Source organism: uncultured Allobaculum sp., assembly GCF_948576815.1.
Taxonomy (GTDB): domain Bacteria; phylum Bacillota_I; class Bacilli_A; order Erysipelotrichales; family Erysipelotrichaceae; genus Allobaculum; species Allobaculum fili.
The window spans coordinates 1-57,671 of sequence record NZ_CAPAEZ010000005.1; the positions used below are offsets into that span (position 1 = coordinate 1).

Here is a 57,671-nt window from a genome sequence, read left to right on the forward strand (position 1 = left end):
AACTAGAAAGGCAAGGCACTGCTCACTTGTGAAGCTTAAGTGAACAGCATTGGAATATCTCGGATAGAAATCTTACTTTCTTCTTCTGCGGAACGTCTTTCGTGCTCTGCCTGTATAATCCACAACTGTACAAATTTCTTTGAATGGTTTTCTCTGTTTTCGAACAGAGAAAGCCGTTTTTCATTTCTGTGAAATCGTTTTTAGAACGGCTGTCAAAAGGAAACAGGCGAGAAAGATAAATTTAAAGAAATCAGACAATCGATTGTACATATTGATTGGAGGAAATTTTCACAATGACTGCTTTGGTATAATTCAGATAAATTCTGCAAAAGAGAAAGGAAAACAACGATGAACAGAAAAACTGTATTCAAAAAGGTTTCTGTCCTGGCTCTTGCGCTGTCCATGACGATGACAACCCCTGCCTACACGCTTGTAATGCCGGTCCTTGCCAGTGAAGAAACCACCCTGAAAACAGAAGTACAGATTACCGATCTGACGGTGAAATCCGGTCTGAAAAAAACGGATCTGTCCTTTACGCTGCCCGAAAACGCCGACAGCGCACTGACGTACAAAGTGTATCGCGGAACCAAAGTCGATGAACTGAGCGAAATCGGAACCGCCAGCGTATCGGAAGGAAAGGGCACCTTTACCGATACCGACAGCGTCACAGACAAACTGTATTTTTATCGGATTCAGGCGGGGGATGCCAGTCAGAGCGTTGCCTCCGAAGTGCAGTACAGCCAGACGGCTGCTGGCATGGATTCAATCGCCAACGCCCCGTTTTATAAAGATACGTCCAAAATCGAGTTCGATAACAGCACGTTGGTCGAGCTGACCCCCGAAGAAATCAGCACCTTCCGGGATATGGACAAACCGACGATTTTCGTAAAAGCTGCGCCTAAGGAAAACGTGACCCATACCCAGATGTTTTTCATGGCCAAGGATACGGCGGGAGCAGGCGGCAATGCAAACCGGATTTACTTTCAGCTCAGTAAAATTGCTGACAATACGTATCAGCCGCAGTTTGCCTGGAACGGTTTCGCCTATGCGGGAGATGTCTCACGCTTCAAAGGCGGCGAAACGCATATCTGCGCTCTGGGCTATACGTCCGATAACAAGATTTCTCTAGTCAGTGACGATCCCGCACAGTCGCGGACCCAGTTTACACGCGAGGCGACCGGCTTTAAGGCAATTAACAATCTGGATGAAGCCACGCTCGGCGGCTGGAAAGTCAGCGGTACACCTGCGACAACAAATAATTTTGAAAGAACGATCGATTACGTAGCCATTACGGATGAGGCGATCAGCGAGCAGGAACTGCGTTCTTTTGTAACCTACAAGCCTGAGACCAGAACTTTCTCCATCGCGCTGGATGCAGGAGAGGGAAGTCTTGAGGCCGAGATGCCGTCTGTAACCAAAGCGGCAAGTGCCGTCGTTCTGACCATTCCCGAAGCCGCGCCAACCAAAGCGGGCAGCACCTTTACCGGATGGACGGCCAACGGAAAATCGTATCAGCCTGGAGAGCCTGTTATCCTCGATGCCAATGCGCCTGTGCTGTCTTTACAGGCGGCGTATCAGGATGACGGCACGACCGATCCGGAAGAACCCGATCCCGTTACGCTTCCAGTTCTTCAGGCTAAAGGCCGTTATCAGGAAACGGTTCTCTCGATCGAGCGTCCGCAAGACGATACGAAAATTTACAGTATTCTTCGTGCCGAAGAAGAAGGCGGAACGTATGCGCAGGTCGGAACGATCGATGGATCTTCCTATTCGTTTATTGATACCGGTCTGACCAACGAAAAAGCGTACTTTTATAAACTCCAGAATGGAAATACGATCTCGAATGCAGCCGTAACGGCCACGCCGGGCAAAACCGCCTTTATCAAAAATGCGGAAGCGCATAAAACGCTGGCCGAAAACGAACAGAGCTTTGATGGATCCCGTACTGTTTCGATGAGCGATCAGCTCGATGCCGTTAAAGATCTCGAAGACGGATCGATCATTCTCCGCTTCAAAATGGACGAAGCTGGAGCGGAACGCTATGCCTTTACCGCCTCCAGCAGCAGGAACCTCATTAACAGCGGTCTTCCCAACGCCAATAACCTGCTTTATATGGGGCACAACGACAAGGGACAGGCACGGGTGAACATCAATGCCCTGCGCGGAGCAGCCGGAAGCAATCTGAGTGATGGACAGTGGCATACCGCCGTTCTCGCTTCCGATACCGCAAGCGGATTTGATGCGTATCTGGCTGTCGATGGCAATGAGATCCTCTCTTTTGCGGATACGACCGGTACCAATGCGAAAGCCTTCCTGAAGGGAATTTCTGAACTCGATCGTCTGGAAATCGGCGGCTATACCGGCGCCAGCAGTGTGGAATCCGGCTTTAAGGGCGACATCGAGTACGTTTCAATTTCTTCCCAGAAACTGACGAAGGAACAGGCCAAGGCGCTTTCGATGGAATCTTCCGCCAATCTGCGCAGGGACATGTTCTCCAATTCCACCGAAAACACCTGGCTCTTTGTCGGCGGAGCGGATACGGAAGGCGACTTTGATCAGATCGGCGATATTCGTCCGTACTCCAATCAGTTTGAAGAATTCGTTCGCTGGGACAGACGAAGCGATAACGGCTTTGCGACGATGCGTTACGTCACAAACGGTGCAGCCGCCGGAAATGATCTGAAAAAAACGATCGAAAAACTCGACCGACAGCTGCAGGTCGTTCATCCGCGCGCCGTTGTGTATCTCTCATCCAAAGAAGATCTGGATGCCTATGCGAACGCTTCGGACAAAGCCGCGTGGATTGCCGGCTATAAAGCCGACCTGAAGACGCTGCTGGACAAAGCGACCGCTTCGGACGGAGTGAATACGTATCTCGTTTTACAGACACCGTATGTTACCGAGGATGCATCCAATCCCGATGCACAGAAGGTACTTGCCGATGCGATGAAAGACTTCCGCAGTTCGCTTTCCAGCGAACTGGCCGGTCATGTTCTTATCGTCGATCATTCCAGTCAGCCGCTCGCCAATTCTGCCGATCAGCCGACCGTGAAAAACGGGCTTCTGACCGGACTTGGCCAGTACCGCCTCGCTAAACAGTTCGCACAGACCGTTTATGGATCCAGCAATTTCGCCTGGGGCGAAGACTATATTGACTCGCATGTCCTTTCGGATATTCCTGTCTATAAAGCTCTTGCAACGGCTCCGTTTACAGCCGATTTCACCGGGGCTGACGGACTGAACGTGACATTAGGTAGCGCTTCGGTATTTGAAGGCAGAAACTATGTTCTCGAAGCACAGGGCGAAGATCTGAAACTTACTGTTCCGGTCGAAGCGGGAAAGACAGTCACGCTTCCTGTATCCGAGGGCACCTGGACGCTGGCCTGTGTCGAATCGAACAAGAATTCCCGAACACAGTCGTATTCCATTTCCAAAGGCCAGACTGCGGCTTCGCTTGTCCCCGTTAAAATGGACGAAGCCGACAAAACGGAACTGCAGAAAAAAGTGACGGCCCTGCTCGAATCGAAGACGCCGCTGACCTGGCTGTTTATCGGCGACTCGATTACCCATGGCGCGCTCCATACCCATGGATACGACTCCATTACCCAGAATTTCCAGAAGTATCTCGACGATCCAAACGGTCTGAATCGTCCGGATGATCTCGTGATCAACACGGCGGTTTCCGGAGCGAAAGCTGTCGATACGATGACGGAACCGAACCTTTCGGCACGCATTAAAAACTATACGCCGGATATCGCCATTCTCATGCTGGGCATGAACGACAGCGGCATTTCGAAAGAACAGTACAAAATCAACATGCAGGCGAACATTGACGCGGTGAAGGAAAAGAACCCGAACGCGCTGCTCGTGCTGCGCATCTGCAATACCGTTCCCGGACGTGCGTCGGTATCGAATGCGAACGACAACTATCCGCAGGCGATTCGAGAACTGGCACAGACCAACAACGCGATTGTGGTTGATCACGCGATGACATGGGATACGTACCGTTCGCTGTATGGCACAACCGCTTCGGGCGGAGCAGCCAACTTCAACAATAACAATCTCCATCCCAACGGCATCGGTCAGCGCATGATGTTTGTCGATCTCATCCAGGCACTCGGCCTGTACGATGAATCCAGCACGATCTGTACACAGCGTTATGATTTTGCGACGGAAACCTCCAGTACAAAACCGAACGTCACCAGTCCGCAGCCGGGTGTTATTCAAGTCGATCTGACCAGTCTGGCTGCTGCGGATACGATTGGAACGGCAGAAGTCACCGTTACGGTTGACGGAATTGCCTATACCAAAAGGTATAACAAACTTTCTTCCGCCAGTACGACGATCGTCTTTGACAATCTGCCCAAGGGAAAGAACGCCGCAGCCGATGTGACCATCTCGAACTCCAGCACGAAAACGATCCAGTATGCGCAAAGCGATCCAGTAACGATCACGGATACGCTGGCTCCCTTTACCGCCGTACTTACCGATGCGAAAGGCGGCTATTCCAGCGTCACCCTGACCATGGAAATTCCAGCCGGCAAGCAGGTCAGCGTTCTTCGCAGCGAAAGCCGCAGCGGAACGTATACGGAAATTGGTACGGCAAGCGAAAGTGAATACGTCGACCATTCCGTCAGCCCGGAAAAGACGTATTTCTATAAACTGAAATGGACCGATACGACCGATCACGAAACGGAAGTCAAGGAAGTACAGACGGGCATGGATGCGTACAAAGCCAGTGCCGAAGTGTATCGCGGCCTCAAAGGAGAAAGCTTTGACGGTGCCAAAGTCATTGAACTGAATGCACAGGAAGTCAGTGCCATTAAAAATATGCCAAGCGGCAGCATCTTCTTCCGCTTCAAGACATCTCAGCTTGCGGATATGGCGGTCATTTCCGGAAAAGCGGCAGCAGATACGGCGGTTCTCTATCAGTCCGACCAGTCTTCCAACATTGGCCTGAAAAATCTGAACGGTACGTCCGTCCTTCGTGCCGATCTCTCCCACACACGTGCCGAAAAAGCAGCAGCCCCGCAGCTGAATGATGACGAATGGCACAATGTCGTCGTGGTGTCCAATCCAGGCACATCGAAAACGTTCTGCGTCTACATCGACGGCAAGAACATCGGCTTCGAATTTGACGGCGCGAACAACGCCGGCCTTCTCAGCAAGCTGTCGAAAATGGATCAGATCACCATCGGCGGCGTCAAAAACGGAAATACGATTCTTGGCGGCTTCAACGGTTCGATCCGGGATGTAATCTTCTCCAAAGAAGCGTTCAGCCGCGAACAGGGCATGGCCATCACGGCAGAAAAATATGTCGAAGATACCGAGCCGGAACCGGAACCAGAACTGGATAAGCGTGTTCTGAAAACCACGCTCGACAAAGCACAGGCGCTGAAAGGTACCTTTTCCAATAAGGATCAGGCGTTTACGCAGGCAGTAACGAGTGCGCAGACCGTTTACGACACCGCTGCAGAGCAGACAGCAATCGATGCCGCGGCCAAAGCCTTAAACGAAAAACTGCTCGCTCTGCGCCTCGTCCCTTCCAAAGACGCGATCGCCTCTCTTTCCTAATCGAAGAAAACGCATCAAAGAAACAAAATTCGTTTCGATGCTTCGAAGCACGTTTCCCCGATTTTTAACGGCACAAATGAACCACAAAACCCCCTCGTGATTGCAGACGAAGGGGTTTTTTCGGTTTTTGAATAAGGAGAAAACGATGGTTTGAAACGGCAATGATTCGAATAAAAAATCTGTGTGTAACTTTTGAAAACTTTGCGAAAACGGTTTCTTCTCTCTTTTATAATCGGTTTATCTTTGGCGGATTTCCAAAATTGACGCACTGGATCCGCTCTTACGAAAAGAGAAGGAGATTTCTATGAACAGAAAAACAGCTCGAACGAAATTTTCAGTCCTGGCGCTGGCGCTTTCCATGAGCTGCACAGCCCTCGGATCGTCCATGACTCAGGTTCTTGCGGCCGAAGCGATCCCGTCGGCGGTACATACACAAACAAAAACGAATACCCGTCCGGCCGCGCAGGAAACACTTCCGGCAATTGAGGCCAAAGGCGGATATGCCCAGGTACAGATTGCGATCGACCGGGCAGAAGACGATACGAATACGTATTCCATTTTGCGTGCGGACAGCGAAAACGGTTCGTATGTTTCCATCGGGGAAACGACAGAATCGATCTGGATCGATACAATGGTTCAGACGGAAACGACGTATTTTTACAAGCTTCAAAAAGGCAGCGAAATCAGCAGCACGCCCATCGAAGCTTCCACGGGCAAGGAAGCCTATTTGCATCAGAGCGTACTGAACAAAGCACTGAACGAAAGCGAATCGGTATTTGACGGTACCAGAGTGGTCGATCTGAGCGATTCGATCGGTTCCATAAAAAATCTGGAAGAAGGATCCGTTTACATTCGCTTCAAATCGGAAAACGCGACCGATTCGGCGCTGCGCCATCTATTGACGTATCACAATTGTGCCAATCCGGAAGATATGAGCAATACAAACGCTTCGTATTCAACCGACAAGATTTTCTATCTGGCCCTCGATTATCGAAACGGTACGCATAAACTTCGTGCGGATCTGACCGGAGGAGCCAAAGCGACAAACGGAAGCGGCTATGGAGATGGTCAGTGGCACACGCTCGTTCTGACCAGCCGCGCCGACAATCCGACGTTTGGCGTCAGCGTGGATGGGGTGAGCGTTCTCAGTTATTCCCAGGCAGCGTTCAAAGGGCTTTTTACCCGACTTGTGAATGCGGACCGGCTGCAGATTGGCGGCTACAAACCAGCCGATACGGTCTATGAAGGGTTTAAAGGAGAAATTTCTCAGGTTGCAATCTCTTCTGAAGCGCTGACGACGGCCCAGGCCAATGCCCTCACGTCGGCTGAACAGAGCCGGTTTAAAAAAGACATGTTCTCGCTCGATGAAATCGGCAATACGTGGATGTTTGTCGGAGGAGAGGAAGTTGCTGCCAATTACGAGCATGTACAGGGCCTGCGCAGTTTTGTGTATCACTTTGAAGAATACGCCCGCTGGGAAAAGCCCAGACAGATGTCCACAGCTATCGAACCTTTAAAAATAGGGCATTCGCACTTTGTCGCCAATGCGGGTAAAACGGGAAATACGCTTTCGGATACCGTATCTGCACTGCCGGACAGCCAGAATGCTTTCCACGCCAGAACGATCGTTTACACTGCTGGAATCGAAGACATTCAGGAGTATGTGGCTGCACCGGATAAAAATGTCTGGAAAAACAGCTATCAAACGGCGCTGACATCGCTGAAAAACGCTATTCCTTCCAACGGCTATCTGGTGATTCAGACGCCGCACGCCTGCAAGGATGCCCAGAAAAATGCAGCCGCAAAAGAAATCGCTGATCTGATTCAGACGCATTTTGCAGCGGATCTGGGTGCCGAACCAAATGCGCAGAACGTGTTTGTGGTCGATCAGTATACGCATACCAATACCGATACGTTCAAATCGACCTGCCTGAATGCAGACGATCAGCTCAATGGCTATGGTCATTTTGAAATCGCCAGAATTCTGGAAAACGCGACAGGACAGTCGACGACCAGCGACTACAATGCCGGAAACCTCGATGACTGCATTCCCGTGGATCAGCCCGCCTACCATGATTTAGCCAATGGCAAGGAAGCCCTTCAGGCCTCGTTTGAAAATGCTTCGCTTGAACTAACCCTCGCTTCGTCCGACGTTCTTGGCGGATCCGACTGGATTTTGCATGCGGAAAATGGGGAAGTAGAGCTGAGTACACCCGTTCAGGCGAACGCATCCGTTTCGCTTCCTGTAAAGGATGGCTCATGGACGCTGCGCCTGATTTCGGAAGATGGAACGGTGGAGCTGCCTGCTTATTCGATTTCGAAAGGAGAGGCCTCGTTAAAACGTCAGTCGACGCTGCCCGAAGAAACCGCACTTTCCGATACCCAGAAACGGATTCGGGATTTATTGAAATCGGACAAAAAGCTGAACTGGATTTTCTATGGCGATTCCATTACTCATGGATGCCGTCATACCCGCAGCTACGATACGATCGTTCAGCTCTTTGATAAATACATGCACGCGCCGGACGGACTGAATCGACCAGACGATCTGATTCTCAATACGGCCGTGAGCGGTGCGATTGCCCAGGATACGCTGAGCGATCCCCATAAAAAAGCACGCATCGAATCGTATGTTCCCGATGTGGCGATCGTCATGCTTGGAATGAACGACTGCGCGGCATCCGGTATTACACCGGACGTGTTCGAAGCGCAGCTTAAGGAAAATCTCGCCACTATCAAAAAGCAGAATCCGGATGTGGAAATCATTCTCCGGGCCTGTAACGTCACCACAGCTTCCGGGCGCGGCAATCTGAAACAGTATATCGCCAAAGTGCGAAAAGTCGCCCAGGAAGAAAACTATATTCTTGCCGATCATGCCACAACCTGGGAGGCGGCGATGGCCAGACAGACGAATGCCAATCAGGGCGGAACCGGTAATCTGAACAGCGATGGTCTCCACCCCAACGGAATCGGGCATAAAGTCATGTTTGATGATCTGACCCGGGCCATGGGAATTTACGACACGTCCAGTCCAATCTGTCGTCTGCAGTACAAGATGAACCAGAAAAGTGCGCAGTCCGACAGGCAGCCGGTCTGCCAGACCGGGATTGGCGAACTGTCTCTGGATCTGACCGCTCTGGTCGATCCCGGAAAAACGGCAGGTACAGCGGAAGTTACCGTAACGGCAGCCGGCTTTTCGTGGACGAAAACATATGATATTGCGAGTCCAGACGACAGGACGACCCTTCGTTTTACAAATCTTCCGGCAGGAAAATCCGCCGTCGTGAACGTGAAGATTGCGACGACCGATGCGACCGTTACGACGTATACGCCGGCCACAGTGGAAATTCCATCGAAGACGGAGCCTGCGAATATCGTATTCTCCAAAGCCGAAGGCGGCTATGCACAGGCGGTACTCGAGTTTGAAAATCCGACAAACGCATCCGTCACGATTCTTCGCTCGTCTTCCTTAAACGGAACGTATGCGGAAATCGAAACCGTACAGTCCGGATCGTATACAGACCAAGTTGAACCGGATCAGACCTGGTTTTACAAACTGCGCTGGAACGATGGAGAAGAACAGACATCCCAGGCCAGAGAAGTGAAAACCGGCATGGAGGCCTATAAAGCCAGTGCCCAAGTCTACGAAGCCCTTTCTGGCCAGACGTTTGACGGTCAGACGCTGATCGATCTTTCCGATCAGGCCGATAGTGTAAAAGCCATGAATGCAGGAAGTCTCTTCTTCCGCTTTAAGACGGATGCAGCAACAGATTCCATGGCGCTTGTCTATGGAAAAGAAGCGGGTACAACGACGAGCCTGATCCAGACAGGCGGCGGTCAAATGAATCGTCATTCGATTTCCCTTCGCCCGCTGCAGGGCAAGCTGTCGCTGCGCCCGGATCTGGCCCACACCAGAGCCGATGGAAACACGGAAGATCTTGGCGATGGACAGTGGCATAACGTCGTTCTCGTCTGCACTTCCGGTCCGGATCGAACCTTTACCTGGTATATCGACGGTAAGGAAGTTCAAGCCTTTTCCGGAGCTGGCAATGCCGGCTTCTTCTCCACGCTGGCCGGCCTGAATCAGCTGACGCTTGGCGGTTATTACAACGGGAGCAATATCGCGACCGTAATCAACGGCTTTAAAGGCGAAATGCGCGATGTGATTTTCTCGACGGAATGTCTGAACCAGACCCATTCCCAGAAAATTACAGACGGTCTGTACAGCGAAACGGATCCAGAACCGGAACCGACGCTCATCACGGATCTTCTGGATGCGGCACTCCAGAAAGCCGATGCTCTAAACGGCCTCTATATAAATAAGGATCAGAACTTTGACGAAAAATGCACACAGGCCAGGTCGGTTCTGGAAAATCCGCAAAGACAGAGTGAAATTGATCAGAGTGCCAAAACGCTCAATCAGGCGCTGCTCGCTCTGCGTAAAGTTCCATCCGTAAATGCGCTCAGCAATTTGAAATCCGTTCAGTAAACCCGACGGCTGGATTTCTATCCTTGCCATCCAATGCGAAGGCCGAAGGAAATCCGTCCAAAATGAAATAGAAGAAAGGAGCTTTACAAGCCGCTTTATAAAAAGACCAGTTCTTTCGGATCTCAAAATCGGATTCGATCGAGCTGGTCTTTTCCATATATTGAAGAGGGGAGCCTGCATAAGAGAAGGGGAGTCAAGCCCGCTCGGACGTGCAAAATCACGATGTTTCTGAAGATTGAATCGATATGATCAAAATGATGAAAAAGCTTATCCAAAACGGATTAAAAAATTGCGTAACCTGTTGCGTGAGCACTCAAAAATGGCTTATGTACAGCCTGTGTGAAAGCGCATTACATTAAGGACGCGTTAAACTTTGCCAGGAAACCGGGTACATTTCCACAGCATTATTGGAATTCGATGTGTTTCGGTTTATTTTATTGATATGAAATCACGTTCCGTTCAGGTTTGCGACTGTGCCTGCTACCTTGCTAAAAACATTCGCAGCGCTGAAGGCGAACTGCCCAGCGCACAGAGAATTCACAACCTCCTGTATCTTGCTACACGGGAAAGCACCTGCATTTTTGGAGAAGGTCTTGTTCCCTGCACCTTCCGCTGCACTGATGACGGCGTTCTTTGTGAGAACTGCTCTCATACCGGAGTCCATTCGGGCCGATGGATTCCTGCTGCACCAAAAATGACCAAAAACGTTCTGGGTATTCTGAACTCGATTCTGGCAACGTATGGATCCTGGAATGAAAGCGAACTTCGACTTCACATCCTGCAGGAAAAAAGCTGGAATCACGCCAGAGAAACCGAAGAGGACGGCATTCTCAGTCAGGAAATGATTGCAGAAGATGCACAGAAAGTTTCCAGGCTGAATGCCCTCTGGTCGATGAGCCACTGCAGCTACGATCCAGTTATTCTGGATGACGCCGATCGCAGCGGATGCCTCTGCTTTGGTCTTCAGGCGTAAAACGGGAGGTCTGTAAGGAAAGGGCGAAACAGCAGACAGCCAAAGATACGAATCACTTTATATAAAGAGAAACAGATGGATCGGAAAGTCCTGCACAGGAAACTTTCCAGAGCGTCAGACGATGGAAAAGAGAACATCGTCTGACGCTTTTCTTTTGAAGTGCCTGGAAATTTCGAAGGGAAAGAGAAACCGCAAACCCTTTGTTTTCACGAAAACAGGACATGAAAAAAGCCGGATCCAGGATCCGGCTGAAGATTTGAATTCAGATCTTCTTAGTAAACCATTTTAACGATTACAGCAACACCCATGCCGCCGCCGATGCAGAGGGAAGCGAGACCATAAGTGAGGTGACGTTTAGCCATTTCGTAGATCAGGGAAACGAGGATACGGTTTCCGGAAGCGCCTACTGGGTGACCAAGAGCGATAGCGCCGCCGTTTACGTTGGTAACGGACATGAGAGCTTCGCGATCGATGCCAGTCTTTTCAACCAGTTCGTGGATTACGCCAAGGGACTGAGAAGCGAAGGCTTCGTTCAGTTCGATCAGTTCCATCTGATCCAGAGTCATGCCTGCATTTTCAAGAGCGTGCAGGATAGCCGGGGTAGGACCAAGGCCCATTGTCAGAGGATCAACACCGCCTTGACCAAAAGCAACGATTTCAGCGATTGGTTTCAGGTTGTTTTCAGCTACAGCGGATTCGCTGGCTACGATACACATGGAAGCACCGTCGTTGATTCCGGATGCGTTGCCGGCTGTAACGGTTCCGTCTTTGATGAAGGAAGGTTTCAGTTTAGCAAGGAGTTCCATGGAAGTTTTTCTTGGATGTTCGTCGGTATCGAAGATAACGGTTTTCTTGCGTTCTTTAACTTCGATTGGAACGATTTCATCTTTGAATTTTCCAGCAGCGATAGCAGCAAGTGCTTTTTCCTGGCTGGCGAAAGCGAATTCATCCTGCTGTTCGCGGGTGATGTTGTATTTCTTCGCAATGTTTTCAGCAGTTACGCCCATGTGAACGTTGTTCATAGCATCTGTCAGCGCATCGTAAATCATGGAGTCAACAACTGTCTGGTTGCCCATCTTAACGCCCTGGCGGTTTTTGCCGGAGATCAGATAAGGAGCAGCGGACATGTTTTCAACACCGCCGGCTACGAAGATGCTTCCCCATCCAGCACGAATACGGATGGCTGCTTCGATTACAGCTTCAAGACCGGAGCCGCAAACCATGTTGATGGAATGTGCCGGAACTGTGTTAGGAATGCCAGCATCGATAGAAATGTGACGTGCGATGTTCTGGCCAAGTCCGGCACCAATTACGTTACCGATGATTACTTCGTTAACCTGTTCTGGTTTTACATTTGCCTGTTCAAGAGCTGCTTTCAGAACGGTAGCACCCATATCAGCAGGGGTTACATTTTTCAGAGAGCCCATGAATGTTCCGATGGCGGTACGTTTTGCGCCAACGATATAAGCTTTTTCACTCATTACGAATGACCTCTTTCTACTCTTACGAGATTTGCGATTTCATACTAGCCCACCCGCGAAGGAATATCAAACCGTTTTGTGAAAGAAATCACAGTTTCCCGGATTCCGACGCGATTGTTCGCCTTCCCAGATCGTGAACCGCTTTCAATTTAAAAAGAAAGCCGAATTGCCTTGTTTTTGGCCTTCGAAAGGACCGGATCGAGCAGGAAAACAAACGTGCGGACTGTTTGAATCTGTCTTTATCTTATCAGAGAGCCCCAGTTTCTAAACCATCATTTTTGACCGAGCGCTCAGACCAGAGGGGAAAAGCCGCCTGGTGACGCTCTGAACCGAAAGGGATTTCAGCCAGATGTCACAAATTCTCAGAAGATTTTCCGAGCAGGCACTTTAAAGGGAACGACTGGATCTGAACTCCCGTATAAGAGGACTGGATCTGAACTCCCGTATAAGAGTGAGATCACATACAGGATCATGTCCAGGAGAAACAGAAAATTGACCGGCAGATTCGAATGCCCGGCAACGGAAGAAGAAAAGAGAACTCGCAACTTCCTGACGGGCTGATCCACGAAATGGCTTTCCCATATAGAGGAGCACGCAAGCATAGAGGCACGCAAACCCAAAACAGGGAAAAGAAAACCGGATCCTGCGGGCGCGGCGAATCCGGAAAACGAGTATGGTCTGTCAGTCATCGTATAGAGAAGAGTCCGATCCAGTCTCTTTTATATAGAGGATCTTATATTGGTGATCTGTTATAGCCGATCTGTCTGTATATGGACGCTGTATGGGCTGCTTTCTTCACTGCGAAGCAATTCTGAATGAGGACAGCGAGTGAACGGGAGGCGCAATCCGTAAGAAGTGTTCCCAGAAGAACAGGGGAGTGAGTGAACCGAAGCAAAACGAAATACAGCGTTTTGTCAGGCAGCCTGACCGTTTGAGGCGTTCCTTTTCGAAGAAGAAAGCTGTTCGAATCGGATGGAAAATACGAAATTGTGGGATGGAGCGAAACGGAAAACATTGAAAAAAACGGGTTAAATTCTGAATTAATAAACAAAATACAAAATGAAAGCGATATCATGGAGGTGGACCGCAGAAATGTGGGTATATTTTGCCCGCTTCGGGCCATTCTGGTCAAGGGCATGTCTGATTCCCTTTAGGTAGGCCTTTTATGTAAAGGAATTGACAGATTTTAAATACCGGAAGAGCTCCCACACTTTTGTGCTGACGTGTGAAAGTATTCACATTTGAAATTGACAGTACTTTGGAAAGGGCTATTATTGTGCTTAGTACAAAGAACGGGTACGTTTTCGTACGTCTTTGTCCTGGATCCTAAGTTCTATTTGAAGAGAAAGGAGAACTTCATTTTTATGGATTTCAATTTAACAGAACAACAGAAACTGATGCAGAAGTTGTTCCGGGAAGTTGCACAGGCAGAAGTCAAAGACAATGCTGCTGATGTCGACGAAAAAGAACGCTTTCCAAAAGAAAACGTTGAAATTCTTCGTCAGGCAAAAATGCTTGGAATTCCTTATCCACGGGAATACGGAGGAGCTGGCGCCGATTATCTGTCCTACATTCTGGCAGTCGAAGAACTCAGCAAAACCTGCGCTACTACAGGCGTAGTCCTCTCTGCACACACCTCCCTGGGTACCTGGCCGATCGCTCAGTACGGTACGCCGGAACAGAAGGAAAAATACCTTCGTCCGCTGGCTTCCGGTGAAAAGCTTGGCGCATTCGGTCTGACCGAGCCAAACGCCGGTACCGATGCTGCCGGTCAGCAGACAACCGCCGTTCTGGTCGGAGACGAATACGTTCTCAACGGAACAAAGATCTTTATCACCAACGCTGGCGAAGCTGATGTCTATATCATTTTTGCCATGACCGATAAGTCCAAGGGAAACAAGGGTATTTCCGCTTTCATCGTTGAAAAGGATACTCCGGGCTTCACCATTGGACAGCACGAAAAGAAACTCGGTATCCGCGGTTCCGCGACTTCCGAGCTGATCTTCAACAACGTTCGCATTCCTAAGGAAAACCTTCTGGGCGGTGAAGGAAAAGGTTTCAAAGTTGCCATGTCCACACTCGACGGCGGACGTATTGGTATCGCAGCGCAGGCTCTTGGCATTGCCGAGGGTGCTCTCGAAGAAACCATTAAATACGTTAAGGAAAGGAAGCAGTTCGGACGTCCGATCGCTAAATTCCAGAACACACAGTTTGTCATTGCTGACATGCAGACTCGCATTGATGCAGCCAAGATGCTCGTTTACCGCGCAGCTATGGCCAAAGAAGAAGGCAAACCTTATTCCGTACTGGCTGCTGAAGCCAAGCTCTTTGCTGCAGAAACAGCTATGGAAGTTACCACAAAGTGCATCCAGCTGATGGGCGGCTACGGCTATACCCGCGATCTGCCAGTTGAAAGAATGTTCCGCGATGCCAAGATTACTGAGATCTACGAAGGAACATCCGAAGTTCAGCGCATGGTTATCTCCGGCGCAGCGCTTCGCTAGTGGAAAGGAAAACGGGATACTATGAAAATTGTTGTATTAGCTAAACAGGTACCTGACTCAACCGAAATTACAGTCGACAAGAAAACCGGAACCCTCGTTCGTGACGGCGTACCTTCCATCATCAACCCCGATGACCTCGCCGGTCTGGAAGCAGCTCTTGCTCTGAAAGACAAATCGGACGATGTAGTCGTTGAAGTCCTCTCCATGGGTCCACCTCAGGCTGCCGGGATGCTCCAGGAAGCCATCGCCCGCGGCGCTGACAAAGCGTACCTTCTGACTGACCGTCGTCTTGGCGGTGCAGATACCTGCGCAACCAGCCGCACCCTTGCTGCTGCGCTCGACAAAATCGGCTATGACCTGATCATTGCCGGACGTCAGGCGATTGACGGCGATACCGCTCAGGTTGGTCCGCAGACCGCTGAACGTCTGAACCTGCCCCAGGTAACTTATGTAGATGAAATTCTCGAAGTTGCTCCGGATCATGTTCGCGTAAGAAAATCTCTCGAAGATGAAGAACAGATCGTCGCTGTTAAACTGCCGGCTGTAATCACTACGCTTTCCGGCATGAACAAGCCTCGCTACATGAACTGCAACGACATTGTTGATTCCTTCAACAAGCCGGTTGTCATCATGACTTACGATGATCTCGCTGCAGATCTTCCGCTCAGCCAGATCGGTCTGGCCGGATCTCCGACCCAGGTTTACCGCACATTCACAAAGGATGTAACGGCTGAAACGGAAACCTTCAACCTGTCCGCTGAAGAAACAGGTAAGAAAATCGCTGAAACTCTCAACGAGAAACAGCTGATCAAGAAGTAGAAAGGATTGTCATGGCTACATTTCCAGATTACAAAGATATTTACGTATTTGTAGAACAGAAAAATTCCCAGCCTGCGGAAGTCGGCTACGAACTGATTAACAAAGCTCGTGAACTCGTTGATGCTTCTCCGGAACTCGGCTACAAAGTAGTCGGCGTTCTCCTTGGCGAAAACGTAAAAGACAAAGCAGCTGACGTCATCGCTCACGGTGCTGATGAAGTTATCGTTGTCGATGATCCGAAGCTGAAAGACTACTCTACTCAGTTCTACACAGACGCTCTGACTCAGGTTATTGAAAAATTCAAACCTTCGTCTCTGCTGACCGGCGCTACCGTTCTCGGCCGCGACCTTGCACCGCGTGTTGCTGCACGTATCAACGCAGGTCTGACCGCTGACGCTACCGGTATTGAAATTGGAAAGAACATCACCCTCGGCGGCGGCGCTGCTGCTCGTCAGATCCCGGATGATGACGCTCTCCTGCTCGTTACCCGTCCTACATTCGGCGGTAACCTGTTCGGTACAATCGTTTGCCCGAATACCCGTCCGCAGATGGCGACCATCCGTCCGAAAGTATTCGACATGGCAAAACCAGATACTTCCCGCAAGGGCGAAGTCGTTGAATTCACTCCAGAATGGAACGACACAGAAGCTGCAGTTGTTGTAGAAGGCATCGAACCAAAAGAAGCTGCCGGTGTAGATATCACCAAATGCGATATCCTCGTTGGCGTTGGCCGTGGTGCTGAAGGCGCTCTGCCTCTTTGCGAAGAACTCGCAAAACTGCTCGGCGGTGAAGTTGCCGGAACCCGTGCTGCTGTTGAAGACGGCTTCCTGGCTAAAGAAAGACAGGTTGGTCAGACTGGTAAAACCGTTCGTCCTAACCTTTACATTGCCTGCGGTATCTCCGGTGCCGTTCAGCATGTAGCGGGCATGGAAAAATCCGATTACATCATCGCGATCAACCGTGACCCGGAAGCAGAAATCTTCAAAATTGCCAACCAGGGCTATGTTGGAACCGTTGAATCCGTTCTGCCGGTTCTGATTGAAGAAATCAAAGCGATCAAAGCTGCGAAGTAATAAACCTTTCTCTTCTCCATACGGTACGTTCGTACCGCATGGATCTGCTTCGCTCTTTATATGACGTACGGATTCATCTTTTCGGATCATCCGTACCCTCAGAAATTTCAGACACAGAAACTCCCCGGCCGTTATGGCCTGGGAGCCTGTCGTCTTTGTTCTCATTATCGGACGGCGATCGATGACCGTCCCTGATCAAGGAGAGTAAAAAACATGAAAAAAATTGGTGTAGTCGGCGCTGGAACCATGGGCCAGGGCATTGCAAACGCATTTGCATCTGCCGGCAATAAAGTTACCGTCGTTGACGTTAAAAAAGAATGGGCCGAAAACGGCATCAACAAAATCTGCGCTGGCAAGGACAAACTCGTTGCCAAAGGCAAAATCACTCCGGAAGCCGCTGAAGCTGCAAAAGCCAACCTGGCTGCCGGCGTTTACGAAGATCTCGCTGACTGCGATCTGATTGTTGAAGCTGCTCTCGAACAGATGGCTCTGAAAAAAGACGTATTCTCAAAGCTCGATGAAATCGTTAAAGACGATGCCATCTTCGCTACGAACACTTCTTCTCTGTCCATCACAGAAATCGCTAACGGAATCAAGCATCCGGTAATCGGCATGCATTTCTTCAACCCGGCTGACCGCATGAAACTCGTAGAAGTTATCTCTGGCGCCAACACTCCAGAAGAAGTAAAAGACGAAGTTATCGCTACAGCCAAAGAAATTGGCAAAACACCGGTTGAAGTTAAAGAAGGACCTGGATTCGTTGTTAACCGCATTCTGATCCCGATGATCAATGAAGCTACCGGCATTCTTCAGGAAGGCCTCGCTTCTGTTGAAGATATCGATACCGCTATGCAGCTTGGTGCCAACCACCCCATGGGACCTCTGGCTCTTGGCGACCTGATCGGTCTGGATGTCGTTCTGGCTATCATGAACGTTCTCTATGACGAAACCGGCGATCCCAAGTACCGTCCGACAACTCTTCTCAAGAAGATGGTTCGCGCTGGCAAACTTGGCCGCAAAACCGGCGAAGGCTTCTACAACTACAAGAAATAAGCGCTTTGTCATCAAAGGGGGAGACGTTCGTTTCCCCCTTTCTTTACCTTTTCTTTCTCTGTAATCCCCGCATTACAGGGTTCAAATTTTACCGTAAACCATATACTCGCTCAAATTATTCGGCCTGAAGCCGCGCAGTTTTTCTCTTTCAAATTTTTGCAGACGGTTTCACAGGTATGGATCTGTTTTCAGACTGTCCTGTTTTCGAATACTGAGCCGTGAAGAAAGGATCAATCATGGATAAAGTACTTCTCGAGAAAAACGGAAACGTTGCTCTGATCACCATCAATAACCCGAAAGCGCTCAATGCTCTTTCCACTGAAGTTCTGCAGGATCTCGAAGCTGCAGTAAACGACGTTAAAAACGATGACGAAATCCGTGCCGTTGTTATTACCGGTGCTGGAAACAAATCGTTCGTTGCCGGCGCAGACATCGCCGAAATGAAAGACAAAACCGTAGAAGAAGCTGCTGAATACGGCGCCTTCGGAAACAAAGTCTTCCGCATGATCGAAACCATGGAAAAACCAGTGATCGCTGCCGTTAACGGCTTCGCACTCGGCGGCGGAAACGAGCTGGCTATGGCCTGCGACATCCGTCTTGCTGCTGATACCGCTGTATTTGGTCAGCCGGAAGTCGGCCTGGGCATCACTCCGGGCTTTGGCGGAACCCAGCGTCTGGCTCGCATCGTTCCTGTCGGCATCGCTAAGGAAATCATCTACACCGCTCGTAACATCAAAGCGCCGAAAGCCCTCGAAATTGGTCTGGTAAACGCTGTATATCCAGCCGAAGAACTCATGGCAGCTGCTATGAAGATGGCAAACGGCATCGCGAAAAACGCTCCAAAAGCCGTTGCTGCGTCTAAAGCAGCGATCAACGAAGGTCTCAACGAAACGATGGATGAAGGCATCCAGACCGAAGTAGAAAAATTCTCCGGATGCTTCGCAACCGAAGACCAGAAATACGGCATGGACTGCTTCCTTAACAAAGTCAAAGACAAACAGTTCCAGAACAAGTAGTCAGGAGGACATTCAATGTCGAAAGTTATTACTCCAGCTCAGGCAGCGGATCTCGTTAAAGACGGCGACCGCATTGTCATGAGCGGATTTATTGGCATGTGCCATCCGCAGGAAGTAACGTATGCCATTGAAAAACGCTTCCTCGAAACCGGGCATCCAAGAGATCTTGATCTTCTTTTCCCGACAAACGTCGGTGACGGAACCGACGCGCTGGGCATGAACCATCTGGCACACGATGGACTGCTTCGTTCCATCGTCGGCGGACACTGGAACCTGGTTCCTGCCCTGCAGAAACTCGTTACGGAAAATAAGGTTCAGGCCTGGAACCTGCCGATCGGTACGCTGGCACAGCTTCTTCGTGAAATCGCCGGCAACCGTCCAGGCGTAATTACCAAAATCGGTCTGAACACGTTTGTCGACCCGCGTCTGCAGGGCGGCAAAATGAACGATGTCACCAAGGACGATCTCGTTGAACTGATGGTTATCGACGGAGAAGAATATCTCCGCTACAAATCGTTCAAGAAGATCAATGTCGGTGTCATTCGCGGAACTTATGCGGATGAAAACGGTAATATGACCATGGAAAAAGAAGCTGCCTTCCTGGAAGCGCTGGCTATGGCTGAAGCCGTTAAAAATACCGGCGGTATCGTCATCGCTCAGGTCGAAGACGTAGTCGCGAACGGAACGCTCAATCCAAAAGATGTCAAAGTACCTGGAATTCTGGTGGACTACATCGTAAAAGGCACTCCGGCAAACCACTGGCAGAGCTATCTTGATCCGTATAAACCGGAATTCTCCGGACAGATCAAGCGTCCTCTGGATGCCCTGGAACCCATGCCGCTGAACGCGCGTAAAGTTATCAGCCGTCGTGCGGCAATGGAACTTACGCCAAACGCGATCGTGAACCTGGGTATCGGTATTCCGGAAGGCATCGCCAATGTCGCCAACGAAGAAGGCCTCCCTGGTCTGAAAATGACCGTCGAAGCCGGAAACATCGGCGGCGTACCAGCCAGCGGCGTAGGCTTTGGCGCCTGCACCAACCCGGAATGCACCATCGATTCGCCAGCCATGTTTGACTTCTATGACGGCGGCGGACTCGATCAGGCTTTCCTCGGTCTGGCGGAATGCGACAAAACCGGAAACATCAACGTTTCCCGTTTTGGTCCAAGAATCGCGGGCTGCGGCGGATTCATTAACATCACCCAGTCCACTCCGGTCGTTGTCTTCTGCGGTACATTCACTGCCGGCGGTCTGAAAGAAAAAATTGGCGACGGCAAGCTGGAAATTGTCAACGAAGGACGCATCAAGAAATTCAAGGACAGCGTAGAACAGGTTACGTTCTCTTCTGAATTTGCAAAGAAAGCCGGACAGAAAGTTCTTTACGTTACTGAACGTGCCGTATTTGAATTGAAGGACGGCGTATTCACCCTCGTCGAAATCGCTCCTGGCGTTGACCTGCAGAAAGATATTCTCGATCAGATGGAATTCAAACCGGCGATCGCGGAAGATCTCAAGCTCATGGATGAGCGCATCTTCAAGGATGAGCCCATGGGCATGGTGAAATAAGCCTTACCTAACCCAATCTTTATGAAAAAACGAACCTCTGGATTTTGAAAACAATCCAGAGGTTTTTTGTGTGGTGGAGTGCAGGACTTTGGTTACGCGTTTTTCTGTGCGCGTTTTCAAGCATCTTTCCTGTCTGTAAAAATAAGTCCCAGACAATCGGCATAGGATTTCGAAAGGTTTCACGTATGCCGAAGCCCCGGAATTCGAGTAAGTCAGGGAGCGAAATGCTTTGAAAACTTGCTTTATGGATTTGGCTAAATTAGGGATCTGAACAGAGGAAGGTGTCTGTAAACGCCCAATAAGAATGCCCTTACAGAAGCGGGAAGGGAAAAGAAAACTCTTCGGCAAAAATCGGGAATACATCGGCATTCGATCGAATATTGTCGCATTTCTAAATAACTGTCCGGATTTTCTAAACAGAATTGAGGATATGTCCCTTATACGCAAACGGAGTGATTCATGATTCTTTAAGAACATCAGGTATAATGAAAATATCCGAAGTTCAAAGGATCAGCGCGTTTCGACAAGCCATCGTTCTGCAAAACGGCGCACAGATTCTGGTCAGAGCTTTTGGAATCCTGTTTTTATTCCATATATGTTAGGAAGAGACCACCCGCTTGCCTTGCTTTTGCGGGTGCTTTATAAAGAATTACCAGTACTTGTAAATCACATTCAATTTTGTCTGTTCAAATATGAGGCCTCAAACAAAAAAGACGATCGCTTTTAACAACTGGATCCGGAAAGATCCATTCCATCTTGTTTACGGCCTTCAGACCAGGGGGACTTTCATGAAAAAGTTTTTAATGGCGGCCCTTTCTGCGGCACTTCTCATCAGTGCGGCAGGCTGCTCGAATCAAACGAAAGAAGAACCAAAGGTGACCGCCCTCAGCGTAATGGATACGGTCAACTCGAAAAATATCGTAAATTCCGAAAGCGACATGCGCCTTTGGTATCAGGTGAATCCGGCGCTGTTTACAGACCGGGCGACCGGGGCGGCCGGAACCATTTCCAGCATTCTTACCGATATCGAATACTTGTCGGACGGCGACATGGAGACGACTAACGATCTGAACATGAGCGGAATTCTGCTGACCAATCTCTTTGCGGTCGACGACCAGAACGCGCCAAAGGATTTTGTGACGATCGATCCCAATCTGGGAATCGATGACGATCTCTCTTCGCTTTGCAATCGCGGAGCAAGTCTGAACCTTCCGGTTATGGTTTCTCTGGAAATCGGCTATATTTCGCAGGAAAATGCGGATTTTAAAGCCATGTGCGATCTTGTGAATCAGAACCCGGATCATGAAGATCTCTTCAGTCTGAACCCGGATCTTTTCGACATGTTCTTTATTGAAAAGGACCACGGCGGACAGGACGGCTGGACCCAGATTGGAACAACGGCCTACTATTACCGTTCTCTGCCGCAGACATCCATTCCAAAACTCAACATGGGCAATATCAATGTCCGTGTACAGCTGCAGACCGGACTGCGCCATCTGATCAATCTTGGTGTCAGTGGGTTCTACATTCCTGATTTTGATGCCGTATTCGGTGAAAACCAGGAACAGGGCGCGGAATTCATGACCTGGATGAGCGAAAGCGTACAGGAAATGAACCCGAACGCCAAAGTCGTTTATTCGTATACAAACTGGAACGATGCGCTTGCGCCGATCCCCGCCTACAGTGCCTGCAAAGAAGGGGAAGGCGCACAGGGCATGATCGGCAAAGCCGTAACCGGTGCGATTCCAGCCAAGGATCTTGGTCTGTGGCTCGAGTCGGCGGGTAACCAGTCCAACGGAATGAACGCTTCCTTTATCAATTCCGACCAGAATTCTCTCGATCTGCTCAAAGTGAGCAGCCGCCTGCCGCAGTATAAAATGGCGCTGGCTTTGCAGATTATGACCAGCGGGCAGATCTTTATCCTTTCCGGCGATGAACTCGGCCTGACCAGTGAACAGACCGATCTGATTGTTGACGCTATTGAAATGCCGAAAGAAGACGAAGAAGAAAACACCGATTCCGAAACCAAAGGACAGGAAATCGATCTCGAATTCGGCTCGCTTTCCGAGCAGAAAGCGGACGGAAACTCGATTCTCAATTTCGTACAGCAGGCGATTAAGCTGAGAAACTCCTGGCTCGCCATTTCCGAAGGCACCACAACGTGTCTGCAGGATCTGTCCACTGATCAGGTTCTCGTTCTCGACAAGCGCCAGTCCAACTCGGAAGCGGTTCTGGTCTTCAACCTCTCTTCCAAAGAGGCGACGGTGGATCTTTCTTCCGTAAAGATCAACAGCCTGCCTGCGGAACTGGGCGGGGAACTGCTGACGGGCACTTCTCCCGTTACGCTTGAAAACAACATTCTGACTCTGCCGGCCAATTCCATGGCGCTCCTGAAATAAAAGAGGACAGCAGGAAAACAGGCAGGAAGCCAGAAGAAATTATTCGCAGCGAAAAATCGGACCGATTTTCAAAAGGAAAGCAGATGGCCAGATCGACATCGAACAGATCTGGCCATTTCTTTTGTCTGCACCCATGATATGTCGGACGAACGATGATTTTTGCATAAAGATTCATCCAAATGGATGTCCATTTAAATCGTACAATTCTTAGAATCCGATTTCGTAAGGGGAAATTCGGAAAATCATGTCTGCATACGGCGGTTTGCCGTTATAATTTGACTGACATCACAGCAATTTTTTAGCTGAATACCAATGGGAAAAAGAGGGGACTTATGTTATTTTTTCGAAACGATTACGGTGAAGGCTGCATAGAGCCTATTCTTGACCTGCTTAAACAGGCCAACGACGAATCCAACCCTGGATACGGCACCGATTCTTATTCCAAAAAGGCAGCCGAACTGATTCAGTCCAAACTGCCAGACGTACCTTCCGATATTCATTTCGTCGTTTCGGGTACGCTGACCAACATTGTCATGATTCGCCGCGTTCTTCGCGACTGGGAAGCCGTACTTTCGGTCGATACCGGACACATCATTGAACACGAAGCCGGCGCGATTGAAGCGATTGGTCACAAAATTATTTCTGTTCCAAATTCCAATGGAAAAATGACCGCCTCGGTTCTGGAAAAGACCGTTGAGCGCATGCGCAAGGATCCAAACTATCTGATTGAACCAAGACTGGTCTACATTTCCAACGCGACGGAACTCGGTACCGTCTATACAAGACAGGAGCTCGAAGCGCTGAGTGCTGTCTGCAAGAAAATGGGTCTGTATCTGATGATGGACGGGGCAAGACTCGGCGCCGCACTGATGAGCGGCATTGACTACTCTTTGAACGATATCGCCAAATGGGTCGATATTTTCTCGATTGGCGGAACGAAGAACGGTGCGCTTTTTGGAGAAGCGGTCGTTGTCGTCAATCCGGATCTGCGTCCGTATTTCCGCTACGTAGCCAAGCAGTCCGGAGCCATTTTAGCCAAGGGCTGGCTGATCGGCATGCAGTTTATCGGTCTGTTTGAAAACGACGCTTTTTACAAGAACGCGGGCTACGCCAATAAGCTGGGTGCGGAAATTCAGAACCGTGCCATTGAACTGGGCTATCCGCTGTTCATGAAGACGACGACGAACCAGATTTTCCTTGTACTCAACCGTTATCAGTTTGACTATCTGCGCGATAAAGTCGATTTTGAAATCTGGACATACTGGGATGACAACGTAGTTATTCGTCTGGTCACCAGCTGGCATACCTCGCAGAACGATGTCAAAACGCTCTGCCAGTATCTTGAACTGGCCATGAGCCGCTCCCGCCGCAATGACGAAGCCGTTCTGGCTGCCGAAGCGCAGGAAGAAACGCCTGAAAAAAGCCTTTAAGCCGACTTTATCGAAGTAAGGTATTGCTCATCTGATTATCAATTCATATCGCAAGTTCATCTGGCCGTATGGAAGCTTTTGCTTCTGTACGGCTTTTTCCATATGTGCAGGATCTCGTTTACGTTGATACAAATTGTACGGAAAAGCCGCACCCTGCGGCTGCGGATCCGGCTGCGTATACGATTTTCGCTCTCGGACCCGCAGCCTTTTGAACGCCAGGGAATCCCGGTTGAAGCCGAACGTTCAATCGGCTATCGTAGAAGAATCTTCTTTTTCCGACGGGCGTAAAACCGCCCGCGAAGGACCTGGCATGAAAAGATAGGAGCGGGTGATGGCGATGAAAGAAACACGAGAGTGGAGAGAGTGGGAAAACTGGCTGAATCAGGCGGAAAAAAGCGCGAACTGCGTCCTGAAAGCCGGGGTTCTGCTCATGTCTTCGGGTGCCGAGGTGTACCGCGTGGAAGAGACGATGAACCGTCTTGGCAATTCGATTCCCGGCGTCGACAGCAGCGAAAGCTACGTCATGGTTACGGGAATTATCTGCTCGGTGGAAATGGGCGGACAGACTGTTACGCGAATGGCCCGCATTCACGACACGTCTCGAAATCTGCTGGTGGTCAGTGCGGTCAATGAACTGAGCCGAAAAGCCGAATCGCATCACTATACGTGCGATCAGCTTCTCGAAAAAATCGAAGCGATTGAACATCTTCCCGATTATTCGTCAGGCTGGAAAGCGCTGTGGGGCGCGATTGGCGCCGCGGGCTTCTCCCTGTTTTTTGGCGGCGGATTTTATGAGCTGGGCTTTGTTTTTCTGATCGGTCTGATCGTTCGCTTCTTTTCCGTCGTCTGCGAAAAGATCCACATCAACAGCTATTTCGTAAACATGTTTCTCGCCTTTCTGACCGCGATTCTGGCGGTACTGTTTCATTGCCTAGTTCCGGAAGCGTCGCAGGATATTATGATCATCTCTTCGATCATGCTGCTGGTACCGGGTCTGATGATTACCAACGCGCTGCGCGACTCGGTTATGGATGAACCGCTCAGCGCCGTCGTCATTTTGATGCAGGCCGTACTGATCGCCTGCGCCATCGCCATCGGCGTTCTGATCGGTCTGTACGTGATGGAGGCACTGATATGAACGAACTGTTTGTCAAATGCCTCTGGGAAGGCTTCCTGGGCGCCGGACTGGCCACAATGGGCTTTGGCGTCCTGTTCAACGTCCGCTCGAAAAATCTTCTGCTGGCCGCTTTAACGGGCGCTGCAGGCGGTGTGGTCTATATTGCTCTTTCTTCTCTGAAATGGCCGGAAGGTCTGGCCAATTTCATGGCAGCCATGGTGATCGGCACACTCGGTGAAATTTTCGCGCGCAAATGTCGGACGACGGTGACGACCTTTACGGCTCCCGCTCTCATTCCGCTCGTTCCTGGAGGAACCGCGTACGAAATGATGGTGCAGTTTGCGACCGGAGAAATCGCGACGGGCATTACCAAGCTGATCTCCATGCTATCCATATCGGGAATGCTGGCGATGGGCATTCTGGTCGTTTCCACACTCACCCGCTATTTCTTCTATTCCAAGCGACAGGTGAAAAAAACGCATGAAAAGCTTATGCGCGTCCAGCAGCAGCTGGCCGGTCAGGGAATTCGTCCAAAGACGAATGTACGCAAATCGGCTGCAGCTCTTATAGACGACGAAAAGTCGAAGGACGCGGGCGGATCAAACCCATGCTGCCCTGTGATTCCGGAAAATGAACTGGATCAAAATGTCTCCAATGCAAAAGAAAGGCATTTTCGGGAAGAGGATTTTCAGACATCCCAATATAAGATTCCTGAATTCAAAGACTCTTCCTCCAATTCCGACAACTGATTTACTCCATGCAATACCACTTGCCAAGTAGCCGTCCAAAGAACGTGAAAAGCCGCTTCGAAACGCGTCGAAGCGGCTTTTGACTGTTTATAGACAAGTTCAGCTGAGATCGAGTGGTCTGGCTTTCTGCTCTTCGCTCAGTTCCAGGTTGGAAATGTCCGTCCAGCCGAGAATGCTGTTTTTCTTGATCTGCGCCTTATGACCCCAGACGTTGACGAGATGAACGGTTTCGCCGGCATTGAGCGGCATTTCGTAGTTGGTGAAATTGCTGCCTTTGCCGTCGACGAGAAATTCATTGTCGATCCAGAAGCGGCGGTGCGCTCCCGGGGAATAGACAAGCGACTGCTTCTCGCGTTTTTCTAGAATCTGCAGCTCGGAATCCGCCCATGTGACATAATACGGCGCAAAGTTTTTCGGACGGGTCGTCCGTACGGCTTTGACCCGGTCGAGCAGATCGTCGCTGACGGTTTCCATATAGTTGCGGCTGATGATTAAAGCGTTGAGCTGTCCGGCAATTTTCACTGCGTTGCCGCCGTCGATGGAAATAATGTTTTTCTGATATTCGAGGCGTACAGAAAAATCGGCGCGTCGATGACAGTATTCGCTGACCGGCATATGACCGACCACGACGATATGGGAAAAGTGATGATCTTCTTCCTCAAAGTGATAGCGGGTCATGACATAGCGGAAATCGTCCGCGATCGTCTCTTCGTTTTCGATGCCGGAATGGGCAAAAATGTACGTCGGGGTAATAAGCACATGCGGTAGATCGTTCAGAAAGGAAAGCTCCTCTAAAAAGCCTTTTCGAATCGTGGCCGCCCACGAATTCATATCCTGTACGTCTTCAAACGGACCAAGATTCAGCTTTGCGGCCATTTCGTGAATCAGCGATTCTTTTCGGTTGGTTAAGACCTTTCGCAAATAGTCCAGACGATAGGAATACAAAACGTTTTTGGCTACAAAATCGCAGTTTCCCATGATCGCATACACTTCCGGATACTTGGACAGTTCCATGATGTGATGCAGAATGTCGAGATTCTGTGTTCCTTTTTCTACGAGATCGCCAAGGAGAATCAGCCGGTCTTCTCCCGGTTTGTACGAGCATTTTTCGAGCAGTCGTGTAAAGAGGGTGTCGTTTCCGTGCAGATCGGAAATGACGATGGTCCGTCCGTCAAAATCGGGCAGATGACGGATTACTGGCTTGCGGTTCATGAAACCAGAAACCTCAGAAAGGAATCCGCCAGACTTTCCCATTCCGCCTCATCGTGTTCGCCCAGAGGTTTGACATGAAATTCCATCCGGACGCCTTTGGAAAGCAGAATGTTGGCCAGTTCCGTCAGGCAGGCCGTTTCTCCGACGAACTCATGCGCGGTATTGCCTTCTCGTGCACCCCAGGAAAGATAGAGAGAACTCGGTGAGTGAATGTAAACCTGATCGGCACAATAGAGAAGACTCGAATCGCAGGGCAGAACGTACGGGGACAGAGCCACGGCTTTGGAGAAAACGGACGAGCAGGTGCACAGGGCGTAAATTGCCATCAGGCCGCCGCAGGACGAGCCGCCGATCCATGTGTGCCGGCGATCCTTGCGGGCAGGGAAGTGATGGTCGACGTACGGCTTGAGCGTATGGAGAATGAAGTCCATCGTCGCATCGCCTTTTCCGTCAATGCCTCCGCCAAATTCAGCATCATAAAAATCGAAGGGCGCGTATTCGGAAAGCCGCTCATTGCCTTCGTGACTGCATTCGATCCCAACGACAATAATGTCCTCTTCAAGGGCGTACAGATGGTTGAGCAGCCGCCACGAGCGGCCGTAGGTCGCATCTTCGTCGAAGAAGAGATTGTGTCCGTCAAACATGTAAAGGACCGGATAAGTTTTGTGACTGTTCATGTAGTCATCGGGCAAATACATGTGAATAGTCACATCGCGCTCGAGACTGCTGGAATAAAGATCGTATTTAATAATCATGTCGGTTAATCGTTTTTCGCAAAGGAGTCGATGAAGAACTCATTTCGCCTTTCAGGGGTAGTAAAACGCGCTTTGATCGTTACGTCACCCATTGCGCTCGCAAACGCAGGCGGAAGAACTTCTACGCCAATCAGTTCGCTGGCGTACTTGCTCATTAACATTTCTACCGAATTGAGATAGTTTACGCCAGTACGACGGCCGACAAAACCGGCCGAATACGGCGCGGTAAGGTCCATCTCAATCGAAGAGCCTAAAGTGACCTGCGCCCACAGACGGTAAATATCCTGATCGAACGAATAGTTGATCAGATCCGGACAGAAGCCGCCTGGCGGTCGGAAGTTCATTTCCAGCGCGCAGAGATCGCCCTTCTTTCCAAGGCCCGGCTGATCTTCGGTCAGTTCAAAGTATTCGCCGTGGAAAAAGCGGCTCTTAATGCCGAAGGCGTCGATCACGCTCTGCGCGATTGCGGCGCGTTCTGCGGGAATAGCAAAGTTGTAGTACGTTCCGATCGAATCGTGATTCTGAACGGAGTCCATGCAGTTGGAAACGTAGGACATGCCGCAAAGAAAGCGGATCTTTCCGTTCTTGTCGGCCAGACCGTCAAGGGTTGTAACATTACCGGCGACAAACTGCTCGAGAATCATCTGCATCGACAGATGTTCGGCTTCCTGCCAGTAGCGTTCGAGCTCTTCCGGATTATGGATGTGCCAGGTATAGCTGGCGCCGACGCCATGATCCGGTTTTAAAACCAGATTGTACCCGTGTACCTCAGCAAAGCCGACCGCTTCTTCATAGGAAGTCGGCAGGATGTAGGGCGCCGTAGGGATGCCGGCTTTTTCGTAATACGCCTTCATGGCGGCCTTGGACTGGAATTCTTCAACCTGTGCCAGACTGAAGCCGGATTTCACGTTGAAATCGTCGCGCAGTCTTGCGTCCAGATCGAGCCAGGCTTCGTTGTTGGATTCGATCCAGTCGGGCTTGCCGTACTTGCAGGCGAAATAGGCGACGCCTTTGTACACTTCCGAATAGTTGTGAAAGGAAGAGACGCGATAGCACTCGTCCATGTACGCCTTGAGTTCCGGCTTGAGCGAATCGTAGTCCGTATCGATAATGCCAAGAACGCGAGCGCCCATTTCTTTCAGGCCCCGGCAGAACATCCAGTAGCTTTCCGGGTAGTTGGGGGAGATGAAAATAAAGTTTTCCAAACAGGGTTCTCCTCTCTTGTTCTCTCTTTTCTTAATCTTTCTTGTCTGATTTCTATATTGCCTTGGGAAAAAGAACAGGCTGCCTCAGCCTGCAGCGATTGTGAGGTCAGCGTTTTGTCCGTTTTCTTTCCGTTAAAAGAATGCCGATGATGGTTTTGGCATCATCGATTTCCCCATTTATAACCATTTCCAGCGCTTTATCGAAATCCATCCAGAACAGATGAATTTCCTCGTTTTCATCCGGATCCAGCCGGTTTCTGGCCGCTCTGGCGTTCTGTCCGAGATAGACGTGCAGCTTTTCGCTGTCGTAGCCGGGGGTCGGATAAAAGGAACAGAGCTTTTCCAGAGGATCGCAGACATAGCCGGTTTCTTCGTTAAGTTCGCGCATGGCCGTCTGTTCGGGTGTTTCGCCCGGATCGATCATGCCAGCGGGAATTTCGATCATGACCTCTTCGGATCCGGCTCGATGCTGCCGGACCAGAAGAATCTGGCTGTCTTTTAATGCGACAACGGCGGCACCGCCGACGTGACGGATCACATCGCGTTCAACTTCTTTTCCATTGAGGAGCATGCCGGTTTTGATCAGCGAGAAAATGGGTCCCTGATAGATCGTTTTTTCGTCCATAACTGCCTTTCTATCTGCTCTTTTCCTGAAACGGACGGGCTGTCTAAACTGGGCAGCCGGTCCGTTTTGCGGGGGAATTTGTTTTGCGCAGAATTGATTTCAGGATCCGAATGCTGATTATACAGAATGCAGACCGTGCACAGAATACCGGTTTGCGTTTTCTTTTTTCTCAGCCAGGGAATTTCTGCTGTTTTTCATTTTAAGTACTTTTTGATGCGTTGTTCATCCTTTCTGATTTTCTTTTGTACATAAGGCAGATTTTCGTAAAAAAAGCCACAGGGAAAGGGATTTCCAAAAATCCCGTTTTCCCTGCGGCGTATGGTCTGAGGATGTCATTGAATAGGTCAGTCGACGGTATCGAGGAAGGCCTGCGTAATGGCCTGGGCGATTCGCGTCTGGAACTTGGTATCGCTCATGCGTTCATAATCCTGCGGATTGGTAATGTAGCCGACCTGAAGCAGAACGGCGTTGATGTCATCCGACTTTAAAATGGGGAAGGAATCGTAATGATCGGTATCGTGCCCTTCATAGCGCGAGTAGCTGATCCGCTCCATTTCTCTGGCGATTTCTCTGGCCAGATCGTTGAGAACCGGCTTGTCGGGTCTTGTAAACAGGGAATAGCCCTGATGCAGGGAGTTGTCCTGATTGACCTGAAGTTCGAGAATGTAGTCCGCGCCGAGTTCTTTGGCTTTGTCCATGCGGGTCTGTTCGCATTCGTCCGTGCTTGAACAGGCGGGAACGTCGTCATACCAGCGGGAATATTCCACCCGGTAGCCGGCGTTTTCGAGCGCGCTGCCGATTGTCAGCGCCATCTGCATGAGCAGATCCTTTTCGCTCGTTCCGTTCTGGTTAATGTAGCCGGTATCCGTGCCTCCGCGGGCGGGATTGATGTAAATGAGCGGAGAGGACGAACTTCTTCGCGTATCGACGTCGTTGTTAGTACGCAGCGGCTGATTTTCGTCATAAACCGGAATCTGCGTACTTTCTGGTGAAAGGGAAGCCGACAGATTTGGGTCGATGACCAGCAAAATAAACAGTGCCGCAATCAGAAAGAAAATGGCGCGTTTCATGATCTGACTTCCTCCTTTCCTTACGCTGAATGCAAAGCGGGATCCGGCTCTGGCTCGTTCGCATTTCGCAAGATGGACCGGAATCGTATATAATCACAAAGTTATCGTCTGCTTAAAGCCTAGTCTGCAGACGCACGGATAAAAAACATGGATTTGGCTTTTGTTAAACCGAATTTCAATCTTAACAAAGCCGCTCTGGCTCTGCCACTCTTTCTCTAAAAATCTATCACGCCTGCAAGCCGAATCAAGTCTGCATGCCAGACGATACCGAGGATTTCCAAAAGGAAAGGGCAGATCCGCAAGCGCCGTACGTTTTAGATAAGAAACGCTTCGTATTTCGTTTCATTCTCGTTTCTTATTCGTCTCTTATTTAAAGGAAATAGGCTGTTCTGGCCTGCAGATATACTGGAAAGGAGCAAAGCGCATGGAATTTAAAGTCTGTCTCGATCAGTTTGAAGGACCGCTCGATCTGATGCTGCATCTGGTCCGCTCGTCTCAGCTCGATCTGTTTGAGCTAAATCTCGATGTGCTCGCCAGCCAGTACTGCGCCTACATTCACGAAGCGCTCAAGCAGGCGCTCGATGTCAGCAGCGAATATCTTGTCGAATTCAGCAGCCTTCTCGAATACAAGTCGAAAAAGCTGCTTCCCAAACCGTGTATCGAAGACGATCCGGAAAGTACGTACGAAGAAGATCCCGCCGAGCAGCTGGCCAGACGTCTGCGCGAATACGAAAAGTGCAAGGCGGAAGCCGAAGTTCTCGCAAGACTGTACGAAAAGCGGGAAAAGCGGCTGAGCCGGGAACCCTCCAGTCAGATCGACGAATGGGCGAGCATGGTCAGCGACGAAACGCCGCTTACGATTGCACCCAACGCACTCGCTTCGGCGTTTCTTCGCGTGCTGCGCCGTCATCAGCTGCTTCAGCCCTACCAGACGAAAGTCGAAGTCAAGGAGCTGAGCGTAGAAGAGCGCATGGCGCAGATTCTCAATATGGAAATTTTTACGCCCACGCCCTTCCGATTTGAGCAGCTGCTCGACAAAGTGACGACGCTTCATGAAGCGATCGTGACGTTTCTTGCGGTTCTCGAACTCGTGCACGAAGGCAGCGCGGCGGTCTTTCTGCAGGAAAAAGACGAAATCGAAGGCGATGCGAATACTTCCGAAGGAGAACGAGCGGACGGCTCTGGAAAGGACGAAATATGGATTCAGCAGGTACCAACGAATCATTAAAAGCGCTTCTGGAAGGGCTGATTTTTGTCAGCGGCGAAGAAGGCCTGACCCTTCTGCAGATTCAGTCGGTTCTCGACTGGTGCCAGCGTTCTACGCTTTTAGAAACGCTGGAAGAAATGCAGGCGGATACAAAAAAGGAAGCGCGCGGCGTGGAACTCGTCCGCTATGGCGGCAGCTGGAAATACGTCGCCAAGGAATCCGTCTATCCCCTCGCGCAGAAGCTCTATTCGAAAATTCAGAGCGCGTCGCTGACGCCGTCTGCCATGGAAGTTCTCTCGCTGGTCGCGTACCGGCAGCCGATTACCCGGGTGGAAATCGATGAAATCCGCGGCGTCTCCAGTGACGCTACGCTCAAAAAGCTCCAGGCGCGCGGGCTGATTGAAACGTGCGGCCATCTCGACACGATCGGGCGCCCGCTGCTCTATCAGGTCAGCGAATCATTTTTCGATACCCTGGGCATTTCCGCCCTTTCCGATCTGCCGGCGGTGGAAGTTGAACAGAAGGAAAGCTCTCTTTTTGAACGTGAAGAGGCACTTACAGTGGAAGATAAAGAAAAACAGCCGGAATCGGCGAACACTCCGCAGGCGTCAGACTCTTCAGAAGCCGCAGAAGAATCCGCTTCAAAGGCAGACCAGACGCCCGAGAGGCCGCAACAGGGTATTGTAGAAACAGACCAGACGAAAGAGACTTCGTCTGATCCAGTTTTCGAATCCAAATAAAAAAACCGGTGGATGCATCGGTTTGTCTAAATCTTAGCCGGACGCATCGAGATCCGATGCGCCGTTTGGCTTCATAAAAAACAGGAAGGCAAGATAATCATATGGAAGAACGTCTTCAGAAACTCATTGCCCAGTCCGGCATCTGCTCGCGCCGTAAAGCGGAAGAGCTGATTCTGGCGGGAAAAGTAAAAGTCAATGGAAAAGTCGTCACGACTTTAGGCACGAAAGCCAGCAGTTCGGACCGGATTACGGTCAATGGCAAGGCCATTTCCAAAGACGAAAAAGTTTACTATGTCCTCAATAAGCCGAAAGGCTGCATCACGTCCATGAAAGACGAAAAGGACCGCCCGACGGTGATGGACTATGTTCCCTCCGATGTGCGCGTCTTTCCGATCGGCCGTCTGGACTACGATACAAGCGGCGTACTGCTGCTGACTAACGACGGCGATTTTGCCAACAAGATGATGCACCCGCGCTACCATCTGCCCAAAACATACGAAATCAACTTGCAGGGCATGCTCAGCGAGGACGATGTCCGCAAACTGCGTAAAGGGTTCAGCTACAATGGCGAAACGTTTGCGCCGGCCAAAGTCTTCATTAAAAACAAGGACGTCACCCGCGATCGCATGCTCGTGGATCTGACGATTTATGAAGGCAAAAACCACCAGGTCAAAAAGATGATGGAAGCGCTCGGTCATGAAGTGCGTCGTCTGAACCGTTCGGCGTTCGGCTTTGTCCGTGTTGATGACATGCGTCCAGGCGAATGCCGTCGTCTGAAACGCTACGATGTGCGCAAGCTCGAAGCCATGAGCGAGCAGGGCGGAAACAGTTCAAAATGAAACAGATTTTTTATCCGCTCCCTTTAAATGCGGGAGACCTGGTCGAACTCGATGAAGCGACGGCCCATCATCTCTTTGATGTGCTGCGCACCGAGTCCAAAGAAGACGTCCGCCTCATTAGCGGACAGGAAGTGTATCTGGCCCATACCGAGCAGAAGCCGTATTTGCGCATTGAAAAAAAGCTCGAAAGCTCGGGCCAAAGCCAGGCAGCCGAACTGACGCTTTGCGCGGCGCTGATTAAGGCCGACAAGTTTGAATGGATGCTGCAGAAAGCAGCGGAACTTGGCGTAAGCCGCATCGTACCGTTTACGTGCGCCCGCTCGATTGTTCAGATCGATCCGAAAAAGGAAGCCAAGAAGCAGGCCAGATGGAATGCCATTCTTGAACAGGCCTGCCGCCAGTCCAACCGGACGAGCCTTGTGCATCTTGAACCCGTCTGCTCGATCAATCAGCTCGAAGCCTATAAAGGCGAGGTCAATGTCTGCGCCTATGAAAAAGAAGACGAACATCATGTGCTGTACGATGTCCTGAAAAATCCGTTTTCTTCGGCCTGCTTTGTGATCGGGCCGGAAGGCGGGTTTGCGCCAGGCGAAGCGGAACGCCTTGAAGAAAAAGGCTTTGCGCTCTGTTCGTTAGGTACCGGTATTTTACGCGCGGAAACCGCCGCGTGCTTCGTGCTTTCGGCTGCGCAGTATCAGCTACAGGCCAATGCCGCCAAAGACGGTTCGTCTGCCCTTTAAGACGATTTTCCATCGGCTAATTCAGAATCAGACAGGCGCCTTCCGGCGCTTGTTTTCTTGCGGCCGCTGAAAGGAGAAACCCCTTTTCATGAATAAAACGTTTGAAATTGAAACCCTTGGATGCAAGGTCAATGAATATGAATCCGCCTATTATGCCGAACAGCTCGAAAAGGCCGGCTTTCGCAAAGTACAGCCCGGCGAAACGGCGGATGTGCTCGTCATCAATACGTGCACGGTAACCAATACAGCTGCCGCCAAATCCCGGCGCAAAATTCACCGGGTAAAGCGGGAAAATCCGCAGGCGGTTACCGCGGCGGTCGGCTGCTACGTACAGGTCAGCTCAAAAGAAGAGCGCGAAGAACTCGGCGTTGACGTTCTGATCGGCGCTGCCCATAAAGATCAGCTGGCCCAGATTCTTCTGGAAACCATGCGCCAAAAGGAAGAACAGGCGAATGAAAATTATTCTGCAGGACCAGATGCAGAGACGGCCTTCTCCTCCAGGGATGGCGTGGAGGATCTTGTGGAATCCTCACGCGATCTGACGCGCTTTGAATCGATGCCGATCGGTCATTTTGAAGGCCAGCACCGCGCCTTCCTCAAAATTCAGGACGGCTGCAACCAGTACTGCGCCTATTGTCAGATTCCATTAGCGCGCGGACCGGAACGCAGCCAGATTCCCGAGGAAGTCGTTAAGAGCGCCGTTTCCCTGGCAAAAAGTGGCCATAAGGAAATCGTACTGACCGGTATTCATACCGGCCGCTATCGCTTCCGCCAGACGGATCTCAGCCAGCTTTTAAAGCGGCTTCTGGAAAATACACCGGAAGACGTTTGCTATCGCATTTCCAGCATTGAAATTACCGAAGTCAGCGACGCGCTTCTCGATCTGATGGCTGAAAATCCGCGCATTCTGCCGCACCTTCATATTCCAATTCAGGCCGGCGATAACCGGACCCTCGCACGTATGAAACGTCCGTATACGGTCGAAGATTTTGAAAAGCGTCTCGAAGAAATCCGCGCGCGCATTCCGCACATTTCGATTTCCACCGATGTGATCTGTGGATTTGTGCAGGAAAGCGATGACGAATTTGCGACAACCGTAAAAACGCTCGAAGACTGCCGCTTTTCCTTTCTGCATGTGTTCCCGTATTCGAGACGCAAGGGAACCGCGGCGGATGCGATGACCGGCTTTATTCGCGGCGATATCGCCAAAGCCCGCACCGATCAGCTGCTCGAGCTGTCCGCAAGGCTGCGCGAAAAGGATATGGACCGCTTTGACGAGGCACAGGTTTTAGTCGAACGTGCGGACGCGAACGATCCAAACCGGTATCTTGGGTATACATCCCAGTACCATCCGATCCAGATTCTCAGCGAAACGCCGCTGAATGGCCGCGTAAATGTTAAAATGACGGAAATCCAGGACGGCCATTACCTCGCCGTTTTAAAAGAAGAGTAGAAAGGGATTTATGAGACTTTCAAAAATGTTCAAGGATACCCCGACCATCAACATCGAAGGGCTGTCCTTCGATACGCGAACGATTAAAAAAGGCGATATGTACTTCTGCCTGCCCGGTCTGTCGAGCGACGGTCACGACTATATCGATCAGGCGATTGAAAAAGGCGCCATCGCGATTGTGCATTCCAAGCCGGTTGTACCGTCGGCTGCCGGCGTAGTCTATATCCGTGTAGACGATACGCTCGACGCGATGAATCAGGCGGCGCGGATTTTCTACAACCGTCCAAGCGACGATCTGCGCATGTACGGCGTGACGGGAACGAACGGAAAGAGTACCGTCACCAACATTATTCGCCACCTCAGCCAGCCGCAGACCCCCTGCGGCTATATCGGAACCATTGCGATTTCCTATGGCGACAAGACGCTCGTGCCGGATCTGACGACGCCGGACGCGATCACGCTGCAGCGTCTGCTTCGCGATATGGTCGACGCGGGCATGAAAGCCTGCGCCATGGAAGTTTCTTCGCACGGCCTGGCGCAGAAGCGCGTGAAAGGCATCGATTTCGATGTGGCAGTCTTTACCAACTTCACCTACGATCATCTCGACTTCCACGGAACGATGGAACGCTATTTTGAAGCCAAATCCCTGCTGTTTTCCAAGCGTGTAAAAAGCGAAGGCGTCTCCATTCTCAACGCGGACGATCCGAAATGCGCGGATCTGGCTGCGCTCAGTGCGGCTCGCGTAAAAACGTACGGCATCAATTCACCGGCCGACTACCGCGCGATCAACGTCGTGCTCACGAGCACATCGACGTCCTTTGATCTCGTGTACGGCTCCAAAACGTATCCGGTCGTTTCCAACCTCGTCGGCGATTTCAACGTAGCCAACCTTCTGGCAGCCATTGCGGCGGTGCACGAAAGCAGCGATCCGCAGTCCCTCGAAGAAATTCTGACGAAAACCGCGAACATTCCGCAGATCGCCGGACGCATGGAGCAAATCAAGGAAGGCCAGAACTTCAATGTGATCGTCGACTTCGCGCATACGCCGGACGGTCTGGAAAAGATGTTCCAGTTTGGCCGTTCCATTACCAAGCCGGGCGGATCGCTGATCGCCGTCTTCGGATCGGCGGGCAAGCGCGACAAGCCCAAACGCAAAGTGTTCGGCGAACTGGCCGATCAGTTCTGCAGCATGGTCTATCTGACCGAAGACGACCCGCGCGATGAAGATCCAAAAAAAATTGCGGACCAGATTCGCGAAGGCATGAAAAACGTACCGAACGTTTTTGTTTCTGACCGCTATGAAGCCATTCGGCAGGCGATCGAAGCCGCCAATGAAGGCGATACGGTTCTCATTCTTGGAAAAGGGGATGAACCCTTCATGTACTATGAAAACGGACGCGGCCCATGGGTGGGCGACAATAACGCCGCCAGAGAGTGCCTCAAGCGTCTTCAGGGTGAAACCGTCGACGAAGACTAGCACTCTTTTCCGCATCAAAACCGAGAATTCAATCCACCATACAGAGGATGACGAAAAATCGTGATCCTCTTTGTTTTTGCCAATCCTGCCATTCGGTCATTCTTCTGGCGAAATCGTGAAATCCTTTCTACTATGTTTAAACAGCGCGGACCCAGGCAGGCGGGAACGCGCTGATTTTTTATGTTTCGATATCGGATAGCGTTAGAATCCGCATAGACGATCCGGATTTTGGCAGTCCGCCTGGATCCGGAACACACGCGGCGACTAGGCAAAACTCCATGAGAAAACCTGGAGAGGCGGCGCCTCGGCCGCAGCGGAAATTTTCACATTTTTGAACGTTATCAGTTGAAATCTTTTCGTAGTCACCTATAATAGTGAATGTGATTCAGGAAGGGGGGTTGTAGTATGCCAAAAGTAGTTGTTAAAGAAAACGAACAGCTGGATGACGCACTTCGTCGTTTCAAACGTCAGGTCTCCCGCAACGGTACCCTTGCTGAGGCCCGTAAAAGAGAATTCTATGTTAAACCGGGCGTTAAGAAGAAACTGAAATCCGAAGCTGCACGCAAGGTTCGCCGCGGCAAGTAATGCCAAACAATCTGCTTAGAAGCAGATTTTTTTTTACGAATATTTCATTCCGGTTTGCTTGAATAAAGCGAAAACGCCCAAAAGGAGCGGACGGATCCAGCAGGTTTGATCCCGCGCGAATTCGATTTTCGGCTTTTTAATGCAAGAAGGAACCAACCTCTGGCCGATCGGATTAAAATCGGCTTGAGTCCATAACAGGCTGCGGTCTGAAAAGGAGATTTTTATGGAAAAACTTCTCGATTGTTCCGAACTGCCCTATGACATTCTGGTCGCTCTGCCCGGATTTCAGGATGCCAATTTCAAAGTCATTGAAAAGGCCTTTCCGGTTCAGATTTTTCTGAAAAACCAGACGCTGAAAATTGTCGGTTCTTTGGATGCGGCGATTGAGAAAACCGAACAGGTTCTCGATGCCATGGTACAGTCGCTCGATCGAAACGGGCACATCGATCTTGATGAGGTGGAACGCCTCTGCTTCCTTTCCTCCAAGGGACAGACCGCGCTGATTGTCGACGACGAAGAAGAAGCACCGATTGCCCGTACGCGCGCCGGAAAGCTTATTTATCCGCGCACGCCTCACCAGAAGGAACTGGCGGAAGCATTCCGCAATGAAAAGATCATTTTCGCCTCGGGCGTAGCAGGTACCGGAAAAACGTATCTGTCGGTCGCGTTCGCGGTCGATCAGTTCAAAAAGGAAAAGATTTCCAAGATCATTCTGACCCGTCCGGCGGTCGAAGCCGGCGAATCCCTGGGCTTTCTGCCTGGCGACATGAAAGAAAAGGTCGATCCGTATCTGCGTCCGCTCTATGATGCGCTCAACGAAATGCTGGGCGCGGATACAGTCGAAAAGCTGCAGGAAAAGGAAATCATTGAAATCGCGCCGCTTGCCTTCATGCGCGGCCGTACGCTCAACGACGCCATCGTCATTCTCGATGAAGCGCAGAATACCACAAAAGCGCAGATGAAGATGTTCCTGACCCGAATGGGCAAAAACTGCCGCATGATCATTAACGGCGACGTCTCGCAGATCGACCTGATCCGCAAGGAAGATTCCGGTCTGATCGACGCCTGCAAAATTTTACAGGGCATTGACGGCATTAAAATCCTGTACCTGGATCAGAGCGATGTCGTACGAAATCCTCTGGTACAGAAAATCATTGAACGCTATGAAAACAGCGCCCGCTAAGCCGGACGCTTTTTCTTTGGATATCCGATTCTGGCCTGCGGCCTCTAGGTCAAACCAAAAACGGTGCAAGGACAATACGGATACAATGAAAGCACTAAGAAATGTCCTTTGTGAATTCTTATCTCATCCGATTTGTACAGGACATTGTTCAGAAACAGGAGGGATTTGAAATGGAATCCAATACTGAAACGGTTCAGAATGAAAATCCGATTCTCGGAGCGGTCATGGTCTGTCATCCGCCCATTATCGTGCCCAACGTAGGGCAGGGGGAAGAGCGCCGCATCCAGGACATTACAGACGCCTATGAGCAGGCGGCTGCAGAAATCGGCGCGATGAACCCGGACACGGTCGTCATCATCTCGCCGCACGCTCCAAGCTATTTTGACTACATTCAGCTGACTTCGCCGAAAATTTCCGGAGGCGATCTGAGTCAGTTTGGCGATCACGAAGATCACTACATTATCGATAATGACGTTGAACTCGTACAGGAAATGAGCCGGCTGGCCGAAGAACAGAATTTCCCGATGGGAACGCTTGGACAGCAGGGCGGAAACCTGGATCACGGAACCGTAGTTCCGCTGTACTTTCTCAATCCGCAGATCGGCCACCATACCCGGATCGTTCGGATGAGCATTGGCGGACTCAGTCAGCTCGATCATTACAAAGCCGGCAAAATTCTGGCCCAGGCGGCGAAAAACCTGAACCGGAAAGTGGCGGTTGTCGCTTCCGGCGATCTTTCACATTGCCAGAAGGAAGGCTCCAGCTACGGCTTTAAAGCCTGCGGTCCGGTGTATGATGCCAAAATCATGGACGTCATGGGCAAAGGCGATTTTAAGACACTCGTAGAAATGCCGGAAAACGAAGCCGAAGATGCCATGTCCTGCGGTCAGAAACCGTTCTGCGTTATGGCCGGCGCATTAGACGGTCTGATGCCAGAGTCGAAAGCCCTCGCGCACAGCGCGGAATTTGGCGTGGGCTATGGCATCTGCACGTATACCCATCTTAAGGAAGAGGAAAGCCGCAAGCTGGAAGAAACGATTGAAAACGACTTAAAAGCCAGACGGCACGCCAAGCGGATGAAAGAAGATGTCTACGTTCGGTTTGCGCGCAAGAACATCGAATCGCTTGTTCGCGACGGCAAGACGGTCAGTCTTTCCGCCCACAGCGGTCTGCCCGAAGAAATGTTAAAGGACCGTGCCGGTGTCTTTGTTTCTATCCATGAATTTGGAAACCTGCGCGGCTGCATCGGAACGATTGCTCCGGTTCATGAAAATATTGCCGCGGAAATCGCGGCCAATGCGGCTTCCGCCTGCTCCGCGGATCCGCGTTTTCCAGCCGTTCGTCCTGACGAACTCGATTACCTGGACATTAACGTCGATGTTCTGACCAAACCGGAACCGTGTACGAAAGACCAGCTGGATCCGAAAAAGTAGGGCGTCATCGTCCGTCAGGGTAATAAACGGGGCGTTCTGCTTCCGGATCTGGAAGGCGTAAACAGCGTGGACGAGCAGATTTCCATCGCCATGCAGAAAGCCGGCATTCCGGCGCATGCAGACGATGTCGAACTGGAACGTTTTGAGGTCGTACGTCACGTATGAAATGCGACGTCTGCTTCCGGAAATGCGATCTGAAAGACGGCCAGATCGGGTTTTGCAAGGGGCGGGAAAATCGAAACGGTAAAATTGTTCCCCGCAATTACGGCCGCATTTCTTCCGCGGCGCTCGATCCGATTGAAAAGAAGCCGCTTGTCGATTTTTACCCCGGCAGTCTGATTCTCTCGGTCGGCAGCTACGGCTGCTCCCTTCGCTGTCCGTTTTGCCAGAATCATGAAATCAGCCAGCAGGATCTGGAAGGGCAGTGTGAAACGGTAACTCCGCAGCAGCTCGTCGACAAGGCCCTTTCTCTTGTGCCGTACGGCAATATCGGCATCGCCTTTACGTACAACGAACCGCTGATCGGTTACGAGTTCGTACGGGACAGCGCCCGGCTTGCCAAAGAGAACGGTCTTAAGACCGTCCTGGTCACTTCGGGAAATGCGTCCGAAAAAGTGCTCGATGAACTGCTTCCGTATATCGACGCCTATAACATCGATCTCAAGGGATTTACCGACGACTATTACCGCTACGTCGGCGGAAATCTGGACATGACCAAATGCTTTATTGAAAAAGCCGCTAAGGCGGCCCATGTCGAACTGACGACGCTCATTGTTCCTGGAAAAAACGATTCCGTTGAGGATATGGAACGCATGGCCAAATGGATCGCTTCGATTTCGCCGGATATCGTTTTGCATCTCAGTCGGTATTTCCCCCGCTATCACGAAAAAGAAGACCCTACGCCGATCGAAACCTTGAAAAAACTGCAGAATACTGCGAAGAAATATCTGAAAACGGTCGTTCTCGGCAACGTCTGACACGTTAATTAAGTATTAAATTCAGATAAAGAAATCATCTCAAAAAGACACGAAAAAACCGGGTTCCCGAAGACACGAAAAAACCGGGTTCCCGTAAGAAGAATCCGGTTTAGTAAATGGGTGACAAATGATCTAGTAAACGTAAGGATTGGCCAGGTCGCGACCTCTGCCGCGGCGGGGAATCAGGGCTGTGATTTCGTCGTGGTCGTATCCAACCGCCATGCTGCGTTCGGAAAGAAGAATCGGACGCTTGAGAATGGACGGATTTTCGTGGATGAAACTGGTCAGTTCAGAGATTGTCATATCGTCAATTCTTCCGTTAAGCAAAGCATAAGTCTTGGAACGGGTAGAAATGATGTCCTCTGTTCCGTTTTCGCAGCGGGCCATCAGATATTTAATCTCCTGCTCGGTCAGATCAGACGAGAAGACGTTTTTTTCAATATAATGAATATGATTTTCATCGAGCCATTTTTTGGCTTTTCGGCAGTTTGAACAGCCGGGGGAAGTATAGAACAATACGGTATTATTCATACGGCTGAATTCAGCTCCTTTCTTAGAGTTCTTAACAGCGAATTAATCCTATCCAAAGGGTAGGCAAGATACAAGACCGATTCAAATTTCACTTTGAAAAACCGCAATTTTAAAGATGAAAGCGCTCCGCATTTTTAAATTACGGAAAATTGTGTGATAGAGTGTTTTATTCACCCTCAGAAAACGATCGTAAGGGAATCGTTTCCTTCTTTATATAAGCGTCTTTTTTCGAATCTTCTACGATCAAAGAGGCGGGTCAGATTGTACCTGTCCGAAAAAGTGATATATTAACAAAGTAATTTTTGAAAGGATGAATTATGGGAAGACATTTTGAAGTGCGTGCAGCAGCCATGGCCAAAACTGCCGCCGCCAAAGCAAAGGTATACTCCAGATACTCGAAAGAAATCTTAGTGGCCGCAAAGAGCGGTGTCCCTGATCCCGATATGAACCAGGCGCTCAAAAAGGCAATCGCCCGCGCCAAGGCTAACTCCGTCCCCTCCGATGTCATCAAACGTGCCATTGATAAAGCAAAATCCTCTGCGGATGAAAGCTTCTCGGCAGCTCGTTACGAAGGATTCGGCGCCGGCGCCGGCTCCACCATCATCGTCGACTGCCTGACTGACAACGCCAACCGCACTATCGCAAACCTGCGTGCCTGTTTCAACAAGTCCCATTCCAAAATGGGCGTAAACGGATCCGTATCCTTCGGCTACGAAGATCTCGGCGTCATTGTTGTTCCGTTTGAAGACGAAGATGCCATGATGGAAGCCATGCTCGAAGGCGATATCGATCTGCGCGATGTGGAAGTGGAAGACGGCTACATGACCGTTACGGTCGATCCGACTCAGCTCGATGAAGCCAAGGAAGCCATCGATAAGCTGATTCCGGATGTAAAATACGAAGTTCTCGAACGCCGCATGGTTCCAAACGAAACCGTTGAGCTCGAAGGCGAAGATCTCGAACTGTTCCGCCGTCTGCTGACTCTGCTTGACGAAGTCGATGACGTACAGAACGTTTACCACAACGTATCCAATATCTAGTTTTCAAGGAAAACAGAGTTTAAACGGCTTTTCCATCGGATTCTCACGGCCTGCGTCCGGAAATTCGGCTTGAAAAAGCCGTTTTTATATTGCTCGAATGGTATGTCCGCTTATTGTTGAAGCGGAAGCAAAGGAACACGACGCAGACGGGAAAATTTCCGCTTCTGCGGCGTGTTGCTGCATATTCTGCCTGCGGCATGGAACTGAGCTCTGATCCTGAGGGCAGGAGTGTACGGCTTTACTTCTGGTCTTCGACTTTTTGCCAGAGCCGGTCTTCCTTGCGGTTGGTCAGCGCAAGCTGAAAGTTTTCTTTAGCCATCGGATAGTGTGCATACAGCTCGTTTAAAAGCTCCTTCATTTCCTGACGCTGTGAATGGCCGTCGTTTGGACAGACGGGTTTCACGGCAGGAATCTCATTGTCCCGGCACGCTTTGATGATTTCTTCTTCCGTGGCGTAGACGAGCGGACGAATGAGCGTAACGTCCGTTCTGGACATGTACTGGCTGGGCGAGAAGCAGGCGAAGCGTCCGCCGTGAATGAGATTGAGCAGGATGGTTTCCGTCGCATCGTCGGCATGATGACCGAAGACGACTTTATTGCAGCCAAGCTTTTTGGCTTCTTCGATGAGTGTTCCTTTTTTGAGCGTGGAACAGAGCGAACAGGAAATCCGATCGCCCTGCAGATTTTCGGGAAGATTTAAAATATCGAAAATGCGGGTGTCGACAATGTGAAGTTCAAGATTGTATTTCTCGGCGAATTCTTTCATGAGCTCGGTTTCCTTGCTGGAAAAGCCGACGTCGATATGAATCGCGCAAAGGGAAAAATCCTTTCCCTTGAATTTCTGATACATGCTCAGCGCCAGCCACAGCAGCATGGAATCCTTGCCGCCAGAAAGAGCTAGGGCGAGCATATCGCCAGGTTCAATCAGGCGAAAGTCCTGATCGGCCAGGCGGATTTTTCGAAGTAGAGTCTGCAGTTTCATAAATATGGGTTTGTGTTTAACCTTTCGGGGAAAAGACAGACGGCAGGCTGCCCGAGCGGCATACGGCAAGGTCGCATGTGCCCCTTGAATGCTTTCCTGCATGGAAAACGTCACCAGCAATTTTTCGCAAATGCAATGGCTGAAGGGAGGGTGCGGAAAGGGGACAGGTCTGTCTGTTTTGATGTTTGTTCGGAATTGCTTAAAATAGCGGTATGGATGGAATTCTTGTAATCAACAAGCCGGCGGGGATGACGAGTTTTGATGTCATTGCCCGGCTTCGTAAACAATATAAACAGAAAAAATTCGGCCACGCCGGCACTCTGGATCCCATGGCTTCCGGCGTTCTGGTCGTTCTCGCCGGCAGAGCCTGCAAGCTTCTGCCGTTTTTAAAAGATACCGATAAAGAGTATATCGCGCGCTGCGAACTTGGCGCTTCTTATGACACCGATGACATCACCGGAAAGCTCGAAGCGATTCGCCCGGTCACTCTGGATTTTGATGTGCAGAGTCTTCTGGATTCCTTTAAAGGCGAGCAGCATCAGCTCGTTCCCAAAGCAGCAGCTAAAAAGGTGGACGGAAAGAAGCTGTATGAATACCTGCGAGAAGGTAAGGAAGTCCCCAAAGTGTATTCGGATATTACCATTTACGATATCCGTGCCCTGGATGCGCCCCAATGGATGGACGATTTCGTGACGCTTGCTTCTGAAGAAAAGACAGAAGCAACCGAGGGGGAAGCAGCTGAGAAGGAACAAAATGAACAGATCGAACTGGAGGAAAGAGAATCCGTTCAGAAAGCGGATTTCTCGTTCTGGGTTTCATGCTCTTCCGGTACGTACGTTCGCTCCATCTGCCGGGATTTTGGCGAAAAGAGCGGAAACCTCGCCGCAATGAGCGCCCTGCAGCGAACAAAAGCCAACGGCTTTACGATTGAAGAAGCCGAAGACTTAGAAGCACCAGAACATACGCTTCATCCGATGGACCGGCTCCTGGATCTGCCCAAAGTCGATTACGAAACACCGGGCGATATTCGAAACGGAAAAACGATCCATTTTCAAAGCGAATACGATCAGGTTCTGATGATGGACGGAAACGAAGTTCTCGCCATTTATACGCGAAAATTCAGGGACCGAGATCTGTTTTCCTGTACAAGGGGGCTCTGGCAATGAAAAGCATACGCATAGAATTCGATCAGATTCCGGCTTTAGAGAAAAGCGTCTGCGCCCTTGGCTATTTTGACGGCGTCCATCGAGGACACCGGCAGCTGATGGAGACGGCGATAGCCAAAGCCAAAGCCGCCGGAATACAGAGTGCCGTCCTGACGTTTGATCCGGACCCCTGGCAGGTGCTGAAGCCGAATGCGGATCTGCATCATCTAAGCGATCTCGAAGACAAGGCGATGATTCTCGAGTCGATGGGCATCGACTGCTTTTACATCGTGAACTTTACCCGGGAATTCGCGGGCCTTTCCAACGAACAGTTCCATCAGTTTTTAAAGGATCTGAACATTACAGAAGTCGTCTGCGGCTTTGACTACACGTACGGGAAAAAGGGAAGCGGCAATATTGAAACGCTCAGAAAGGACAGCGGTCTTCCGGTCGATGTGATCGAACAGATCAGCGATCACGAAGAAAAAATTTCCTCCAGCCGGATCGAAGCGCTGATTCGCGAAGGCAATGTGGAAGAAGCCGGCGAACTGCTCGGCTATTTGTACACGATGAAAGGCACGGTGGAATCGGGCTTTCAGCGCGGCCGCAAGCTTGGCTTTCCGACCGCCAATCTCTCCTTTTCCAAAGAAGAGCTCTGCCCGGCTTCCGGCGTGTACGCAGGGTATGTTCTCGTAAAGAATCACGCGTACAAGGCGATGATCAATGTCGGCACCAATCCGACGTTTAACAACCGGGAAAAGACGATTGAAGCCCATCTGTTTGACTATTCCGGCTCCCTCTATGGCAAAAAAGTGCGCTTTCTGTTCGCCAGGCGCCTGCGTTCAGAAATCCGCTTTGCGAGCGTAGAAGATTTAAAGGAACAGCTCAGGCGGGACGAGAAGGCATCTTTAAAGGCACTAGCGTTGCCGGATGCCCGTCTGGACCATACAGTTAATTTATGGAGTTTGGATGGGCTCGATGGTATACTTGAACCGTGAAGTCAGGTGAAATTATGTCAAATCAAACTAGTGCAATGAAAGTAACGGACCAGTACGGCTCGATCGTATACAACCGTTCCGTTTTTTCTGCAATCGCCCGCAATGTGATTGATGAATCGAAAGACGTTGAAGTCGCAGAAAGCTCCAAAGTATTCCATGCCGACAAGCTTTCCTGGATTGAAGACGGAAAACTGTATATTTCCATTCCCGTTCGGCTTGGCGTAAATGCCAATGTTACGGATTTATGCGCGGCCCTGCAGAACAAGATTTACGAAAGCATTGAATACATGACCGACTACAAACCAGAATCGATTGAGATTCAGGTCGTCGGATTTATCTTTTAGGGAAATCGGCGGATTTCCCTTTTTTTGAAAGGAATACAAGACACTATGAAACAGAAAAAGACCCTGGCCGATGTTGAGCCGATGAGCCCGGAAGAACTCGAAAAAGGACTTTCGAATCTCTCTCCGTTTATTTATGACGCCATCAAGGATCGACTCGACGAAATTCCTGTGGAAATTCAGGAAGCGCTCGTACAGAAAATTCCGCTGAGCAACGATCTCATGCTGAAATACGGCATCCCGTTTAACCGTCACCAGATGCGCATTATCGCGCTGAAGGCGATCTATCAGAATCTGCTCGTCGGAACCGATATCCGCAAGGCGCTCTTTGATCTGCTTCATGGCCATAACGCCATTGACGGCTACCTGTATGAGCTTTCCATCGGCACTATGGAACACAAGGACGAATACATCGAGCTGCTCTCCTCCAAGCTGCGCAGGGACTGGACCTGGAACCGCATGCCGGTTATTGAACAGGCCATCCTTCTGATGAGCACGCAGGAAATTCTGGAAGGAATCGCCCCGAAACCTGCGGTCATCAACGAAGCGATCACGCTTTGCAAGGAGTACAGCGAGCCCGGTTCTGCCAAAATGGTGAATGCGATTCTTGATTCGCTGAAATGAAAACTATAAAAGTTTCCCAGCTGGTCACGCTGGTCAGTCAGTTTCTGACGTCGAAAGTCCATACGGACAGCGTCATGATTTCCGGCGAACTTTCCAACGTTCGCTATGTCAGCGGCCACTGCTACTTTGATCTTAAGGATGAAGAAGGACAGCTTTCCTGTACTCTCTGGCGCTCGAATGCGAGCCGGGTAGGATTTACTCTCGAGGACGGAATGGCTGTCCTTGTTCATGGAACGCTCGATCTTTACGTAAAGCGCGGTCAGCTGAAGTTCAATGTCGACCATGTAAAACTCGGCGGCATCGGCGCGCTCTATCTGCAGCTTGAAGAGCGCAAGAAACGACTGGCTGCCGAAGGTCTTTTTGATCAGGGCCGCAAAAAGCCAAGACCCGAGGAAATCAATAAAATCGCGATCGTAACGGGCAAGACGACCGCCGGCCTGCAGGATGCCCTGAAAACCATCCGTCTGCGCTGGCCGATGCTTCAGGCCACCCTGTTTCCCGCACCGGTGCAGGGAAATGACGCCCCGCCCAAAATTGTTGCGGCGCTCAAAGAAGCCGATGCGGCCGGCATGGATGCCGTTCTGCTCATTCGCGGCGGAGGAAGCTTTGAAGATCTCTTCTGCTTTAACGACGAGCAGATCGTCCGTACGCTCGCAGCCATGAAAACGTACACCGTCACGGGCATCGGCCATGAAATCGATACGTCGCTGGCCGATCTGGCCGCCGACCATCGTGCTCTGACGCCAACAGCCGCGGCGCAGTGGGTGACGCCCGATCAGAACGAAGTACGGGCCAGACTGGATGTGCTCACGCGCCAGATGGAAGAGCGGACACGCCGCCTGCTTCAGGTCAGCCGGCAAAATCTCCTGTATCTGGTCGGCTCTTCGCCCCTGTCCAATGTGCAGGGCTATCTGGAAACGCGAAGAGCACCCCTCAATGTGCAGATTCAAAAGCTTAACGGTGCCTTTGCGGCCATTCTGTCCAGCGCGCAAAGCCGTCTGGAAAAAGCTTCAGCCTTTTTGCCGGTCGAAATGGAAAATCTTTTGCGCACGCAGAAAAACCGGCTGTCGAGCACGACGTCCGCGCTCTATTTTGCAGCGCCCGTTCATCGCATTACTCTGATGCAAAATGAGATCGGCCAGAACGTGCAGAAAATGGAAAAAGCCATGGACTGGCACTATGAACGCAGCCGCAGTGCGCTTGATAAACTGGACGCGCTTTTGCAGGCGCTCTCCGTAGAGCGTACGCTTGAACGCGGCTTTTCCATCGTCCGCCAGAACGGACACGTTCTCTCTTCGGCCGATTCGCTCAAAGCCGGCGATTCGCTTGATATCCGCTTTGCGAGGGGCTCGGCTGTATCCGTGGTTCAGTCGGTTTCACCGGATCTGAAAACGGAAGGCGAAGCGCCGGACACGGATCAGTAAAAAACGCCTGGGTTCATCCCAGGCGGCAAAGGACAAAAATTTCTGAAAATAGCGTTTAAACCAAACGTCTTTGCACAGTAACCGGAAGATTCGGTTCAGTCCTCTGGATCGAATCGTTTCGTTTCCCATACAGAAAGGAGCCATACTGCCATGGTTCAAAAAACGACAGCGATCCCGGCACCGCTCGATGCCCAGGGTCAGCCCATGAGCTTTCAGAAAGCCATGAAGCGCCTGGAAGAAATTGTTAACCAGCTCAACGATCCCAATCTCGATCTGGAAACCGCGCTTGTTCTTTACAAGGAAGGCCTTCAGATTTCACAGTTCTGCTCGCAGCAGCTCGATCAGTTCCAGATGGAAATGAATCAGCTGAGCGCTCAGGCCAATCGAGGAGACGTCCATGAAGCCTGAACTGGAAACGTGTAAACAGGTGCTGGAAAAGCGCCTGGACGAAAGCATTGCCGCTTTAGAACCGTCCCGGATTCAGGAAGCCATGGGGTACGCCCTGCTTGGCGGCGGCAAGCGGCTTCGTCCGCTGCTGCTCTTTGCGGCCCTTGAGGCGTATGGTCTGGATCCCTTAAAAGGTCTGGATATGGCGTGCGGCATTGAAATGATGCATACATACTCGCTCATTCATGACGACATGCCGGAAATGGACGACGACAGGATGCGCCGCGGCAAACCGTGCACACACATTCTGTTTGGAACGGATGTCGGCCTTCTGGCAGGCGATGCCCTGCAGACGCTGGCCTTTGAAATGGCCGCAAAGGCGGAAAATCCAAAAGATGCAGCTGCACTCTGCCGCCTGATGGCGCAGAAAGCCGGCGCCAATGGCATGTGTCTCGGACAGGATCTCGATTTGTGGAGTTCGGCTTCGGATGACGAAAGCCTGGAGCAGCTCGTGCGCATTGAAACGCTCAAAACCGGCTGTCTCTTTCAGCTGCCGCTCGGTTCAGCCGCTCTTATTGCGGATCATGAAGAAGATCTGGACGCGTGGGATGAAATCGGCAGGGAACTCGGCATTCTTTTCCAGTTACAGGATGATCTGCTGGAAATGACGAGTACCGAAGAGAAGATGGGCAAGTCCCTTTCGGATACGCGCAATGACAAAGCGACCGCCCTGACGCAGTACGGAATCGATCAGGCGACGCGCAAAATCGAAGAATGCTACGCGAAAATCGATCGTACGCTGGATGCGCTCGGTCTGCAGGATCAGACTCTGCGCGAACTTTTTGATGAAATTCGCCATCGTACTCACTGATCCGAAATCAGGCTTCGGCCTGAAAAACAAACGAATTCAAAAAACTCTTAGAATACGCCTTCAGGCGATAAGGGAAAGGAGTGTTGTGATGAATCTGACCGAGCTGAAAACCTGTGACGATCTGCGCAGACTTTCCCTGAAGGAGATGGAAGTTCTGGCGCGTCAGATCCGGCTGTTTCTGCTGTATTCCGTTTCGGAAACCGGCGGCCATCTCTCCAGCAACCTCGGCGTCGTCGAACTGACGATCGCCCTCCACTACGTCTTTGATGCGTCGAAAGACAAGCTGATTTTTGATGTCGGCCATCAGTCGTATGCGCATAAAATTCTGACCGGCCGTGCCGATCAGTTTTCCACGCTGCGCCAGTTTCACGGCCTTTCCGGCTTTCAGAAACGCAGCGAAAGTCCGGCAGACCCGTGGGAAGCCGGCCATTCCTCGACGTCCATTTCGGCGGGGCTCGGCTTTGCGGCAGCCCGCGATCTGCTTCATCAGGATTACGAAGTCGTCAGCGTAATCGGCGATGGCGCGATCGGATCGGGAATGGCGCTCGAAGCGCTCAACGATCTGGGCCGCCAGCGCCGCAAGATGATTATCGTCTTTAACGACAATACGATGTCCATTTCGCCTAACGACAGCGGACTGGAAAAATCGATTACTCGTCTTAGGACGTCGAAAGTGTACCGGGATACGAAAAAGGATCTCAGTCAGTCGCTTTCCAGCTCTGAAGCCGGACAGGAAATTTTGCATTTTCTCAAGCGCAGCCGGGACATGGTCCGGCAGGCCGTTGTCGACGCGCCGCTCTTTTCGCAGTTTAATCTCAACTACATCGGACCGGTGGACGGCCACGATATCGGCGCACTCATTTCCGCGTTTCAGACGGCCAGAGAAAAAGATGAACCGGTCGTGGTGCACGTTATTACGAAAAAGGGAAAAGGCTATCCCATGGCCGAAAACGATACGATCGGTCTGTGGCATGGCGTCGGTCCGTTTGATGTGTATACCGGAAAGCCGCTGGCCGCACCGGTTCCCGGCGTTTTAAGCTGGTCGGAAGCGATCGCGCGCACGCTCATGCGTCTTCTGGCCCTCGATCCCAAGCTGGCCGTCGTTACCCCGGCCATGGCGACTGGAAGCGAACTGCTGCCCATTGCCCGCCGCTATCCGGATCGCTTTTTCGATACCGGCATTGCGGAAGAACACGCCATGACGATGACGGCGGCAATGGCTGCCGGCGGTCTGCACCCGTTTCTTTCGATTTACAGTTCCTTTTTGCAGAGAGCGTACGATCAGGTTTTGCACGATACCGCACGCATGCATCTGCCGGTCGTTGTCGGCATAGACCGCGCCGGTCTGGTCGGCGCGGACGGAGATACGCATCAGGGCATTTACGACATCGCCTTTTTGTCGACCGTTCCTGATATCGTTCTGTGCCAGCCAAAGGATGCGCTCGAAGCGCAGGATCTCCTCTATTCGGGCTTCCATCAGAATATGCCCTGGTTTATCCGCTATCCGCGTGGAAAAGTACCCTTTACGCCAAAGGAGCATCTCGCGCTCATTCCCGCTGGAACGTGGACGGTGTATTCAACGTTTGCGGATCGGCCAGCCGATCAGATCGTGATCGCCTACGGTCCGGAGGTCGATCGTATTCTCGACCGGGCTCGTCAGGAAAATCTGTCCCTGATGGTTGTTAACGCACGCTTTTTAAAACCGCTCGATGACGATCTGCTCAAAAAGCACTTTGAATCCGGCAAGCCGATTACCGTCTATGAAACGGATTCGTACGAAGGCGGACTGGCGATGCAGATTCAGGCCAGAGCCTCTGACTATAAGCGAGATATCGATGTGCTGACGTTAAAGGAAGGCTTTATTGAGCAGGGAAGCGTGGAACAGCTCAAAAAGGAGCAGCACATTTCGCTCGACGATTTAATGGAAAGGCTGAAAGATCATGCGTCTTGATCAGTATCTGGCCAAAGAACTGCAGACGCGCACCCGTGCAGCCGATGCCATCAAGCAGGGCCGCGTCTCGATCGCCGGAAAAACCATTACCAAGCCGGCGTATGAACTGAAGGAAGAAGAACAGGATCAGATTGAAATCCGTCCTGCCGAGCACGATTATGTCAGCCGTGCCGGCGGAAAGCTTCAGGCCGCCTTTGACGCCTTTCACATCGACGTGAAAGATCAGTGTGTTCTCGATATCGGCGCCTCCACCGGAGGTTTTACGCAATGCGTACTTGAACATGGTGCGCGCAAAGTATACGCTTTAGATGTTGGTCATCTGCAGCTTTCACCCGCGCTCAAAGCGGATTCGCGGGTGGTGGAGATGGAAGGCGTGAACGCGCGCAGCATTTTAAAAAGCTGGTTTTCGGACAAAATCGACTTTATTTGCATGGATGTCAGCTTTATTTCCGCCCTTTCCATACTCGAACCGCTGTTTTTGCAGATGATGCCCGAGCATCTGTGCGTGCTCGTAAAACCGCAGTTTGAATGCACCAAAAACGCACTCAACAAAAAAGGCGTCATTAAAAATCCGAAATACGAAGCGCAGGCCGTAGAGAAAATTCAGAACGCACTTTTGATGCACTACGCAAAAGTACGCAAAATTCCCTCGCCGGTCGTCGGCCGCAGCGGCAATCAGGAATACCTCCTGTACGCGTGCCGGCCAAAAGAGATCCACAGCGCGCCTGAACCGACGGATGCTCCGGCAAAACCGGAATAACTCAAATAACCAGGATCGCGTCTGGACGTATAACGGAAAGAAGCCGAAAAGACGTTACGGCTGGATAGCCTTTTTGCGGATACAACTGAAGACAATACAGTCAGCCGCCTGCCTCTTAGGAAGCAGGCGGCTGACTGACTAACGGAATATGGAAATACGGCCCGTTTTAAAGAAAACGAAAGTATTTCCAAAGAACAAAATCATTTAGAAAGAGGGATCACCATGATTGAACAGCTGACAGTCCAGGATTACATCCTCTTTGATCAGGCTCAGATCGATTTTGATCAGAACATGTCGGTCATCACCGGCGAAACCGGTGCCGGTAAATCGCTGCTCATTGATGCCATTCAGGCGATTTCCGGCGAACGCATCGGAAAAGGCGTCGTCCGTAAGGGAAAGGACAAGGCCATTTTGCAGATGGTCCTTTCCAATCCGTCTAAAGAAGTATGCCAGATGCTCGAGGAAAACGGATTTGATGTCGAAGATACGATCATCATTACCCGCATCGTCAGCGCTTCGGGAAAAAGTCGCATGCTTCTCAATTCCCGGACCACCACGAACAGCTTTGTCGCCAAAACTGTCTCCCGCATGGTCGACATCCATTCCCAGATGGATACCATCCGGCTGATGGATCCAGCTTTGCAGCTGGAAATGCTGGACCGCTTTGCAAAAAATGAGGAGCGGCTGGCACAGACCCGCGCCGCCTATTCGCGTCTGCGTGCGGTTTCTGCCAAAATTCGCAAGCTCAAAAACGAAACGTTTTCGCAGGATCGTCTCGATTATCTGACCACACGGCTCAACGCCATTCAGAACGCGAAAATCAAGGAAGGCGAACTCGAAGCTTTAGAACAGAAAATCGCCAAAGCCGAACAGATTCAGGACGCGTTTGACTCGATGTCCGAAGCGCTCTATCTCTACCGCAAGGAAGGCGGCATTCAGGATCTGCTCGTCGAAGCGGCCGGCTGCCTGAAAAATCATCAGACTGAAGAAGAATTCGGAACCCGTCTGACCGATCTGGCTTTTGAAGTCCAGGATCTGTTTGAGCGGGTATCCGATGTAAAAAACGAAACGATGATGCAGGAAGGCCATCTCGACAAAATGCAGGAACGTCTGTTTCTCATTAAGGATCTCTTCCGGGAAAACGGCGGCACGTACGAGTCGATGACCAAAGCCGCTAAAGATATGGAAGAGCAGATCGATCAGATTCTGCATCGTCAGGATGTCTTTGAACGTCTGGAAAAAGAACGCCGCCATGTCATGAGCGAATACACGAAGCAGGCGTCATTGCTGCATCAGGCGCGCAAGGCGGTCGTTCCTGCACTGAAGGAACTGGTGGAAAAGCACGCGCGGGATCTGATGCTCGAGCACTGCGTGTTCGACATTCATTTCGATAAAAAGCAGCCGTCAAGCGATGGTATGGATGCAGTGGAGTTTTACGCGTCCATGAACCCCGGCCAGGCTCCTTCCCCGTTAAAAGCTTCGGCCAGCGGCGGTGAGCTGTCCCGACTGATGCTGGCGCTGAAAGTCGTGTTCCAGGCCGAAGATGGCATCGGAACCCTGGTGTTCGACGAAATCGATACCGGCGTTTCCGGAAAAGTCGCACTGGCGATGGGATCGAAAATGCATGCGCTGGCCAAAGACTATCAGGTACTCTGCATTACCCATCTTCCGTCCGTTGCCGTATGGGCGGACGATCACTACTGCGTCTCCAAATCGACCGACGGAACGATTACGACAACCCAGGTGAGCGAACTGTCTCAAGAAGATCATTTTAAAGAGCTGGCCATCATGGCCAGCGGCAACGCCGATGAAGCCGGCGTTTCGAGCATGAAAGAGCTCGCCAGACGGGTACGCCATGGCTAGAGTGCTTTTTCATATCGATCTCAACGCCTTCTTTGCCTTCGCCGAAGAACTGCGCCATCCCGAACTGAAGGGAAAGCCGCTTGGCATTGGCGGCAATTCTTCGCGCGGCGTTCTGAGCACCTGCAATTACATCGCCCGTCAGGCCGGTCTGCATTCCGCCATGCCGGTCCTGCAGGCGAAGGAAATGTGTCCGGAACTGGTTTTGCTTCCGCCCGACGGGGAATACTACCGCAAGCTGTCCGGTCAGTTTTTCGCGCTCATCCGTCAGTACTGTCCGCGCATGGAAATTCTTTCCATTGATGAGTGTTTCGTCGATGCGACCGATGTCATTACGAAGTATCCAAGACCGCTCGATCTGGCCGTCGCCATTCAGCGTGCCGTTTATGAAAAGCTGGGTCTGAAGTGTTCGATCGGTGTGGCGCCGACGCGCTTCCTGGCAAAAATGGCTTCCGATCTGCGCAAGCCGATGGGCCTTTCCGTTATTCGAAAACGCGATATCCCGGCCAAGCTTTACCCGCTTGGCGTGGAAACGTGCATTGGCATCGGAACGAAAACCGTCCCAAAGCTGCAGGAAGCGGGCATTACAACAATCGGCGATCTGGCGGATCCGGAAAACGAAGCGCTCTGTGCGCAGATTTTCAAAAATTCCTGGCCGGAAATGAAGGCGCGAATTCATGGGCAGTCGAGCGACCAGCTCGTCTTCTCGAGCTCGCGCAAATCCATTTCACATTCCCGGACATTTCTGTCGGATCTGTACTCGCTCGAAGATCTGCAGAGCCAGTGTCGTACGCTCGTGTACGAGCTGGCGGAAAGCATGAAAAAGAAAAATCAGCGCGGCGCGCAGGTTTCGCTCGTTTTGCGCGATATTCACTTTCGCAATAAGGTGCGCTCGAAAAAGCTTTCCGGCTATACGAACGATCCGATCATTTTGTACGAAGCCGTCAGCGGTCTGCTCCAGAAGGAGTTTGATCCCGTTGGCTACCGGCATATCGGAGTAACCGTCGGTTCGCTGGCCAATGAAGAACAGATGCTGTTTCAGCCGACGCTCTTTGATTTCGACGCCGGCGCGCCCGATCATCTGCTTGAGTCCTTAAACCGCTCGCTGTCTAATGAAGAAACGGGCGGAAAGCTCATGACGCTTGGCGATCTCATGCGAAAAAAGGAAGAAGAAAAAAGCAGCGACAAGGCGGATGCCAAATCTCCGAAAGCCAATCCGGCCAATCCGGATGAGGAAAAGACAGCCGCGCCTGCGGCTTCGGAGAACGCGTATGCGTAAACGGCCGCCCATTCTCGATCTGCTTTCCGCTGCGCAGAAAGAGCGTCTGAATCAGGACGAGCTGGACTTTCTGCGCAGCGAAGCAAATTTTGCACTGGATTATTTTCTGGCCCCATATAACCGCCTGATCCAGAACCGCACGCAGTTTTGCATCAACAGCGACAGTGCTGCGCTTGCATTGTTCGTTTCCAAAATCCGCAATCGCAAAGTACTTGAAATCGGCTGCAACAACGGAGCCATTCTTGCGTATATTTCCCAGGAAAATCCTGCCTTCCTTTGCGGCGTGGAACTGCAGGAAAGCGCCGCAAAGCTCGCGCAGATCAACATGAAGCTTTTTTCGAAAACGTCTTCGTTTGAAATTCGAAACGGTTCCATTCTGGATCTGAATGCGGGAGAGTTCGATCTGGTCCTTTGCAATCCGCCCTATTTTGCCCCGTCTCCTGAGCAGGCCGTACGACCCCTTACTTCACGGGAAATTGCCCGCGTAGAAGGCGATCTGAATCTGAAGACGATGATTGAAAGTGCCAGACGCCATTTGAAATCGGGCGGGCGGTTCTGCTTTGTCCATCGTCCTTCCCGGCTTACCGAGATTTTTGCATTATTGAAGGAAAACCGTTTTTCCATTTCCCGTCTGCAGACCGCCTACGATATTCGAACGTTTCAGCCGTGTGCCGTCCTGGTCGAAGCCGTGCTGGATCGCTTTGTTGATCCCGTACTGGAAACGGCTCTTCTTTATGATGGAACGTGCCGTCCGAAAACGATGGAAGAATATTTCCGGACTCACGATCTGAATGGATCGGCTGGCGGCGCAGAGATCAATCCAGAAAGTACGGACGGTACCTGTATGGTCAGAAAGGAAGGCGAGGAAAATGACGGAAAGCAATAAATCGACCGAAGAACGCCTGGATAAAAATCCCGCGGATGAAGATCTTATGCAGTCTTCTCTGGCATCGGCTTCTTCAAAGCCGATGGATCCGATGCTCGAGTCGATCGTTTCCGACTACTTTTCACAGGCAGCCGGCGGACGCATGCTTTCTCAGTCTTCCATTCAGGCGCAGAAAAATGATCTGCGCCTCTATTTTGAAGAATGCAGGCAAGGAGAACTTTCCCCGCTGAATCTGAATACCAGCGAAATGCAGAGCGTCATCGACGGACTTGCCTCCGGTTATGCCCCTTCTTCCATCGCGCGTCTTTGTTCGACGCTTCGTTCGTTTTATTCCTATTTGTCGCTTCGTCTCGATCAGCCCGATCCGGCTATGACGCTGCGCGCGCCGCATTTAAGCCGGGCTTTGCCGCTGTGGGTGAGCGCCGAAGAATTTGAAAAGACGCTCGAAATCTTTGAAGCCGACGATAAGGGCATACTGGATAAAACGATTCTGATGACGCTGTACTGCTGCGGACTGCGTGTCAGTGAACTGTGCACGCTCGAAGAGCGGAACGTCCGTCTCGATCAGAAGCTGCTTCGCGTCATTGGAAAGGGAAGAAAGGAGCGGGTCATTCCGCTGCCCGATTCGCTTTGCACTCAGATGGACGAATACCGAAAGCGCGTACGGGATCCCAAAGCCGGCATGCGCAAGTTTTTCTTCGTTTCGCTCAAAGGCGAAAAGCTCAACCGGCAGTACGTCTATCGTCTGGTTAAGAAAGCGTCAATTCAGGGCAGTCTTCCGCCTTCTTCGAGTCCGCATACGCTTCGCCATTCCTTTGCGACAAGACTGATGGAGCACGAAAGCGATT

44 protein-coding genes and 1 pseudogene (1 of these 45 running past the window's edge) are annotated in these 57,671 nt (G+C 51.0%); 37 read left to right on the plus strand and 8 right to left on the minus strand.

Translation table 11 applies throughout. From position 1 onward, the window contains the following. Positions 1–348: 348 nt before the first annotated feature. From Q2J39_RS01110 to Q2J39_RS01120, 3 genes are all read left to right on the plus strand, one after another. Positions 349–5,574, plus strand: coding sequence for a GDSL-type esterase/lipase family protein (locus Q2J39_RS01110; RefSeq protein ID WP_288338870.1), 5,226 nt, complete (start codon positions 349–351; stop codon positions 5,572–5,574). 304 nt (positions 5,575–5,878) lie between these two features. Beyond that, a complete protein-coding gene (locus Q2J39_RS01115) occupies positions 5,879–10,063 on the plus strand; it encodes a GDSL-type esterase/lipase family protein (RefSeq protein ID WP_288338871.1) in 4,185 nt (1,394 codons plus the stop codon). A 442-nt stretch (positions 10,064–10,505) separates the two neighbouring features. After that, a complete protein-coding gene (locus Q2J39_RS01120) occupies positions 10,506–11,036 on the plus strand; it encodes a hypothetical protein (protein ID WP_288338872.1) in 531 nt (176 codons plus the stop codon). 272 nt (positions 11,037–11,308) lie between these two features. Here Q2J39_RS01120 and Q2J39_RS01125 read toward each other — a convergent pair whose 3' ends face one another. Next, positions 11,309–12,517 carry an acetyl-CoA C-acetyltransferase gene (locus Q2J39_RS01125; RefSeq protein ID WP_230267894.1) on the minus strand — a complete coding sequence of 403 codons (1,209 nt, stop codon included), beginning with the start codon at positions 12,515–12,517 and terminating at the stop codon, positions 11,309–11,311. A gap of 1,364 nt (positions 12,518–13,881) precedes the next feature. Here Q2J39_RS01125 and Q2J39_RS01130 point away from each other — a divergent pair. From Q2J39_RS01130 to Q2J39_RS01175, 10 genes are all read left to right on the plus strand, one after another. After that, complete coding sequence (locus Q2J39_RS01130; protein WP_230267895.1) at positions 13,882–15,021, plus strand: acyl-CoA dehydrogenase; 1,140 nt, start codon at positions 13,882–13,884, stop codon at positions 15,019–15,021. A gap of 21 nt (positions 15,022–15,042) precedes the next feature. Beyond that, entirely contained in the window at positions 15,043–15,840 is a 798-nt protein-coding gene (locus Q2J39_RS01135) for an electron transfer flavoprotein subunit beta/FixA family protein (RefSeq protein ID WP_230267896.1), read from the plus strand. A gap of 11 nt (positions 15,841–15,851) precedes the next feature. Beyond that, positions 15,852–16,913: an electron transfer flavoprotein subunit alpha/FixB family protein gene (locus Q2J39_RS01140; protein WP_230267897.1), complete on the plus strand. Its 1,062-nt coding sequence runs from the start codon at positions 15,852–15,854 to the stop codon at positions 16,911–16,913. Positions 16,914–17,126: 213 nt separating this feature from the next. Then, positions 17,127–17,966, plus strand: coding sequence for a 3-hydroxyacyl-CoA dehydrogenase NAD-binding domain-containing protein (locus Q2J39_RS01145; RefSeq protein WP_230267898.1), 840 nt, complete (start codon positions 17,127–17,129; stop codon positions 17,964–17,966). 236 nt (positions 17,967–18,202) lie between these two features. Next, the gene (locus Q2J39_RS01150) at positions 18,203–18,982 is read left to right on the plus strand and encodes an enoyl-CoA hydratase-related protein (protein ID WP_230267899.1); all 780 of its coding nucleotides are present in this window, start codon (positions 18,203–18,205) and stop codon (positions 18,980–18,982) included. Positions 18,983–18,997: 15 nt separating this feature from the next. After that, positions 18,998–20,548 (plus strand): acyl CoA:acetate/3-ketoacid CoA transferase, encoded by a 1,551-nt coding sequence (locus Q2J39_RS01155; protein WP_230267900.1) that lies wholly within the window; start codon positions 18,998–19,000, stop codon positions 20,546–20,548. 788 nt (positions 20,549–21,336) lie between these two features. Then, positions 21,337–22,947, plus strand: coding sequence for an alpha-amylase family glycosyl hydrolase (locus Q2J39_RS01160; protein WP_288338873.1), 1,611 nt, complete (start codon positions 21,337–21,339; stop codon positions 22,945–22,947). Positions 22,948–23,279: 332 nt separating this feature from the next. Continuing rightward, positions 23,280–24,377 carry a low specificity L-threonine aldolase gene (locus Q2J39_RS01165; RefSeq protein WP_230267372.1) on the plus strand — a complete coding sequence of 366 codons (1,098 nt, stop codon included), beginning with the start codon at positions 23,280–23,282 and terminating at the stop codon, positions 24,375–24,377. A 331-nt stretch (positions 24,378–24,708) separates the two neighbouring features. After that, entirely contained in the window at positions 24,709–25,515 is an 807-nt protein-coding gene (locus tag Q2J39_RS01170; protein ID WP_288338874.1) for a threonine/serine exporter family protein, read from the plus strand. Then, the gene (locus Q2J39_RS01175; protein ID WP_288338875.1) at positions 25,512–26,243 is read left to right on the plus strand and encodes a threonine/serine exporter family protein; all 732 of its coding nucleotides are present in this window, start codon (positions 25,512–25,514) and stop codon (positions 26,241–26,243) included. Before Q2J39_RS01170 ends, Q2J39_RS01175 begins: the two co-directional genes overlap by 4 nt. A gap of 99 nt (positions 26,244–26,342) precedes the next feature. Here Q2J39_RS01175 and Q2J39_RS01180 read toward each other — a convergent pair whose 3' ends face one another. The 5 genes from Q2J39_RS01180 to Q2J39_RS01200 all read right to left on the minus strand — a co-directional run bounded on the left by Q2J39_RS01180 (position 26,343) and on the right by Q2J39_RS01200 (position 31,110). Next, positions 26,343–27,455, minus strand: coding sequence for a metallophosphoesterase (locus Q2J39_RS01180; protein ID WP_288338876.1), 1,113 nt, complete (start codon positions 27,453–27,455; stop codon positions 26,343–26,345). After that, positions 27,452–28,210 (minus strand): alpha/beta hydrolase, encoded by a 759-nt coding sequence (locus tag Q2J39_RS01185; RefSeq protein ID WP_230267380.1) that lies wholly within the window; start codon positions 28,208–28,210, stop codon positions 27,452–27,454. Before Q2J39_RS01185 ends, Q2J39_RS01180 begins: the two co-directional genes overlap by 4 nt. 5 nt (positions 28,211–28,215) lie before the next feature. After that, positions 28,216–29,415, minus strand: coding sequence for an acetyl-CoA carboxylase biotin carboxylase subunit family protein (locus tag Q2J39_RS01190; RefSeq protein WP_230267381.1), 1,200 nt, complete (start codon positions 29,413–29,415; stop codon positions 28,216–28,218). A 106-nt stretch (positions 29,416–29,521) separates the two neighbouring features. Further along, positions 29,522–30,040 carry an NUDIX hydrolase gene (locus Q2J39_RS01195; protein ID WP_288338877.1) on the minus strand — a complete coding sequence of 173 codons (519 nt, stop codon included), beginning with the start codon at positions 30,038–30,040 and terminating at the stop codon, positions 29,522–29,524. 344 nt (positions 30,041–30,384) lie between these two features. Continuing rightward, positions 30,385–31,110, minus strand: a complete 726-nt coding sequence (locus Q2J39_RS01200; RefSeq protein WP_230267384.1) for an N-acetylmuramoyl-L-alanine amidase — start codon at positions 31,108–31,110, stop codon at positions 30,385–30,387. Between the two features lie 424 nt (positions 31,111–31,534). On the opposite strand from Q2J39_RS01200, the gene Q2J39_RS01205 reads away from it, so the two are divergent. From Q2J39_RS01205 to amrS, 10 genes and pseudogenes are all read left to right on the plus strand, one after another. Further along, positions 31,535–32,338, plus strand: a complete 804-nt coding sequence (locus tag Q2J39_RS01205) for a ScpA family protein (RefSeq protein WP_230267386.1) — start codon at positions 31,535–31,537, stop codon at positions 32,336–32,338. Next, the gene (gene scpB, locus Q2J39_RS01210) at positions 32,308–33,057 is read left to right on the plus strand and encodes an SMC-Scp complex subunit ScpB (protein ID WP_230267388.1); all 750 of its coding nucleotides are present in this window, start codon (positions 32,308–32,310) and stop codon (positions 33,055–33,057) included. Before Q2J39_RS01205 ends, scpB begins: the two co-directional genes overlap by 31 nt. A gap of 101 nt (positions 33,058–33,158) precedes the next feature. Beyond that, complete coding sequence (locus Q2J39_RS01215; protein ID WP_230267390.1) at positions 33,159–33,896, plus strand: pseudouridine synthase; 738 nt, start codon at positions 33,159–33,161, stop codon at positions 33,894–33,896. After that, the gene (locus tag Q2J39_RS01220) at positions 33,893–34,636 is read left to right on the plus strand and encodes a 16S rRNA (uracil(1498)-N(3))-methyltransferase (RefSeq protein ID WP_288338878.1); all 744 of its coding nucleotides are present in this window, start codon (positions 33,893–33,895) and stop codon (positions 34,634–34,636) included. The genes Q2J39_RS01215 and Q2J39_RS01220 overlap by 4 nt, the downstream gene beginning before the upstream one ends. Before the next feature lie 88 nt (positions 34,637–34,724). Next, positions 34,725–36,089, plus strand: a complete 1,365-nt coding sequence (gene mtaB / locus Q2J39_RS01225; RefSeq protein ID WP_230267393.1) for a tRNA (N(6)-L-threonylcarbamoyladenosine(37)-C(2))-methylthiotransferase MtaB — start codon at positions 34,725–34,727, stop codon at positions 36,087–36,089. A gap of 10 nt (positions 36,090–36,099) precedes the next feature. Next, on the plus strand, positions 36,100–37,566 hold the full coding sequence (locus Q2J39_RS01230) for a UDP-N-acetylmuramoyl-L-alanyl-D-glutamate--2,6-diaminopimelate ligase (protein WP_288338879.1): 1,467 nt from the start codon (positions 36,100–36,102) through the stop codon (positions 37,564–37,566). Positions 37,567–37,971: 405 nt separating this feature from the next. After that, positions 37,972–38,151, plus strand: coding sequence for a 30S ribosomal protein S21 (rpsU, locus tag Q2J39_RS01235; RefSeq protein WP_230267396.1), 180 nt, complete (start codon positions 37,972–37,974; stop codon positions 38,149–38,151). 223 nt (positions 38,152–38,374) lie between these two features. Then, positions 38,375–39,334, plus strand: a complete 960-nt coding sequence (locus tag Q2J39_RS01240) for a PhoH family protein (protein WP_288338880.1) — start codon at positions 38,375–38,377, stop codon at positions 39,332–39,334. Between the two features lie 224 nt (positions 39,335–39,558). Beyond that, positions 39,559–40,932 (plus strand): annotated as a pseudogene (gene amrA, locus Q2J39_RS01245) (AmmeMemoRadiSam system protein A). Then, entirely contained in the window at positions 40,929–41,744 is an 816-nt protein-coding gene (gene amrS / locus Q2J39_RS01250) for an AmmeMemoRadiSam system radical SAM enzyme (RefSeq protein ID WP_230267400.1), read from the plus strand. The pseudogene amrA and the gene amrS overlap by 4 nt, the downstream one beginning before the upstream one ends. Positions 41,745–41,876: 132 nt before the next feature. On the opposite strand, the gene Q2J39_RS01255 is transcribed toward amrS, so the two are convergent. After that, a complete protein-coding gene (locus Q2J39_RS01255; protein WP_230267402.1) occupies positions 41,877–42,275 on the minus strand; it encodes a Spx/MgsR family RNA polymerase-binding regulatory protein in 399 nt (132 codons plus the stop codon). A 317-nt stretch (positions 42,276–42,592) separates the two neighbouring features. On the opposite strand from Q2J39_RS01255, the gene Q2J39_RS01260 reads away from it, so the two are divergent. Beyond that, positions 42,593–43,315: a YebC/PmpR family DNA-binding transcriptional regulator gene (locus Q2J39_RS01260; RefSeq protein WP_230267404.1), complete on the plus strand. Its 723-nt coding sequence runs from the start codon at positions 42,593–42,595 to the stop codon at positions 43,313–43,315. 238 nt (positions 43,316–43,553) lie between these two features. Here the strand turns inward: Q2J39_RS01260 and Q2J39_RS01265 are convergent, their stop codons facing one another. Further along, complete coding sequence (locus Q2J39_RS01265; protein WP_230267405.1) at positions 43,554–44,297, minus strand: tRNA 2-thiocytidine biosynthesis TtcA family protein; 744 nt, start codon at positions 44,295–44,297, stop codon at positions 43,554–43,556. A 212-nt stretch (positions 44,298–44,509) separates the two neighbouring features. Here Q2J39_RS01265 and truB point away from each other — a divergent pair, with 212 nt between their 5' ends. The 13 genes from truB to Q2J39_RS01330 form a co-directional block, all read left to right on the plus strand. Then, positions 44,510–45,463, plus strand: coding sequence for a tRNA pseudouridine(55) synthase TruB (gene truB, locus Q2J39_RS01270; RefSeq protein WP_288338881.1), 954 nt, complete (start codon positions 44,510–44,512; stop codon positions 45,461–45,463). Continuing rightward, complete coding sequence (locus tag Q2J39_RS01275; protein WP_288338882.1) at positions 45,460–46,440, plus strand: bifunctional riboflavin kinase/FAD synthetase; 981 nt, start codon at positions 45,460–45,462, stop codon at positions 46,438–46,440. The genes truB and Q2J39_RS01275 overlap by 4 nt, the downstream gene beginning before the upstream one ends. 14 nt (positions 46,441–46,454) lie before the next feature. Further along, positions 46,455–46,784: an Asp23/Gls24 family envelope stress response protein gene (locus Q2J39_RS01280; protein ID WP_230267410.1), complete on the plus strand. Its 330-nt coding sequence runs from the start codon at positions 46,455–46,457 to the stop codon at positions 46,782–46,784. A 45-nt stretch (positions 46,785–46,829) separates the two neighbouring features. Then, positions 46,830–47,405 (plus strand): transcription antitermination factor NusB, encoded by a 576-nt coding sequence (gene nusB, locus Q2J39_RS01285; protein ID WP_288338883.1) that lies wholly within the window; start codon positions 46,830–46,832, stop codon positions 47,403–47,405. Beyond that, complete coding sequence (gene xseA, locus Q2J39_RS01290) at positions 47,402–48,829, plus strand: exodeoxyribonuclease VII large subunit (RefSeq protein ID WP_288338884.1); 1,428 nt, start codon at positions 47,402–47,404, stop codon at positions 48,827–48,829. The genes nusB and xseA overlap by 4 nt, the downstream gene beginning before the upstream one ends. A 150-nt stretch (positions 48,830–48,979) precedes the next feature. Further along, positions 48,980–49,237, plus strand: coding sequence for an exodeoxyribonuclease VII small subunit (gene xseB / locus Q2J39_RS01295; RefSeq protein WP_230267415.1), 258 nt, complete (start codon positions 48,980–48,982; stop codon positions 49,235–49,237). Further along, on the plus strand, positions 49,227–50,087 hold the full coding sequence (locus Q2J39_RS01300; protein ID WP_288338885.1) for a polyprenyl synthetase family protein: 861 nt from the start codon (positions 49,227–49,229) through the stop codon (positions 50,085–50,087). The genes xseB and Q2J39_RS01300 overlap by 11 nt, the downstream gene beginning before the upstream one ends. Before the next feature lie 88 nt (positions 50,088–50,175). Then, a complete protein-coding gene (gene dxs, locus Q2J39_RS01305; protein ID WP_288338886.1) occupies positions 50,176–52,038 on the plus strand; it encodes a 1-deoxy-D-xylulose-5-phosphate synthase in 1,863 nt (620 codons plus the stop codon). Next, a complete protein-coding gene (locus Q2J39_RS01310; protein WP_288338887.1) occupies positions 52,028–52,798 on the plus strand; it encodes a TlyA family RNA methyltransferase in 771 nt (256 codons plus the stop codon). The genes dxs and Q2J39_RS01310 overlap by 11 nt, the downstream gene beginning before the upstream one ends. Positions 52,799–53,020: 222 nt before the next feature. Beyond that, positions 53,021–54,661: a DNA repair protein RecN gene (locus Q2J39_RS01315; RefSeq protein WP_288338888.1), complete on the plus strand. Its 1,641-nt coding sequence runs from the start codon at positions 53,021–53,023 to the stop codon at positions 54,659–54,661. After that, positions 54,654–55,937 (plus strand): DNA polymerase IV, encoded by a 1,284-nt coding sequence (gene dinB / locus Q2J39_RS01320; RefSeq protein WP_288338889.1) that lies wholly within the window; start codon positions 54,654–54,656, stop codon positions 55,935–55,937. Before Q2J39_RS01315 ends, dinB begins: the two co-directional genes overlap by 8 nt. Beyond that, positions 55,930–56,823: a tRNA1(Val) (adenine(37)-N6)-methyltransferase gene (locus Q2J39_RS01325; protein WP_288338890.1), complete on the plus strand. Its 894-nt coding sequence runs from the start codon at positions 55,930–55,932 to the stop codon at positions 56,821–56,823. Before dinB ends, Q2J39_RS01325 begins: the two co-directional genes overlap by 8 nt. Next, a protein-coding gene (locus Q2J39_RS01330) for a tyrosine-type recombinase/integrase (RefSeq protein ID WP_288338891.1) crosses the window boundary here: on the plus strand, positions 56,807–57,671 show its 5' portion. 365 nt of this gene lie beyond the right edge of the window; only the first 865 of its 1,230 coding nucleotides appear in the window; the start codon lies at positions 56,807–56,809; the stop codon falls past the right edge of the window. The genes Q2J39_RS01325 and Q2J39_RS01330 overlap by 17 nt, the downstream gene beginning before the upstream one ends.

Bases quoted from the DNA above. Each gene is read 5' to 3' on its own strand.
- Q2J39_RS01275 (WP_288338882.1), top strand. From the start codon at position 45,460: ATGAAAAGCATACGCATAGAATTCGATCAGATTCCGGCTTTAGAGAAA.
- Q2J39_RS01220 (WP_288338878.1), top strand. From the start codon at position 33,893: ATGAAACAGATTTTTTATCCGCTCCCTTTAAATGCGGGAGACCTGGTC.
- Q2J39_RS01150 (WP_230267899.1), top strand. From the start codon at position 18,203: ATGGATAAAGTACTTCTCGAGAAAAACGGAAACGTTGCTCTGATCACC.
- Q2J39_RS01300 (WP_288338885.1), top strand. From the start codon at position 49,227: ATGAAGCCTGAACTGGAAACGTGTAAACAGGTGCTGGAAAAGCGCCTG.
- Q2J39_RS01195 (WP_288338877.1), bottom strand. From the start codon at position 30,040: ATGGACGAAAAAACGATCTATCAGGGACCCATTTTCTCGCTGATCAAA.
- Q2J39_RS01170 (WP_288338874.1), top strand. From the start codon at position 24,709: ATGGCGATGAAAGAAACACGAGAGTGGAGAGAGTGGGAAAACTGGCTG.
- Q2J39_RS01180 (WP_288338876.1), bottom strand. From the start codon at position 27,455: ATGAACCGCAAGCCAGTAATCCGTCATCTGCCCGATTTTGACGGACGG.
- Q2J39_RS01185 (WP_230267380.1), bottom strand. From the start codon at position 28,210: ATGATTATTAAATACGATCTTTATTCCAGCAGTCTCGAGCGCGATGTG.
- Q2J39_RS01140 (WP_230267897.1), top strand. From the start codon at position 15,852: ATGGCTACATTTCCAGATTACAAAGATATTTACGTATTTGTAGAACAG.
- Q2J39_RS01155 (WP_230267900.1), top strand. From the start codon at position 18,998: ATGTCGAAAGTTATTACTCCAGCTCAGGCAGCGGATCTCGTTAAAGAC.
- dxs (WP_288338886.1), top strand. From the start codon at position 50,176: ATGAATCTGACCGAGCTGAAAACCTGTGACGATCTGCGCAGACTTTCC.
- Q2J39_RS01205 (WP_230267386.1), top strand. From the start codon at position 31,535: ATGGAATTTAAAGTCTGTCTCGATCAGTTTGAAGGACCGCTCGATCTG.
- dinB (WP_288338889.1), top strand. From the start codon at position 54,654: ATGGCTAGAGTGCTTTTTCATATCGATCTCAACGCCTTCTTTGCCTTC.
- Q2J39_RS01120 (WP_288338872.1), top strand. From the start codon at position 10,506: ATGAAATCACGTTCCGTTCAGGTTTGCGACTGTGCCTGCTACCTTGCT.
- mtaB (WP_230267393.1), top strand. From the start codon at position 34,725: ATGAATAAAACGTTTGAAATTGAAACCCTTGGATGCAAGGTCAATGAA.
- Q2J39_RS01325 (WP_288338890.1), top strand. From the start codon at position 55,930: ATGCGTAAACGGCCGCCCATTCTCGATCTGCTTTCCGCTGCGCAGAAA.
- Q2J39_RS01215 (WP_230267390.1), top strand. From the start codon at position 33,159: ATGGAAGAACGTCTTCAGAAACTCATTGCCCAGTCCGGCATCTGCTCG.
- Q2J39_RS01175 (WP_288338875.1), top strand. From the start codon at position 25,512: ATGAACGAACTGTTTGTCAAATGCCTCTGGGAAGGCTTCCTGGGCGCC.
- Q2J39_RS01135 (WP_230267896.1), top strand. From the start codon at position 15,043: ATGAAAATTGTTGTATTAGCTAAACAGGTACCTGACTCAACCGAAATT.
- Q2J39_RS01200 (WP_230267384.1), bottom strand. From the start codon at position 31,110: ATGAAACGCGCCATTTTCTTTCTGATTGCGGCACTGTTTATTTTGCTG.
- Q2J39_RS01160 (WP_288338873.1), top strand. From the start codon at position 21,337: ATGAAAAAGTTTTTAATGGCGGCCCTTTCTGCGGCACTTCTCATCAGT.
- Q2J39_RS01165 (WP_230267372.1), top strand. From the start codon at position 23,280: ATGTTATTTTTTCGAAACGATTACGGTGAAGGCTGCATAGAGCCTATT.
- Q2J39_RS01265 (WP_230267405.1), bottom strand. From the start codon at position 44,297: ATGAAACTGCAGACTCTACTTCGAAAAATCCGCCTGGCCGATCAGGAC.
- rpsU (WP_230267396.1), top strand. From the start codon at position 37,972: ATGCCAAAAGTAGTTGTTAAAGAAAACGAACAGCTGGATGACGCACTT.
- Q2J39_RS01110 (WP_288338870.1), top strand. From the start codon at position 349: ATGAACAGAAAAACTGTATTCAAAAAGGTTTCTGTCCTGGCTCTTGCG.
- Q2J39_RS01280 (WP_230267410.1), top strand. From the start codon at position 46,455: ATGTCAAATCAAACTAGTGCAATGAAAGTAACGGACCAGTACGGCTCG.
- Q2J39_RS01310 (WP_288338887.1), top strand. From the start codon at position 52,028: ATGCGTCTTGATCAGTATCTGGCCAAAGAACTGCAGACGCGCACCCGT.
- Q2J39_RS01125 (WP_230267894.1), bottom strand. From the start codon at position 12,517: ATGAGTGAAAAAGCTTATATCGTTGGCGCAAAACGTACCGCCATCGGA.
- truB (WP_288338881.1), top strand. From the start codon at position 44,510: ATGGATGGAATTCTTGTAATCAACAAGCCGGCGGGGATGACGAGTTTT.
- xseA (WP_288338884.1), top strand. From the start codon at position 47,402: ATGAAAACTATAAAAGTTTCCCAGCTGGTCACGCTGGTCAGTCAGTTT.
- amrS (WP_230267400.1), top strand. From the start codon at position 40,929: ATGAAATGCGACGTCTGCTTCCGGAAATGCGATCTGAAAGACGGCCAG.
- Q2J39_RS01240 (WP_288338880.1), top strand. From the start codon at position 38,375: ATGGAAAAACTTCTCGATTGTTCCGAACTGCCCTATGACATTCTGGTC.
- scpB (WP_230267388.1), top strand. From the start codon at position 32,308: ATGGATTCAGCAGGTACCAACGAATCATTAAAAGCGCTTCTGGAAGGG.
- Q2J39_RS01255 (WP_230267402.1), bottom strand. From the start codon at position 42,275: ATGAATAATACCGTATTGTTCTATACTTCCCCCGGCTGTTCAAACTGC.
- Q2J39_RS01260 (WP_230267404.1), top strand. From the start codon at position 42,593: ATGGGAAGACATTTTGAAGTGCGTGCAGCAGCCATGGCCAAAACTGCC.
- Q2J39_RS01115 (WP_288338871.1), top strand. From the start codon at position 5,879: ATGAACAGAAAAACAGCTCGAACGAAATTTTCAGTCCTGGCGCTGGCG.
- Q2J39_RS01230 (WP_288338879.1), top strand. From the start codon at position 36,100: ATGAGACTTTCAAAAATGTTCAAGGATACCCCGACCATCAACATCGAA.
- nusB (WP_288338883.1), top strand. From the start codon at position 46,830: ATGAAACAGAAAAAGACCCTGGCCGATGTTGAGCCGATGAGCCCGGAA.
- Q2J39_RS01145 (WP_230267898.1), top strand. From the start codon at position 17,127: ATGAAAAAAATTGGTGTAGTCGGCGCTGGAACCATGGGCCAGGGCATT.
- xseB (WP_230267415.1), top strand. From the start codon at position 48,980: ATGGTTCAAAAAACGACAGCGATCCCGGCACCGCTCGATGCCCAGGGT.
- Q2J39_RS01130 (WP_230267895.1), top strand. From the start codon at position 13,882: ATGGATTTCAATTTAACAGAACAACAGAAACTGATGCAGAAGTTGTTC.
- Q2J39_RS01315 (WP_288338888.1), top strand. From the start codon at position 53,021: ATGATTGAACAGCTGACAGTCCAGGATTACATCCTCTTTGATCAGGCT.